Below are 55,844 nucleotides of genomic sequence, written 5' to 3' on the forward strand. Positions count from 1 at the left end.
GCTTGAAGGCGCGCGTGGTGGCCGAGTTGAAGACCACGTTTGCGAGCCACTACACGCGGGAGGTTTCGTTGCTCGAGGCGCTGCAGCTCGATGCGATCGGGGTGTATGGGAAGCAGGCGACGGGGGAGAAGTTCTTGTTGAATCCGAACAAGGATGTGGCGGCGTAAGTGCCGTTGCCCTCACCCTAGCCCTCTCCCGGAGGGAGAGGGAGCAACACAGCCTGACGTCGCGCATTCGGTCTTGTCCCCTCTCCCTCCGGGAGAGGGCTAGGGTGAGGGCTCTGTGCCCCCAACAAAGCGCGGCCCCCGCCAGCTAAACCACCAGCCGATACCCCACCGCAGTCTCCGTCAACAAATGCCGCGGCTGCGCCGGATCCGCTTCCAGCTTCTGCCGCAGATGCCCCATGTAGATGCGCAGATAGTGGCTCTGGTCCGTGTGCGACGGCCCCCACACCTCGCGCAGCAGCTGGCGCTGCGTGAGCACGCGGCCGGCGTTGGCGACGAGCACTGACAGCAACCGGTACTCGGTCGGCGTCAGATGCACTTCGGCGCCGGCCCGGCGCACGATGCGCGCGGCGCGGTCCAGCTCGACCTCGCCGAAGCGGAACACCGCTTCTGCCGCTTCGTCGCCGCCCGCCGCGCGTGGCCGGCGCAGGTTGGCGCGCACGCGCGCGAGCAGTTCGCCGGTGCCGAAGGGCTTGGTCAGGTAGTCGTCGGCGCCGGCATCGAGCGCGGCGATCTTGTCGGCCTCGTCGCTGCGCGCGGACAGCACGATGATCGGCACGGCCGACCAGCCGCGCACATCGCGGATCAGCGACACGCCATCGCCATCGGGCAGGCCGAGGTCGAGCACCAGCAGGTCGGGCTGGCGCGTGCCGGCCGCCGCCAGGCCGTCGCGCAGCGTGCCGGCCTCGTGCACCAGCCAGCCCTCGGCCTCGAGCGCGCCGCGCACGAAGCGCCGGATCTGCGGCTCGTCCTCGATCACGATGGCGGTGGGCGATGGCATGGGTTCAGGGTTGGGCTTCTTCGGCAGTTTCCGGTGGCTCCCGGCGCGGCAGGGTGACCGTGAATTCTGCACCGCCGCCCTGCGCATTGGCCGCGGCAATCTCGCCGCCGTGCGCGCTCACCACGGCGCGGCAGATCGCCAGGCCCAGGCCCACGCCCGGCGTGGCCGATTCGGTTTGGCCGCGCGTGAACTTGTCGAACAGCTTCTGCTCGCGGCCCAGGAGGGCGGCGGGCAGGCCCGGGCCGTGGTCGCGCACCGTGAGCCTCAGCATGCCGGGCTCGGCCCGCGCGCCGACCACGATGGGCGGCGCGCCGTACTTGGTGGCGTTCTCGATCAGGTTGACCAGCACGCGCTCGATCAGCACGGCATCGAACTCGACCAGCGGAAGCCCGGGCTCGAGCGCGGTCTGCACCACGGTAGTGCCGAGCGCGGTGCGCGCCGCGCGGATGGCCGAGCCGACCACCTCTTCCACCGACTGCCAGTCGCGCCGCAGGTTCACCGCACCGCCCGCAAGGCCGCTTTCGAGCCGCGCCATGTCGAGCAGGTTGTTGACCAGCGCGTGCAGCTCGTGCGCCTGCGCGACGATGGCGCGCGCCGCCTCGGCATGCGCTTCGGGCGGCAGCGTCTGCAGCGATTCGGCGAGCGCGATCAAAGCGGTGAGCGGCGTGCGCACGTCGTGCGAGATGGCGCCGAGCAGCGCGTTGCGCAGGCGCTCCGATTCCATCTCGACCACCGCCTGCTGCGCCACCTCCACATAGTGCACGCGCTCCAGCGCAATCGCGATCTGCCGGGCCAGCGTGTCGAGCTGCTGCGCCTGCTCGGGTATCAGCAGCCAGCGCGGCTGCGCCGGCGACAGCGCAAGCACGCCGCGCACGCGCATCGGCGCCTGCAGCGGCACGTAATGCCAGGGCTGCGCCGCCAGCGTGGCGGTGGCCAGGCCCGCGGGCTGGCCGTGGCGGAAGGCCCAGTCGGCCACCTGCGCATCGAAGCCCTCGGGCGGGCTCTTGGGCAGCACGAGCTGGTCGGCCGCGTCGGTGACCAGCACCAGCGCCTGGCCGCCGAAGTGCCCCTGCACCGCGGCGGCGCCCAGCGCCACCACCTGCGTGCTTTCGAGCGCGGCCGAGAGTTCGCGCGTGAGCTCGAACAGCGAGCGCGCACGCCGCTCGCGGCTGGTCGACACGCCGGCCGCAAAGCGCAGCCCCGCCATCAGCTGTCCCACGAGCAGGCCCACGCCGAGCATGATCGCGAAGGTCAGCACGTACTGCACGTCGCTCACCGCGAACGACAGGCGCGGCGGCACGAAGAAATAGTCGAACGCCGCCACGTTGAGCAGCGCCGCGAGCGCCGAGGGTCCGCGGCCGAAGCGCATGGCCACGCCGACCACGCCCAGCATGAACAGCATCACGATGTTGGACAGCTCCAGCACATGGGCCAGCGGCGTGCACAGCAGCGTGAGCGCGACGCTCGCGGCCGTGGCCCAGGCGTAGCCCGGCCAGTGGACGGGTGCCTTCTCGTGGCCGTCGTCGTCGGCGCGCGTGGCGGCGATGGGCGCACGCGCCAGGCGGCGCGAACTGTCGGCGCGGCCGACCTCCATGATGTCGAGCGCGGGCGCGCGCCGGGCCAGCGCGCGCGGCAGCGGCATCGGCGTGGCGGGCCACCAGCGGCGCCAGCCGGTGGCCGGCTCCGGCCGCCCCAGCACCAGCGTGGCGCAGTTGAGCCGCCGCGCCTCGTCGGCCAGTTGCTCGGCCACGTCGGAACCGGTGAGCACCGCGGTGGCTGCGCCCAGTTCCTCGGCCAGCTTGAGCACCGCGAGGATGCGGTCGCGCTCCTCGGCGGCGAGCCGCTGCAGCCGCGGCGTCTCGACGTACGCGGCATGCCAGCGCACGTTGAGCTGGCCCGCGAGCCGCGCCGCGGTGCGCACCGTCTGCGCGTCGCCCTCGTGCGGCCCGACGCACGCGAGGATCGCGCCCGAGGTGTTCCAGGCCTGCAGTTCGCCGCCCTGCCCGTCCTTTGCGTTGCGGCCGGCCGCGCCCGACTGCTCGACGCGCCAGCCGCGCACGTCGTCTTCCACATGCTCGGCGGTGCGGCGCAGCGCAATCTCGCGCAGCGCGATCAGGTTGCCCTTGCGGAAGAAATTCTGCGCAGCGCGCTCGGCCTGCTGCGGAAGGTAGACCTTGCCGGCCGCAAGCCGCGCCGCGAGTTCGTCGGGCGTGACGTCGACCAGCACCACCTCGTCGGCTTCGTCGAGCACGGTGTCGGGCACGGTCTCGTGCACCCGCACGCCGGTGATGGCGCCGACCGTGCCGTTGAGGCTTTCCAGATGCTGCACGTTGAGCGCAGACCACACCTCGATGCCCGCGGCCAGCAGTTCCTGCACGTCCTGCCAGCGCTTGGCATGGCGCGAGCCGGGCGCATTGGTGTGGGCCAGTTCGTCGACCAGCAGGACGGCGGGCTTGCGCGCGAGGGCGGCATCCAGATCGAATTCGGCCAGCCTGCGGCCGCGGTGGTCCACCTCGCGCAGCGGCAGCAGCTCGAGCCCCGCAAGCAATGCCGCGGTTTCGCTGCGGCCATGGGTTTCGGCCACGCCGATGAGCACGTCGCGCCCCGCGGCACGCTCGCGCTGCGCAGCGCTCAGCATGGCCCAGGTCTTGCCCACGCCGGCGCTCGCGCCAAAGTAGATGCGCAGCTTGCCGCGCAGCGCACGCGCCTCGTCGCTGCGCAATTGCGCGAGCAATGCGTCGGGATCGGGGCGGGGAATGTCGCTCATCGGCCACGCAGGTTAGCGCATCGTCCGACACGCATGCCAGCCGCGCACCGAACGATTCGCCCGGGGGCGAAGCATCGAATCTGCGGCGTCCCCAGAATGAACCACGTTGCAACCCGGAAGCTGCGCCCCATGAACATGGCCTCTCTCTTCAGCCCGGCACGCGCCGCCGGCAAGCGCCAGGGCCTGGCGCTCATCACGCTGTGCCTTGCCGTGCTGGTCGCACAGATCGACATGGCGGTGGTCAACCTCGGCACACGCCCCATCGGCGAATATTTCTCGGCGAGCGTCATCGCGCTGCAGTGGGTGCTCGACAGCTACAACCTGGTCTATGCGGTGCTGCTGCTCACCGGGGGCCTGCTGGCCGACCTCTACGGCCGGCGCCGCATCTTCATGGTGGGCGCGGCGGTCTTCACGGGCGCATCCCTGCTGTGCGCCATGGCGACTTCGGTCTGGCTGCTGATCGCCGGGCGGGCGCTCGCGGGCCTGGGTGCGGCGCTGCTGATGCCCGCATCGCTCGCGATCATCCGCGTGACCTGGCAGGACAGCGCGGAGCGCGGCCGGGCGCTCGGGATCTGGGCGGCATGCAACGGGCTCGCGATGGCCATCGGCGCACCGCTGGGCGGCGTGCTGATCCGCCACTTCGGCTGGCGCAGCATCTTTCTTGCGGTGATTCCGCTGGGCCTTGCCGCGCCGGTGCTGGCGCTGCCGTCCATTGCCGAGTCGTCGGACCCCGAAGACCGCAGCTTCGACGCCATGGCCCAGGCCTTCGGCGCCCTGGCGCTCGGCGGGCTGGCCTTTGCGGCCATCCAGTCGCACGATGCACCGCGGCTCGCCGCCGCCGCGTGGGTGGCGGCCGCGGCCGCCTTCGTGCTGTTCGTGCGCATCGAGCGCGGCAAGGGCGCCGCCGCGCTGGTGCCGCTCGACATCTTCGGCGTGCCGGCGTTCCGCGGCGCGATGGCCGCCACCATCGGCATGACCTTCGGCATGTACGGCGCGCTGTTCCTGCTGCCGCTGACCTGGCAGGGCACCGGCATGCTCGATGCCGCGCACGCCGGCCTCGCGCTGATTCCGATGTCGCTGGTGTTCGTGGCGGTCTCTCCGTTCAGCGGCCGGCTGGCCAGGTGGCTCGGGCCGCGCGCCCTGACCTGCGGCGGGGTGGCGGTGATCGGCTGCGGGCTGCTGCTGATCGGCCTGGGCGCGCAGCGCGCCTCCATCGTGCCGGCCGAGCTCGGGCTGATGCTCACCGGGCTGGGCATGGGCCTGGCGACCGGGCCGCTGATGGGCGAAGCCGTCGGCGCCGTGGATGCGGCGCGCTCGGGCACGGCCGCTTCGCTCATCAACGTTGCGCGCATCGCGGGGGCGACGCTCGGCGTGGCGGTGCTCGGCGCGGTGTACGCCGCGGCGCACGGCGGCCCCGGCGGGTTGCGCCTGGCGATGTTCTGCGGCGCGGCGATGCAGATCGGCTGCGCGGCCTTCGCCTGGCGCACGGCTCGCCCGCGTTGAACCGCGGCGGGGCTCGGCGGCCATGACTCCGTCTCCTCAGCGCGCCGCTGCCGAAGCATCGAGCGCGATATTCAGCGCCAGCACATTGACGCGCGGCTCGCCCAGCCAGCCCCAGAGCGGCGCCTGCGTGTGGCTGGCGACCAGCGCATTCACCTGCTCCAGCGGCAGGCCGCGCACGCGTGCCACGCGCTGCGCCTGGTAGTGGGCGGCGGCGGGGCTGATGTCGGGGTCGAGCCCGCTGGCCGAGGCCGTGACCAGGTCCACCGGCACGGCCGCGGCATTGCCCGGGTCGGCGGCGCGCAGCGCCTCGATGCGCTGCTTGACCGCATCGGCCAGCGCCGGGTTGAGCGGCCCGAGGTTCGAGCCGCCCGAAGCGCTCGCGTTGTAGGGCTGCGGCGCGGTGGCCGAGGGCCGGCCCCAGAAGTGCTTCGGATCGCCGAAGTTCTGGCCGATGAGGCTGGAGCCCACGGTGGTGCCGCCCTGCACGACCAGGCTGCCGGCCGCCTGCGCCGGGAACAGCGCCTTGGCGGCGCCGGTGACGGCCAGCGGATAGGCCAGGCCGGTGAGCGCGCTCAGCAGCGCAAAGAGCACGAGCGCGGGACGAATGACGTTGTTCATGGTGAAGAACTCCTCAGACCAGTTGGACTGCGACCAGCAGCCAGTCGATCAGCTTGATGCCGATGAAGGGAACGAGCAGGCCGCCGAGGCCGTAGATGGCCAGGTTGCGCCGCAGCAGCGCGGCCGCGCCCACCGGCCGGTAGCGCACGCCCTTGAGCGCGAGCGGAATCAGGAACACGATGACCAGCGCGTTGAAGACCACCGCCGAAAGAATCGCCGACGACGGGCTCGCGAGCCGCATCACGTTGAGCGCGCCGAGCTGCGGATAGGTCGAGACGAAGATCGCCGGAATGATCGCGAAGTACTTCGCCACGTCGTTGGCGATCGAGAAGGTGGTGAGCGAGCCGCGCGTCATGAGCAGGGCCTTGCCGGTCTCCACCACCTCGAGCAGCTTGGTCGGGTTCGAATCCAGGTCGACCATGTTGCCGGCCTCCTTCGCGGCCTGCGTGCCGCTGCCCATGGCCACCGCCACGTCGGCCTGCGCGAGGGCGGGCGCGTCGTTGGTGCCGTCGCCGGTCATCGCGACCAGGCGGCCTTCGGACTGGTACTGGCGGATCAGCGCGAGCTTGTCCTCGGGCGTGGCCTCGGCCAGAAAGTCGTCGACGCCGGCCTCGGCCGCAATGGCCGCGGCGGTGAGCTTGTTGTCGCCGGTGATCATCACGGTCTTGATGCCCATGCGGCGCAGCTCGGCAAAGCGCTCCTTGATGCCGGTCTTGACGATGTCCTTGAGCTCGACCACGCCGAGCACGCGGTTGCCCTCGGCCACGGCCAGCGGCGTGCTGCCGCGGCGCGCCGTTTCCTCGGAGGCGCGCAGCACCTCGGCCGGCATGCTGCCGCCGAGCGATTCGACATGCCGGCGGATCGCATCGACGGCGCCCTTGCGCAGCAGCACCGCGTCGGTGTCGAGACTGTTGGGTGCAGCCGGCAGGTCGACGCCGCTCATGCGGGTCTGGGCCGTGAAGGACACGAAGCGCGCGCCTTCGACAGATGCGGCCTCCAGGCCATCGCGGCGAGCGAGTTCGATGATGCTGCGGCCCTCGGGCGTTTCATCGGCCAGCGACGCGAGCATGGCGGCCCGCGCGAGGCGGCCCTTCGGCACGCCAGGTGCGGGCAGGAAGGCACTCGCCTGGCGGTTGCCGTGCGTGATGGTGCCGGTCTTGTCGAGCAGCAGCACGTCGACGTCGCCGGCGGCTTCCACGGCGCGGCCCGAGGTCGCGATCACGTTGGCCTGCATCATGCGGCTCATGCCGGCCACGCCCACGGCCGAGAGCAGGCCGCCGATGGTGGTCGGGATCAGGCACACCAAGAGCGCCACCAGCGCGGTGAGCGACACCACGGTGCCCGCGCCCGCGGCTTCCACGCTGAACACCGAGAACGGCAGCAGCGTGACGGTGACCATCAGGAACACCAGCGTCAGCGCGACCAGCAGGATGGTGAGCGCAATCTCGTTGGGCGTCTTGTGGCGCTTGGCCGCCTCGACCATGCCGATCATGCGGTCGAGGAACGACTCGCCCGGGTTCACCGAGATGCGCACCACCAGCCAGTCGGACAGCACGCGCGTGCCGCCGGTCACGGCCGAGAAGTCGCCTCCCGATTCGCGCACCACGGGCGCCGATTCGCCGGTGATGGCGCTCTCGTCGACCGAGGCCACGCCTTCGATCACTTCGCCGTCGAGCGGGATGACGTCGCCGGTCTCGACCAGCACCACGTCGCCCTTGCGCAGGTTGGGCGCCTGCTCGGGAAGCCACTGGCCACCATGGCGCGGCTCCTGCAGCTTCTTGGCCCAGGTGTCCTTGCGCAGGCCGCGCAGCGAAGCGGCCTGCGCCTTGCTGCGGCCCTCGGCCAAGGCTTCGGCGAAGTTCGCGAACAGCACGGTGAACCACAGCCAGACGGTGATGGCCAGCACGAAGGCGGGCTTCATGCCGGTGTCGCCGGGGAAGCTCAGCGAATGCACCCAGAGCAGCGTCGTGAGGATGCTGCCGATGTAGACGATGAACATCACCGGATTGCGCCACTGCGTGCGCGGATCCAGCTTGGCGAAGGCGCCCCACAGCGCGGGCTTCACCAGTGCCGCGTCGAGCAGCGAAAGGGAGGTCTTCGAGTTGGTCATGGTGCGCTCCTTCATTTCCAGAGCACGAGGTGTTCGACCACCGGCCCCAGGGCCAGCGCCGGCACGTAGTTGAGAAGGGCGACCAGCAGCACCGTGCCGATCAGCAAAGAGACGAACAGCGGCCCGTGCGTGGGCAGCGTGCCGCCGGTGACGGGCAGGCGCTGCTTGGCTGCGAGCGAACCGGCAATGGCCAGCACCGGCACGATCACCGCGAAGCGGCCGAGCCACATCGCAAGCCCGAGCAGGCCGTTGTAGAACGGCGTGTTGGCCGACAGCCCCGCGAAGGCGCTGCCGTTGTTGTTGGCGGCCGAACTCAGCGCGTAAAGAATCTCGGAGAAGCCGTGCGCGCCGGGGTTCGCAATGCCGGCCTTGCCCGCGCCGGCCAGCACCGCCACCGCCGTGCCGGCCAGCACCAGCACCGGCGTGACCAGGATGGCGATGGAGATCAGCTTCATCTCGCGCACCTCGATCTTCTTGCCGAGGTACTCGGGCGTGCGGCCGATCATCAGCCCCGCGATGAATACTGCGAGCATCGCGAAGATCAGCATGCCGTAAAGCCCGCTGCCCACGCCGCCGAACACCACCTCGCCCAGCTGCATCAGCACCATGGGCACCATGCCGCCGAGCGGTGTGAAGGAGTCGTGCATCGCGATCACCGCGCCGCACGAGGCGGCCGTGGTGACGGCGGCGAACAGCGCCGAGGCATCGATGCCGAAGCGCACCTCCTTGCCTTCCATGTTGCCGCCGCTCTGCAGCGCGCCGTGCAGCTGGTCGACGCCCAGCGCGCCGAGGAGCGGATTGCCGGCCTGCTCGGCGGGAATGACGACCATCACCGCCGCCACGAACATCACCGTCATCGCCGCGAGCACCGCCCAGCCCTGCCGCAGGTCACCCGCCACGCGCCCGAACGCGAAGCACAGCGCCGCCGGGATCAGGAAGACCGCGATCATCTGCAGCAGGTTGGCGAGCGCGCTCGGGTTCTCGTACGGGTGCGCCGAGTTGGCGTTGAAGAAGCCGCCGCCGTTGGTGCCGAGCATCTTGATGGCTTCCTGCGAAGCCACCGGACCCATCGCAAGCGTCTGCCCGCCCGCCGCCGTGGCCTCGACCGTCTGCACGGTCTTGTAGGCATCGAAGTTCTGGATCACGCCCTGGCTCACGAAGAACACCGCGAGCACGAACGACATCGGCAGCAGCACCCAGAGCGTGATGCGCGTGAGGTCGGCCCAGAAGTTGCCGACCAGGCCCCTGGCCTTGCCGTCGCCGCGCCGCGCAAAGCCGCGTATCAGCGCGAAGGCCACCGCAATGCCGGTGGCGGCCGAGAAGAAGTTCTGCACCGCGAGCCCGAGCATCTGCGTGAGATAGCTCATGGCCGACTCGCCGCCATAGCCCTGCCAGTTGGTGTTGGAGACGAAGCTCACCGCGGTGTTGAAGGCCGAGTCGGGCGATACGGCGCCCATGCCCGCGGGATTCAGCGGCAGCCAGCCCTGCAGCCGCTGCAGCGCATAGACGAAGACCGCGCCCACGGCATTGAAGGCCAGCAGCGCAATGGCATAGCGCAGCCAGTGCATCGACTGCTCCGGCCTGGTGCCGGCGATCTTGTAGAACGGCGCCTCGACACGCTGCATCCAGCGCGGCACGCGCTCGCTGCACAGTGCGGCAAGGAATTTGCCGACGGGCCAAGCCAGCACCAGCAGTGCGGCCAGGAAAAGAGCCAACAGGCCCCATGCGGAGGAAGTCATCTCAGAACTCCTCGGCACAGATCAGTGCGAACACGAGGTAAGCGAACAGGACCACGGCAACCAGGGCGCCGAAGCCATAGAGCGCTTCGAGGCCGATCACGATGCGTCTCCTTCTGCTGCTACCGCGTTCCTCGGCGCGCCGAGCCGGTCCAGCCCCACAGCCATGGCCGCCACCACGGCCCACAGCGCCAGCAAGGCGCCCATCCAGACGAAGTCCATTCATCACTCCTCAAGCGAAAACAAGGACTCGAGTCTCGGCAGGCGCCCGTAAAAACGGGGAACAGAGTCGGCCGGGGCGCATAAAGAAACCGTAAAGGCGTCCCCTCCTTTTCAAAGGGCTCGACAACACCTCGGCTGTCATTTGATAATCAAAGCAAGCTCTTTGAATAAAAAAAGGATGACCACGCGCCACCTCGACGCCAAGCCCGGCTGGATGCCGCACCAGCCGGCGGACCGCATCCTGTCCACGCTCAAGACCCGCGGCGCGCTCGGCATTCCCGACATCGCCAAGGTGCTCGACGTCACGGTGGAGGCCGTGCGCCAGCAGATGGCCAAGCTGCAGGCCGAGGGCCTGGTCGATGCCGAGAGCCGCCCGGCGGGCCGCGGCAGGCCCACGCAGATATGGCGCCTCACCGGCGCCGGCCACGCCCGCTTTCCAGACACGCATGCCGAGATGACGGTGCAGATGATCAGCGCCGTCATCAGCGTGTTCGGCGAGAAGGGCATGGACCGGCTCATCGGCGCGCGCGAGGAGGCCATGCGCACCAACTACCGCGAGGCCATGCGCGGCGCGCGCAGCCTGAAGAACAAGCTCGAGCGGCTGGCCGAGATCCGCAGCCGCGAGGGCTACATGGCCGAGCTGCGGCCCGAGGGCGACGGCTTCCTCTTCATCGAGAACCATTGCCCCATCTGCACCGCGGCGCGCGCCTGCACCGGCTTTTGCCGCAGCGAGCTCCAGCTCTTCGACGAAGTGCTGGGCCCCGGCGTGAGCGTGAGCCGCGTCGAGCACGTGCTCGCGGGCGCGCGGCGCTGCGCCTACCAGGTGAGCCCGAAGAGCGCGCCCTGATCCGATTCGATTTCCAAACCAACCCGAAAGGAAAACCCACCATGGAACACACCCTGCCGCCCCTGCCATACGCCCTTGACGCGCTGGCACCCGAGTACTCGAAGGAAACCCTCGAGTACCACTACGGCAAGCACCACAATGCCTACGTGGTGAACCTCAACAACCTGCAAAAGGGCACCGAGTTCGAGTCGATGCCTCTCGAGGACATCGTCAGGAAGTCCAGCGGCGGCATCTACAACAACGCCGCCCAGATCTGGAACCACACCTTCTTCTGGAGCTGCATGAAGCCCCAGGGCGGCGGTGCTCCCACGGGCGCGCTGGCCAAGGCCATCGATGCCAAGTGGGGCAACTACGACGCGTTCAAGGAAGCCTTCGTGAAGTCGGCCGTGGGCAACTTCGGCTCGGGCTGGACCTGGCTGGTGAAGAAGGCCGACGGTTCGGTGGACATCGTGAACATGGGTGCCGCGGGCACGCCGCTGACCACCGGCGACACCCCGGTGCTGACGGTGGACGTCTGGGAGCACGCCTACTACATCGACTACCGCAACCTGCGCCCCAAGTTCGTCGAGACCTTCCTGGCCAAGCTGGTGAACTGGGACTTCGCGGCCAAGAACTTCGGCTGAGGAGCCGGGTCCGGCCCGGCGGGCATCCTCATCACCCGTTGATGAGATTGAGGATGTTGCCGTCCGGGTCCTTGAACCATGCGACCTTCATGTCGCCCATGACATGGATGTCGCCTTCGAGCTTTGCGCCGGGCATGTCGTAGTGCTCGAAGCGCACGCCCTTGGCCTTGAGCGCGGCCACGAGCCGCTCGATCTCGCCATCGACCGGCCAGGTCACGGCCGTGGCCTGGTTGGTGCCCGCAAAGGCCGAGCGGTACACGTTGATGCGCGAGTTGCCGCTGCGGTAGACGATCACCTCGTCGCCCTCGGCATCGACCTGCGCCAGCCCCAGCGTGCCTTCATAGAAACGGCGCGCCACGGCAAGGTCCTTCACCGCGAGATTGGCCACCGCGTTGATGTTTCCGAGCATGAGAGTCTCCTGTGAAGCCCATCGCGCAGTGGACGCGCGGCGGGCGAGCCAAAAATACTCAACCATTTGGTGGAGTATTTGGCGTTGGCGGGCTGCTGTCAATCCATCGGAAAATACCCCGCCAGCCGATATGGGCCCCATCGCGAATGAAGAATCCGCAAGGCCCCGCTTCCGGCACACTGCACCCCCGGTGCAGTGACCGCCATCCACGGCTGCTGCAACCCCGAATCGCTCAGACAAAGAGACAAGCAAACCCATGATCCGCAGACACTTCGGCACGCTGGCCATCGCGCTGGCACTTCCCCTGGCCTTCACCGCCCCTGCGCAGGCACAGTCCTACCCCGCCAAGCCCATTCGCATGGTCGTGCCCTTCCCGCCCGGCGGCGGCACCGACATCCTGGCGCGGCTGGTCGCGCAGAAGCTCACCGAGGCCAACCACTGGACCGTGGTGCCCGACAACCGCGGCGGCGCCGGCGGCACCATCGGCATTGCGGAGGCCGCGCGCGCCGCGCCCACGGGCTACGACATCGTGATGGGCCAGAAGGACAACATGGTCGTCGCGCCCTGGCTCTACAAGAACCTGAGCTACAACCCGGTGAAGGACCTCACGGCCGTGGCGCACGTGGCCTACACGCCGGTGGTGATCGTCACGCAGGCCAACTCGAAGTTCAAGACGCTCGACGACGTGGTGAAAGCCGCGCGCGCGGCGCCCGACACCGTCACCTACGGCTCGCCCGGCAACGGCACCACCATCCACCTGGCCGGCGAGATCTTCAACGGCGCCGCCCAGATCAAGATGCGCCACGTGCCCTACAAGGGCTCCAACGCGGCCATGATGGACGTGCTCGCGGGCAACGTCGACCTGATGGTCTCGTCGGTGCCCTCGGCGCTGGCGCAGATCAAGGCGGGCAAGCTGCGCCCGCTGGCCGTGACCTCGGCCAAGCGCAGCACCTCGCTGCCCGAGACGCCCACCGTGGCCGAGCTCGGCTACAAGGGCTTCGACGTGTCGACCTGGTACGGCCTCTTCGTGCCCGCCAAGACGCCGAAGGACGTGATCGCCACGCTGAATACCGAAGTCAACAAGCTGCTGGCCACGCCCGAGATGAAGGCCGCCATCATCGCGCAGGGCGCCGAGCCGCAGGGCATGACGCCCGAACAGTTCGAGACGCTGCTGAAGACCGACTACGAGAAGTGGAAGGGCATCGTGCAAGCCTCGGGCGCGACCATCGAATAACCGCGGCCGCCGCACAATGGCGTCTCCACCACAGGCCGCAGCGACGGCACGGAGACACCGATGGCAGCACAGCGCAAGAGTTCGAAGAACAACACCCTCCTGCTGAAGGCCACCACCCTGGCAGCGGTGGCCGCCCTGGTGCAGGGCTGCGCGCAGACGCCGGCCGGCACCACCGCAGGGCTGCCCGCCGCGCCGTCCGAGGCCAGCGTGGCGGCCCATGTGGCGACCGCCACGCGCGCAGCCGGCACCGACCTCAAGCCCCTGCTGACCCTGTGCCAGCCCGCCCCCGCCGCCCGGCCGCCGCAGGACGCGCTCGACAAGAGCCTCACCGGCTTCATCAACCGGCCCGCGCCGCCGCCGGGCCAGGCCTTCGACAACCTTTACTTCGTGGGCGCCGACTGGGTCAGCGCCTGGGCGATCAAGACCTCGCAGGGCATCATCCTGATCGATGCGCTCAACACCCAGGCCGAGGCCGCGGCGCTGATCGAAGGCGGCATGCGCAGGCTGGGGCTCGACCCGGCGCAGATCAAGTACGTGGTCGTGACGCATGGCCACGGCGACCACTACGGCGGCGCCAGCTACCTCGCGCAGAAGTACCGCGCACGCGTGGTGATGAGCGAAGCCGACTGGACCATGACCGAGACCAGGCTCGAATTCGCGACGCCGATCTGGGGCGCGCCGCCCAAGCGCGACATCTCGGTGAAGGACGGCGACCGCATCACGCTCGGCGACACCAGCGTCACGCTGTACCTCACGCCGGGCCACACCATGGGCACGATCTCTCCGGTGTTCGACGTGAGCACGGGCGGGCGCAAGCACCGCGCAATGCTCTGGGGCGGCACCGGCTTCAATTTCGGCAAGGACGTGCCGCGGCTGGACGCCTACATCGGCGCCACGCAGCGCATGGGTGCGATCGCGCAGAGCCAGCGCATCGACGTGATGCTGTCGAACCATTCGAACATCGACGGCTCGCAGGCCAAGCTCGCCGCGCTGCGGCAGCAGCCTCCGCCGGCCGCGAACCCGTTCGTGCTCGGCACACCGACGGTGGAGCGTGCGCTGGCCGTGATGGGCGAGTGCGCGCAGGCGCAGCGCGACAGGTTCTTGCTGTAGCCCCTTCGGCACTGCGCGGAAGTTGACGTCGCCGTGCCCCCACCCCTGCCCTCCCCCGGGAGGGGAGGGAGAAACACGGAGAGGATCAGTCCGGCGTGAACTTCTTGTTGAAGATGTCGACGTCCGATGCCAGCTCGAAGGTCGCCACCTGGCCCATCCTGCCGTCACTCAGGCGGCAGGCGGAGAACAGGCTGTAGCGGCCCTTGAAGTAGAACTCGTCCATCACGATCAGCGCGTACGGGTACGGCACGAAGACCTGGTGCTCGAAGATGACGCGGTGCACGTTCCTCGGCGACGGAAAGAGCTTGTAGTCGCCGGTGTCGATCGACTTTGCGGTGGCCATGGTGTGCTCTCCTTGCCGGCGCTCAGGCCGGGTCGCGCACGTCGGCCACGGGGTTGCGGCCGAAGTCTTCGCGCGCCAGGTACTTGAGCACCTTGGCCGCGGCGGCGGCCGGACTGTCGAGGCGGCCTTCCTCCTTCATGCTCACGAAGCGCGTGCGGTCCGGAAACTTCTCGTCCGATGCGCCGCGCAGCTGCACCTGCATGTCGGTGTCGATGATGCCGGGCGCGAGCGAGACGATGCGCGCGCCGTTCGGCGCGGCAGCCTCCTCGAGCGCCACGGCGCGCGAGAAGTGGTCCATGCCGGCCTTGGCCGCGCAGTACGGCGCCTGGCTGCCCATGGCATTGCGCCCCAGGCCCGAGGAGATGTTGAGCACCTTGCGCGCGCCGCGCCATCCGCGCGTGGCGCCCAGGAAGGCAGCGGTCAGCAGCATCGGCGCTTCGAGGCCGACGCGCAGCGCCTGCGACAGCTCGGTGCCGACCGCGCTCGCGAGCGGTGCGGGGTTGCCGACGGTGCCGGCGTTGTTGATCAGGGTCACGCTGTCGAAGCGCTGGCCGTCGAGCGTTTCGAGCCAGGCCGAGAGGCGCGCCGATGCGGCCACCGGATCGGACAGGTCCTGCTCCCACTGGATGAGTTCTGCGCCGGCCTGTTGCGCGGCTTGCGCAAGCTGCGGCTCCTGCCTGCGCGAAATGCCGAGCACCGTGTGGCCGGCCTGCAGCAGCTGTTCGGCCATGGCGCGGCCCAGGCCGCGCGAGGCGCCGGTGATGAGGGTGAGGTGGGAAGAAGCGGTCATCGGGAAAAGAGTCTTTCTGGAACGAAGGCGCGAGGTTAAGCGGTATAGGGAGGCCCCGGGCTCAGCCGTTGCGGAACTGGTTGCGCAGGAAGTTGCGGTGCCGCGCGATGTGCTGCAGCTGCGCCGGCGCGATGGTGCCGCCAAGGTCGACCTCGTCGGCCCCGTTGAGCACCGCGTTGGCATGGGTCATTGCACGCGCCACGACCTCTTCCTCGCTCAGGCCGAGCTGCGCCGCCAGGTCGAGCGCCACGCGGCGCATGGCGCGCTGCGAGAGCATCCACATCGCGCCGAAGCGATCCCAGGCGAGCGCGGCCTCGTCGGCCTTCTCGCGCTCGGCAAGGATCTCGGCGAGCGGCTTGGCCAGCACCGCATCGAGCGCGTCGATCTTCTCGGTGAGCGCCTCGTTGCGCGCGATGGCTTCCTCGAGCGTCGGGCCGGTGTCTGCGGCCTTGGCCTTTGCTGGCGCCTCGGGCGGCGGAATGAAGGCGGCCTGCGCATCCGCGGGCACGATCTGGAGCTGGTCTTCGAGGGTCATGGGTTTTCCGTTTCGGGTGAGCGGCTGTTGCTGCTGTTCTTCTTGTTCGACATCGCGCTCGCGCGCAGGCCCGGCAGGTCGAGCACGCGCAGCCCACCGTACTCCACGCGGATCAACCCCTCTGCCGACAGGCCGTTGAGCGCCTCGTTCACGCGCTGGCGCGACAGGCCGACCAGGTAGGCCAGCTCCTGCTGCGTGATGCGCAGGACCTCGCCCACGCCCGGGTAGAGCACCGGGTTGAACAGCGAGACCAGGTTGCGCGCCACGCGCGCGTCGGGGTTGTTGAGCCGGTCGATCTCCAGCGCCGCAATGAACTGGCCGAGCCGCTCGTTGAGCTGGTTCATCACAAAGCGGTTGAAGCCGATCGAATGGTCGAGCAGCCAGTGGAAGCTCTCGATCGGCAGCCCCGCCACCACGCTGCGCCGCAATGCCTGGATGTTGTAGCGGTAGGGCTCGCGCTTCATCACCGTGCCTTCGCCGAACCAGCCGCCGGGCGGCACGCCGGTGTAGGTGACGGAGCCGCCGTCGGCGTTGTCGTTGCTCATCTTGAGCAGGCCCTCGACCACGCCGAACCAGTAGGTGGGCGAGCGGCCGACGCGGCAGACCAGGTCGCCGACCTCGGCCTCGCCCACCACCAGCGCGGCTTCGGCGCGGCGGCGCTCGGATGGCGTGAGCGTGGGCAGCCACGGAATGCCGCCGAGCTCGGCGCCGCTAGGGGGACGAACTCGGTCCTTGATGGAACCACCCAGCACGTTGCGTTGATTGGGATTGCCGTGAGGCATCGGGAAACTCCGGGGAGTAGTGTCCCTAGGATTGTCGTTGGAACGACAACACGGCGTCAAAGTGGGGCCTACGATCCGCCCACTGTGCAAACCACCGCCCCCACCTTTCCCCGTCTGCTGCTTGCGCATGCGCAAGCCCAGCCCCAGGCGCCCGCCATCCGCGAGAAGGATCTCGGCATCTGGCAAACCTGGAGCTGGAGCGCCGTGGCGCAGGAAGTGCGCGAAATGGCCTGCGGCCTCGCGAGCCTGGGCTTCAAGCCCTTCGACAACCTGTCCATCGTGGGCGCCAACCGCCCGCACCTGTACATGGCGGTGCTCGCGGCGCAGAGCCTGCGCGGCGTGCCGGTACCGCTCTACCAGGACGCGGTGGCCAGCGAGATGGTCTTCATGCTGCAGGACGCGGCCATCGACTTCGTGATCGTGGAGGACCAGGAGCAGGTCGACAAGCTGCTCGAATGCCGCGAGCTGCAGAAGGACCAGCAGCACGGCATCCGCCACATCATCTACGACGACCCCAAGGGCCTGCGCCACTACGACCAGCCCGGGCTCATGAGCTACGAGCAGCTGCGCGAACTGGGCCGCGAATTCGACAAGACCCACGTCGGCTACTACGACCGCGCGGTGGCCAGCGGCGAGGCCACCGACGTCGGCGTGATCCTCTACACCTCGGGCACCACCGGCCGGCCCAAGGGCGTGTGCCAGACGCATGCGAGCTTCATCGCGGCGGGCCGCGGCGGCGTGGAGACCGACAGGCTCGGCCCCGGCGACAACATCATGAGCTACCTGCCGATGGCCTGGGTCGGCGACCACCTGTTCTCGGTGGCGCAGTGGCTGGTGGGCGGCTTCACGCTCAACTGCCCCGAGTCGTCCGAAACGGTGATGAACGACATGCGCGAGATCGGGCCGAGCTACTACTTCGGCCCGCCGCGCACCTTCGAGGGCCTGCTCACGGCCGTGTCGATCCGCATGGAAGACGCGGCCGCGCCCAAGCGCTGGCTGTACGGCAAGTTCATGGCGCTCGCGCAGCGCGTGGGCGCGGACATCCTCAACGGCGCGCCGGTGGGCACGGGCGACCGGCTGATGTACAGCCTTGGCAACCTGCTGGTCTACGGGCCGCTGCGCAACGTGCTGGGCATGAGCCGCATCCGCGTGGCCTACACGGCCGGCGCGGCCATCGGGCCCGACCTGTTCCGCTTCTACCGCTCGATCGGCGTCAACCTCAAGCAGTTCTACGGCCAGACCGAGACCTGCGCCTATGTGTGCCTGCAGCAGGACGGCAAGGTCAAGCTGCAGACCGTGGGCACGGCCGCGCCGGGCATCGAACTCAAGATCGCCGAGGACGGCGAAGTGCTGGTGCGCGGCGTCTCGGTGCTCAAGGAATACTACAAGCGCCCCGACGCCACGGCCGAGGTGCTCGACGCCAACGGCTACTTCCACACCGGCGACGCGGGCGTGCTCGACAGCGAGGGCCACCTGCGCATCATCGACCGCGCCAAGGACGTGGGCCGGCTCGCGAGCGGCGCGATCTTTGCGCCCAACTACATCGAGAACAAGCTCAAGTTCTTCCCGCAGATCAAGGAAGCCGTGTGCTTCGGCAACGGGCGCGAAGAGGTCTGCGCGGCCATCAACATCGACTTCGAGGCGGTCGGCAACTGGGCCGAGCGGCGCGGGCTGGCCTATGGCGGCTACGTCGACCTGGCCGGCAAGCCCGAGGTGCTGGCGCTCGTCGCCGAATGCATCGCCAAGGTGAATGCCGACCTGGCGAGCGAAGACGGCATGGGCGAGACGCAGATCGCGCGCTTCCTGGTGCTGCACAAGGAGCTCGACCCCGACGACGACGAGCTCACGCGCACGCGCAAGGTGCGGCGCGGCTTCATCGCCGAGAAATACGCGGTGCTGGTCAGCGCGCTCTACGGCGGCAAGACCGAGCAGTACATCGAGACCCAGGTCAAGTTCGAGGATGGACGCACGGGCGTGGTGAATGCCACGCTGAAGATCGTCGAGACCAGGACCTTCCCCATCGTGAAGGCGGCCGCATGAGCAACAACAACAGAAAAGTCGGCGACGTCATCCTCGACGTGCAGAACATCAGCTTGAGCTTCGGCGGCGTGAAGGCGCTCACGGACATCAGCTTCAACGTGCGCGAGCACGAGGTGCGGGCCATCATCGGGCCCAATGGCGCGGGCAAGAGCTCGATGCTCAACTGCATCAACGGCGTCTACTGGCCGCAGCAGGGCTCCATCACTTTCCGCGGCCAGACCTTCAAGCACATGAACTCGCGCCAGGTGGCCGAGATGGGCGTGGCGCGCACCTTCCAGAACCTGGCGCTCTTCAAGGGCATGAGCGTGCTCGACAACATCATGACGGGGCGCAACCTCAAGATGAAGAGCGGCCTGCTCGCGCAGGCGCTGCGCTGGGGACCGGCCGAGCGCGAGGAGCTGCAGCACCGCGAGTTCGTCGAGCACATCATCGACTTCCTGGAGATCCAGGCGCACCGCAAGACGCCGGTGGGCCGCCTGCCCTACGGCCTGCAAAAGCGCGTCGACCTGGGCCGCGCGCTCGCGATGGAACCGCAGGTGCTCCTGCTCGACGAGCCGATGGCCGGCATGAACGTGGAGGAAAAGCAGGACATGAGCCGCTTCATCCTCGACGTGAACGACGAGTTCGGCGCGACCATCGTCCTCATCGAGCACGACATGGGCGTGGTGATGGACATCTCCGACCGCGTGGTGGTGCTGGACTACGGCAAGAAGATCGGCGACGGCACGCCCCACGAGGTGCGCAACAACGAAGACGTGATCCGGGCATACCTGGGCGTGGAGCACTGACGCCATGCCACACCCGACCCTGATGCATTGCTCCTTCCCCTCCCGGGGGAAGGCTGGGTTGGGGGCACGACAGCCCTCGCAATACAGCCGCGCCTCATCGAGCGCCGCGAGCCCCCACCCCAACCCTCCCCCGGAAGGGGAGGGAGAAAAACAAGAGAGACATTGACCATGGGCTTTTTCCTAGAAACCCTGTTCGGCGGCCTCATGGTCGGCATGCTCTATTCGCTGATCGCCATCGGCTTCGTGCTGATCTACAAGGCCTCGGGCGTCTTCAACTTTGCGCAGGGCGCGATGGTGCTGTTCGCGGCGCTCGCCATGGCGCGCTTCGCCGAATGGTTCCCGCAGTGGTTCGGCTTCGAGAGCCAGGTGCTCGCGAACATCCTGGCCTTCATCGCGGCCATGGGGGTGATGGTGATCGTGGCCTGGCTGATCGAGCGGCTCGCGCTCAGCAAGCTGGTGAACCAGGAAGGCATCACGCTCCTGATGGCCACGCTGGGCATTGCCTACTTCCTCGATGGCGTGGGCCAGACGATCTTCGGCAACGACATCTACAAGATCGACGTGGGCATGCCCAAGGAACCGCTGATGGTGCTGCAGGGCACCTTCCAGGGCGGCCTGCTGCTGAGCCAGGAAGACCTGGTCGCCGCGCTGGTGGCCGCGGGCCTGGTGGTGGTGCTGGCCGTGTTCTTCCAGAAGACCGCCACGGGCCGCGCCCTTCGCGCCGTGGCCGACGACCACCAGGCCGCGCAGTCGATCGGCATTCCGCTCAAGCGCATCTGGGTGATCGTGTGGTCGGTGGCGGGCTTCTCGGCGCTGGTGGCCGGGGTCATCTGGGGCTCAAAGCTGGGCGTGCAGTTCTCGCTCTCGCTGGTGGCGCTGAAGGCGCTGCCGGTGGTGATCCTGGGCGGACTCACCTCGATACCGGGCGCGATCATCGGCGGGCTGCTGATCGGCGTCGGCGAGAAGCTTTCTGAAATTTATCTCGGCCCCATGCTCGGTGGCGGCATCGAGATCTGGTTCGCCTACGTTCTTGCCTTGGTCTTCTTGCTGGTTCGTCCGCAAGGCCTGTTCGGCGAGAAGATCATCGATCGGGTTTGAGATGTTTTACAGAGAAAACGGCCAGTTCAAGTCGAGCTACCGCGCCGACCAGCAGATCTTCCCGATCGCGCAGGACCGGATCGCCACCCTGGTGCTGCTGCTCGCGGCCTTCGTCGCGGTGCCGCTGGGCGTGTCGGACTACTGGATGCGCGCCATCCTCACGCCCTTTCTGATCCTGTCGCTCGCGGCGCTGGGCCTCAACATCCTGGTCGGCTATTGCGGGCAGATCTCGCTCGGCACGGGCGCCTTCATGGCGGTGGGCGCATATGCGGCCTACAACTTCCAGGTGCGCATCGACGGCATGCCGCTCATTGCCTCGCTGCTGCTGGGCGGCCTGTGCGCCACGGTGATCGGCGTGCTGTTCGGCATTCCGAGCCTGCGCATCAAGGGGCTCTACCTGGCGGTGGCCACGCTCGCGGCGCAGTTTTTTACCGACTGGGCGTTCCTGCGGATCCAGTGGTTCACCAACAATTCGTCGTCGGGCTCGGTGAGCGTGGCGGGACTCAACGTGTTCGGCGTGCCGATCGAATCGCCGGTGCAGAAGTATCTGTTCTGCCTGATCTTCGTGGTGGTGTTCGCGCTGCTCGCGAAGAACCTGGTGCGCAGCGCGATCGGCCGCGAATGGATGGCCATGCGCGACATGGACGTGGCGGCCGCGGTGATCGGCATCCGCCCGGTGTACGCCAAGCTCACGGCCTTTGCAGTGAGCAGCTTCATCGTGGGCGTGGCGGGCGCGCTGTGGGGCTTCATCCACCTGGGTGCATGGGAGCCGGCGGCGTTCAGCATCGACCGCTCGTTCCAGCTGCTGTTCATGGTGATCATCGGCGGGCTCGGCTCGATCATGGGCAGCTTCTTCGGCGCCGCGTTCATCGTGCTGCTGCCGCTCTTTTTGAACCAGCTGCCGGGGTGGCTGGGCTTCTCGATCTCCACCGCGCTGGCCTCGCACCTGGAGACCATGATCTTCGGCGCGCTGATCGTGTTCTTCCTGATCGTCGAGCCGCACGGCCTGGCACGGCTGTGGTCCACCGCCAAGGAAAAGTTGCGGCTCTGGCCCTTCCCCCACTGATTTTTCCGTTCGTAGAAACCGGCACCGAGGTGCCCACATAAGGAGACAGGCATGAAACTGAAATCGCTCGCTCTGACCGCCGCCCTGGTGGCCAGCACCCTCGGCGCGCTGCTTGCGCCATCGCTCGCCCAGGCGCAGGCCAAGGAACAGTTCTTCCCGCTGCTGGTGTACCGCACCGGCCCCTATGCGCCCAACGGCACGCCCTGGGCCAACGGCAAGCAGGACTACATCAAGTACATCAACGCCACCGGCGGCATCAACGGCGTGAAGATCACGTACGAAGAGTGCGAGACCGGCTACGCCACCGACAAGGGCGTGGAGTGCTACGAGCGCCTGAAGGGCCGCCCCGGCGTGACGCTGTTCGACCCGCAGGCCACCGGCATCACCTTTGCGCTGACCGACAAGGTGCCCACCGACAAGATCCCGCTCATCACGCTGGGCTACGGCCTGTCGGCGTCGCAGGACGGCAGCGTGTTCAAGTGGAACTTCCCGCTGATGGGCAGCTACTGGACCGCGGCCGACATCCTGATCCAGCACATCGGCAAGAAGGAAGGCGGCATGGACAAGCTCAAGGGCAAGAAGATCGCCCTCGTGTACCACGACTCGCCGTTCGGCAAGGAGCCGATCCCGCTGCTGCAGGAGCGCGCCAAGCAGAACGGCTTCGAGCTGTCGCTGATTCCGGTCACCGCACCCGGCGTGGAGCAGAAGTCCGCCTGGCTGCAGGTGCGCCAGTCGCGGCCCGACTACGTGCTCTTGTGGGGCTGGGGCGTGATGAACTCCACCGCGCTGAAGGAAGCCGTGGCCACCGGCTATCCGCGCGAGAAGATGTATGGCGTGTGGTGGGCCGGCGCCGAGCCTGACGTGAAGGACGTGGGCGCCAACGCCAAGGGCTACAACGCGCTGGCGCTCAACACCTCGGGCACCGAGCCGAAGGTGATCCAGGAAATCCTCAAGCAGGTGCACGACAAGGGCCAGGGCACGGGGCCGAAGGACGAAGTGGGCTCGGTGCTCTACACCCGCGGCGTGATCATCCAGATGCTGGGCGTCGAAGCCGTGAAGCGCGCGCAGGAGCGCTTCGGCAAGGGCAAGGTCATGACCGGCGAGCAGGTGCGCTGGGGCATGGAGAACCTCGCGCTCGACCAGAAGAAGCTCGATTCGCTGGGCTTCTCGGGCGTGCTGCGCCCGCTCGGCACCTCGTGCCAGGACCACATGGGCTCGACCTGGGCCCGCGTGCACACCTGGGACGGCGCCAAGTGGGGCGGCATGTCCGACTGGTACCAGGCCGACGAGCAGATCATCAAGCCAATGGTGAAGGTGGCGGCCGAGAAGTACGCGGGCGAAAAGAAGCTCACGCGCCGCGACGCAGCCGACTGCAGCATGTGACGGCTTGAGGAACCGTGGCGGCTCGCGAGAGCCGCCATTCGAAAGAACAGCCTCTTGTTGTTCTTTCGAATGCTTCGGACCACACCATGAGCGAACCCAACATCATCCTCAATGTCAACGGCATCGAGGTCATCTACAACCACGTGATCCTCGTGCTCAAGGGCGTGTCGCTCACGGTGCCCGAAGGCGGCATCGTGGCGCTGCTCGGCGGCAACGGCGCGGGCAAGACGACCACCTTGCGCGCGGTGAGCAACCTGCTCGCGGGCGAGCGCGGCGCGGTCACCAAGGGCACGATCGAACTGCGCGGCGAGCGCATCGAGGCGCTGTCGCCGGCCGAGCTGGTGAAGCGCGGGCTGATCCAGGTGATGGAAGGCCGGCACTGCTTCGCGCACCTGACGATCGAGGAAAACCTGATGACCGGCGCCTACACGCGCAGCGACGGCAAGGCCGCGGTGCAGCAGACGCTGGAGAAGGTGTATGCGTACTTTCCGCGCCTGAAGACCCGGCGCACTTCGCAGGCGGCCTACACCTCGGGCGGCGAGCAGCAAATGTGCGCCATTGGCCGCGCGCTGATGGCCAACCCGAACATGGTGCTGCTCGACGAGCCCTCGATGGGCCTGGCGCCGCAGATCGTGGAAGAGGTGTTCGAGATCGTGAAGGACCTCAACACCAAGGAACGCGTGACCTTCCTGCTGGCCGAGCAGAACACCAACATGGCGCTGCGCTATGCCGACTACGGCTACATCCTGGAGAACGGCCGCATCGTGATGGACGGGCCGGCGAAGAGCCTGCGCGAGAACGAAGACGTGAAGGAGTTCTACCTTGGCGTGGGCGGCGCGGACCGCAAGAGCTTCCGTGACGTCAAGAGCTACAAGCGCCGGAAAAGGTGGCTGGCTTGAAACGTTGGTGTGCCGTTGCCGTTGCCGTTGTTCGGGGCGCGCTCCCGCCGACGGGGTACCTTGCTCCGCGAATGTCCCCCGCCCTTCGGGCTCCTCCTTTATTTCGCTGCGCAAGGCACCCCATCGACGTGAGCATTTTCAGAGCACTGGTTGATCAGCCGCAAACCAGCAGCGTGCCCTGTGCACAGGGCATCGGGTGCTCCCCGCAGCGAAATAAAGGAGGAGGCCGCAGGCCGGGGGACATTCGCGGAGGGGAGTACCCGGTGGCCTGTGCACGCGCCACGAACGCTTCCGCATTTGGATTTCCCGCCTCGCAATTCCAGAAATGAAGGTACGGACATGACCGACCATTACGACAAGCTAGAAATCCGTGACCCCGCCGAACGCGAGCGCGACCTGCTCGCCGCATTGCCGAAGCACATCGCACAGGCCCAGACCGCCGCGCCCGCGTTTGCCAAGATCCTCGATGGCGTGAAGCCCGCCGACATCACCACGCGCGAGGCGCTCGCCAAGCTGCCCGTCACACGCAAGACCGAATTGCTCGAACTGCAGAAGCAGCGCCGCGCCGACGACCCCTTCGGCGGCTTTTCCACCATCGGCCGCGGCACCCGCATGCCGCGCGTGTTCGCGAGCCCCGGCACCATCTACGAACCCGAGGGCGAGGCGCGCGACTACTGGCGCACGGCGCGCGCGCTGCATGCCGCGGGCTTTCGCGGCGGCGAGCTCATCCACAACAGCTTCAGCTACCACATGACGCCCGCCGGCTCCATCATGGAAAGCGGCGCGCGCGCCCTGGGCTGCACCGTGTTCGCGGGCGGCACCGGCCAGACCGAGCAGCAGCTCGAAGCCATGGCCGACCTGAAGCCCGAGGGCTATGCGGGCACGCCGAGCTTCCTCAAGATCCTGTTGGAAAAAGCCGAGGAGAAAGGCCTGAAGCTGCCCTCGCTCACCAAGGCGCTGGTGTCGGGCGAAGCCTTTCCGCCGAGCCTGCACGACTGGATCGCCGCGCATGGCGTGCAGGGCACCCAGTGCTATGCCACTGCCGACCTGGGCCTGGTCGCCTACGAGACCAGCGCGCGCGAAGGCCTGGTGCTCGATGAAGGCGTGCTGGTCGAAATCGTGCGCCCCGGCACCGGCGACCCGGTGCCCGACGGCGAGGTCGGCGAGATCGTCGTGACCACCTTCAACCCCGACTATCCGCTGGTGCGCTTCGGCACCGGCGATCTTTCCGCCGTGCTCGCGGGCACCTGCCCCACCGGCCGCACCAACAAGCGCATCAAGGGCTGGCTCGGCCGCGCCGACCAGACCACCAAGGTGCGCGGCATGTTCGTGCACCCCTCGCAGGTGGCGGAGATCGCACGCCGCTTTCCGGAAGTGCAGCGCGCGCGCCTCGTGGTCTCGGGCGAGATGGGCGACGACCAGATGACCTTCAGGCTCGAATGCGCAGCCGGTGCGCCGGCCGGGCTCGATGCGCGCATTGCCGAGGCGGTGCGCGAGGTGACCAAGCTGCGCGGCACCATCGAGCTGGTGGCGCCGGGCACGCTGCCGAACGACGGCAAGGTGATCGAGGACGCGCGCAGCTACAAGTAGCGGCGGTAGAGCCGGCGCGTGAACGCGCGCATCGCCAGCACCAGCAGCACCAGGTAGACTGCCGCCAGCGCGATGGCGAGCGCCGTCAGGCGGCTGCCGCTGCTCACGCCCGAGAAGCTCGCGGCCGCGATCCACCACAGCCCGCCGAGCGCCAGCGCGGCGCACACCACCTGCAACAACGCAAAGACCGACACCGCGGCCGCCACGGCCCGGAACGGGCGCGCCTGCGCGGGCCCTGGCGCGGCGCCGAGCCAGCCGCCCCAGAACGCCAGCGCCCACACCAGCAGCGGCACCGCGAACCAGCCGAGCAGAAGCGGCGCCAGGTCCGAGTCCCTCGAGGTGTCGACCCAGCTGCTTGCCACATGGCCGAGCCACGCCTGCAGCGAGACAAAAGTCGCGGCGGCTACGAGCGCCACCACGCGGCGAGGCGGTGCCGTGTCCGCGCCGCCATCGTCCGCGGCGCCGCGCGAGGCATCCACGGGCGCCATGCCGCGCTCGCGCAGCGCGAAGCGGGCGGCCAGCCACACGCTCGCAACCAGCACGAACATCTGGATGGCCGACTGGACGAGCATCGACAAGGCCATGACCGGCGGCAGGCCGTACATGCCGACGCGCTGGTGCAGCGGCCCACCGGGCATGAAGAGCAGCTGCACCTGATAGAACAGCGGCGTCAAAACCAGCATGTTGACGGCCATCGCCGCAAGGAACACGGCACCGAAGCGGCTGCCAGGGCCGCGAAGCTGCGCGATGCGGGCCGCGCCGCGTTCGTCGAGCGCCTTGCGCGCATGGCACCACGCCAGCGTGGCCGCCAGCAGCCATACCGCGGCCACGCGCGACAGCAGCGGCACCCAGACGCCGGGTTGCGCATACACGCCGCGCATCTGCTCGGCGTGCGGCGACAAAGGCAGCAGCCGCGCCGCCATGGCCGCCGCGAACAGGGCCGCATCGACCGCCACGGCGATCCATGCGAAATTTCCGGGCAGGCGCCGCGCGCACTCGAACAAAGAGGATGCCGCCATGGATGGAGCGTACCGGAACGCGCGGCCCCATCCGCGCGCGCTTCACCGCCCCATGCTCAATGGATCGCGGCCTCGTGCGCGAGCTCGAACATCGTCGTCATCTCGCGAATGAACGCGGGCAGGTCGCCGGGCCTGCGGCTCGTCACCAGGCCGCTGTCGACCACCACCTCCTTGTCGATCCACTTTGCGCCGGCGTTGTGCAGATCGGCGCGCAGCGAAGGCCATGAGGTCATCTTGCGGCCCTTCGCACCGCCGGCATCGATGAGCGTCCAGGGCCCATGGCAAATGGCCGCGATGGGCTTGCCCGACTCGACGAAGTCACGAACGAAGGCCACGGCCTTCTGGTTGATGCGCAGCGCGTCGGGGTTGGCGACGCCGCCGGGCAGCAGCAGCGCGTCGAAGTCGTCGGCATTGGCGTTCTTGAGCGGCACGTCGACCTCGAAGGTGTCGGCGGGCTCGAGCTGCTTCCAGGCGCGCACGCTGCCGTCGAGCGGCGAAACGATCTGCGTCTGCGCGCCGGCATGGTCGAGCGCCTTGCGCGGCTCGGTCATCTCGGCCTGCTCGAAGCCGTCCGCCACGAGGATGGCAACCTTCATTCCGTCCAGTGAAGAAGAAGAGATGGTGGTGGGCATGGGTGAGTCACTCCTTGAAGGTGGTTTTTTTGATGGCAATGACACTTCACCCTAGGGCCCGCGCCCGCAGCGCGCATCGGCGCGCGCCGGGTCCGCCTGTCGGACGGTTCGACGGGCGGCAACCTTCTTTTACGGTGTGCTGCTGCTATTTGCGGCAGCTGGCCGGCAGCGCCTTTTCCTGGAGGCCGTCGCCGGCCACGCAGTTCCACGCAATGCCGTCCTCGGTGGCCGAGGGCTCCATGCGCAGCGTGCCCTTGGCCTTTGGAAGCACCGCCTCGACCACCATGGTGTCGGGGTCGAGCGTCAGCTCCGAGCCGCCGGGCAGGGTTTCGGGTGCGCCGGCCGCGGCCAGGGAATCGGGAATCTCTTCCTTCTGCTTGTAGTAGCTGCCGAGCGCTTCGCGCACCGGTGCGGCTTCGGACCAGGCCTGCGAAACGGCCGCGCGCGACTCGTATTGCTGATAGGCCGGCAGCGCCACCGCGGCCAGCACGCCGATGATGGCCACCACCACCAGAAGCGCCAGCGCGCCGCCGCCGGCTCGGCCGGCGTACGGCACGAAGACCGCGAGCAGGTAGGCCACCGGATTGCGGCTCGGCAGCTTCGCGCCCGGATCGATGGCGCGCGCCACGCGCTTGGTGAGCCAGGGGTAGCCGGCGATCAGTTCATGGAACGAGGCCCAGAAGCCGCTGTTGCCCACCGACTGGTCGGCGTAGCGCTGCAGGTCGACGTGGCGCCACTGCTGCGCGCCGGCGGCCAGCGCCACGAGCGCGCGGGGCGCGGAGTCGGTCTGCGTGCAGCAGGCGGCGCCGTGCAGGTCGCAGGTGTATTCCTGGGCCCGCGAATAGGCGGCGCCGAGCAGCGGCAGCCACAGCACCGGGGCGCGCCAGATGTGGCCCGTGAGATGGCCGCGCCGGATATGGCCGAGCTCGTGGCCGATGTAGAAGTTGATGCCGTCGGGCTGGGCTTCCATGGCGTCGACCACGTCGGACAGCAGCACCACGAAGTTGCGGCCGAAGAAGCGCATGGCAAAGGCATTGAAGATGCCGTCGCCGTGCAGCAGGTAGGCCTCGGGCGGGTTCTGGATGCCCAGATGGCCGCAGCAGGCCAGGAACCGCGCATGCAGTTCCGGCAGCTGGGTGGGCGAGAGCTTCACGGCCGTGCCCTTGATCCAGGCGATGACGGCCGACTGCGCGAACACGTAGGCGATGAAGCCGAGCAGCACATAGACGAGCGCGATGCCCAGGGTGCCCAGGACCAGCAGCGCCCAGACCAGCAGGCCGAGCCCGAGCGTGATGTTGCCGAGCCAGCGCTCGCGCGGATAGACCCATGGATCCATTGGAATTTCCTCCTCGATGCGGCCCGAAGGCCTGCGGTGTTGTGGTTTTTCTTCGCGCCCCCCAGGCGCGGCTTGCGAGCCGCATCATGCCCCAGGAAGGGGCGCATCTCGGCCCACCCCTAAGGGCTATTCGCTATTCGTCAGGTCATGGTCAGCCTTTATGATCGCGGCCGTTTTTGAATTTCACCAACCGAGAGACACTCATGAAGAAACTGCTTGCACTCACGGCATTCGCCGCTGCTGCCGCCGGCGCCCATGCCCAGGATTTCCCCGCAGGCAAGACCGTCACGCTGGTGGTGCCTTTCTCCGCCGGCGGCCCGACCGACCGCGTGGCCCGCGACCTGGCCGAAGCCCTGCAAAAGACCCTGGGCACGACGATCGTGGTGGACAACACCGCGGGCGCCGGCAGCTCCATCGGCACCGCCAAGGTGGCCCGCGCGGCACCGGACGGCTACACGCTGCTGCTCAACCACATCGGCATGTCGACGATGCCTGCGCTCTACCGCAAGCTGCCGTTCAACGTGGAGAACGACTTCGAATACCTCGGCATGGTCAATGAAGTGCCGATGACGCTCATCGGCAAGCCGACGCTGCCGGCCAACAACTACAAGGAGCTCACGGCCTGGATCGCGGCCAACAAGGGCAAGATCAACCTCGGCAATGCCGGCCTGGGCGCCGCCTCGCACCTGTGCGGCCTCTTGTTCCAGAGCGCGCTCAAGGTCGAGATGACGCCGGTTCCCTACAAGGGCACCGCGCCGGCCATCGCCGACCTGCTGGGCGGCCAGATCGACCTCCTGTGCGACCAGACCACCAACACCACCTCGCAGATCGAGGCCAAGAAGGTCAAGGCCTACGCCGTGACCACGAGCAAGCGCCTGACCACGCCGGCCCTGAAGGACCTGCCGACGCTCGCCGAATCGGGCCTGAAGGACTTCGAGGTCTCGATCTGGCACGGCGTGTACGCGCCCAAGGGCACGCCGGCACCGGTGCTGAAGAAGCTCAACGAAGCCATCAAGGCCGCCATGAAGGACCCGGGCTTCATCAAGCGCGAGGAAGCGCTGGGCGCCGTGATCACCACCGACAAGCGCACCGAGCCGGCCGAGCACAAGAAGTTCGTCTCGGCGGAAATTGCCAAGTGGGGCCCGATCATCAAGGCCGCCGGCGTGTACGCCGACTGATTTCCCCCGCGCTCAAAAAAAGAGCCGCCGGCCCTCGGGACCGGCGGCTTTTTTCATGGCGTGACAGCAGAAAAAATCAGGGCAGCGTGACCGTCCACACCTCGAAGTTCTTGCGCACGTCGACCTGGCGCGCCGTGCGGGCCGTGAAGCCGAAGGTGCTGATCGAGGAACCCTGGGCGTACTGCCAGCTGCTGTTGCCCGCCGGCACGCAGTGCGTGTCGCTCGCGCCCACCGGCTGGCAATAGACCATGGCCTTGCGCGCGGTGCTGCGCACGGTGACGGTTTCGCTGAAGCGCGCGCCGCCAGCGCCCGGCGCCCTGCCGAAGACGCTGAACGAGGTGGGCGCGAGCGCACCGGCCGGAACCGTCCAGCCGTCGAGGCCGCCGTCGGCGCTGAAGTCGACGTTGTTGGGCTCCGAAGGCGTGGGTGCCGCAAAGACGATGCCGCGCGGGCTGCCCAGGCTTTCCGCGAGCACCTGGGCACGCAGCGCGGGCGTGAGTTCCACCATGGGCGTCTGCACGGCTTCCGCGATGGTGGGCACGCGGGAGAAGGTGCGCACGTACTGCACCACGTTCGGCGTCGCGCCGTCGGCGTGGAAGAACTCGAGCTTCCACACCGACTGGTCGGCGATCTTGCCAAGCTCCTCGTCGGTGTACGCCGGCGTGGCAAAGAGGTTGGCGTTGTCGAAATCGCTCGGGCTGCCGGGCTGGGCCGGGTCCAGGTAGCGTGCGGACATGCGCCACACCCCCGAATTCAGGGCCGAACCGGCCGTGCCGTCCGGCGTGAGCACCAGCGAGTTGAGGCCGGCCTTGGGCACCAGCACCAGTTCCTTGCCGGGCAGCGATGCGGTGGTTGCCACCACCTTCGACAGCACCGGGTTGCCATTGCCGTCGCGCACGTTGTCGACCGAAACCGCGTAGCCGACCGAATGGAACACCAGGTTCTGGTGCTTCAGGTAGTCCTTCTTGTCGAGCTGGGGACGCACGAAGGCGCGGTAGGTGTTGCCGTTGCCGGTGAGCTTCAGCGCACCGTCCACGATCTTCGCGTTGAAGACGTCGTTGTCGGTGTTGCCCAGGACGTCGGTCCAGCGGTAGGTGAGAGCGATGTCGCCGTTCTTGTGGAAGTATTCGAAGTTGCCGCGGTCGTGCTTCAGGTTGGTGGGGCCGAAGCGGAACAGGCTTTCGAACGAGCGGCGCGCACCGCTGCTCACGCGGCCGATGGGCGCGCCGGCCGCCACGAAGCTGGCCGGATCGTCGTTCACGAACAGCGTGCGGCAGGCCGGCGCCACCACGTTGGCGGCGCTGCCGTAGGCATTGCCGTCGGCCTCGATGGGGCTGTCGACGCGCTGTGCGAGCGGCAGCGCATAGCAGGCGTTGATGCGATCGAGCAGCGCCTGCACCATGGCCGGCGTGGGCGGCTGCACCAGCGTTGCGGCATCGATGGCGGGCAGCGCCGCAATGGTGGCGTCGCCGCTGCGAAAGACGATGGACACCGGCGGGCTGTCGTCGCCGGCGGGCAGCGCCTTCACCGTGATCTCGATGTTGGATGCCGTGCCGTCGGGGCGCACCGACACGTTGAGCGCGTCGAGCACGCGGTCCTGGCCGGTGCCGTTGGCCTGGAACTCGCCGCTCATCGGGTCGATGCTCGCGTCGAGTGCGCTCAGCAGCGGCTGCAGCGCAGCCAGCAGCTTGGACACCTGGTCGCCGATCGATCCGGCCGTGACGGCGCCGGCGTCGGCCTGGATCGCGGCGGCCAGCTTGGCCGGATCGCCGTTGGGCGCGAGCTGCGCCACCACGATGGTGGTCAGCGGCGTCACGTTGGTGGTGCCGGTGGCGGTGCTGGCGGTGGTGCTGTAGAGGGTGAGGTCGTCGCGCACGGCCTGGATCACCAGCGGCGCCTTGGTGCCGGCGGGCAGCGAGCAGCTGTAGCTGCCTTCGGCCGTGGTGGTCACTTCGCAGACCTTGGCGCCGGTCTGGTCGAACACCGTGAGCACCGCGCCGGCCAGGGCTGCGCCGGTGGCGACGGTGCCGCTCAAGGTGGTGCCGGCCGCCGCGGGCGGGTCGCCGCCATTCGAGGCCGGCGGGATGAAGCCGAACCCGCCGCCGCCGCCACCTCCACCTCCTCCGCCGCACGCGCCAAGCAGCGCCAGAGTGACAACGGACAGCGCATGGGGAATCTTGCGGGTGAGAGAGGGCATCGGTGGGCTCTTCGAAGGGGTTTGAAAGCCCCGGACCATCCGGGGCCTGCAAACAATAGCTTTCACTTTTCCAAAAAAAATGATGCAAATGCATCATTCTTGAAATCCGCCCGGCGGGCCGCAGGATGGAATCACCTGAACATGGGATGCGCGCTGCGCGGGCGCGATGGAAAACTTCGGCGATGACCCGGCCTGCCGCCCTGCACGACTTCAGCGAGCTGCTGCTGCGGCTCTACCGGCTCTCGCACGAGCTGCCGATCGATGCCTTCCAGGATGCCGCGCTCGATCTCATCAAGCCGGTGCTGGCTTTCGACTCGTCGATGTGGGGCACCGCCACCCGCACCGACAGCGGCATCGACATCCACACCATCCACCTGCACAACCAGCCAGCGGAAATGCTGGCGGCCTACGAAGAGGTGAAGCACCTCGACACCGCCGCCGTGGAAGTGGGCAAGCGGCCGAAGTCGACGCTTTCATTCAATGCCAATGCCTGGTTCCACCGCAAGGACCAGGCGCAGCTGCGCGCATATGGCGAGCGCTTCGAGCAGTCCAACTTCTTCATCAGCTCGGACGTGCATCCGCAGACGAATTTCGTGCACTGGCTCAGCCTGTTCCGCTCGGACCCCGATGCGCACGGCACCGAACACGAGCGGCAGCTGCTCGCGAGCCTGGCGCCGCACGTGATGCAGGCGCTGGCGCTCAACCGCATCGTGCACCTCGACCGGCTCGAGGCCGGCGGCCAGGCGCCCGGCGGCTCCGCCATTGGCGACCTGCGCGGCGTGCTCTATCACGCCGACGGCCCCTTCGAGGCGACGATGAAGGCCGAGTGGCCGTCCTGGCACGGGCGGACCCTGCCCGATGCGCTGCTCGCGCACTTCCTCGGCCGCCATGCGCGCTACAGCGGCCGGGCGGTCGTGGTCACGCACCACGTGGAGCAGGGCCTGCTGTTCCTCAAGAGCCGCATCCGCTGCCTGGCCGACAGCCTGACGCCGCGCGAGCACACCATTGCCGAGCTGCTGGCCCGCGGCGACACGCACAAGGACATTGCGGCCATGCTGAACCGCTCGCCCGCCACCGTGCGCAACCACATCCAGTCGATCTATGACAAGCTGCAGGTGGGCAACGTGGCGGGCCTGATCCAGGAGCTGCGGCTCGCGGGCTGACCGGCCCGCGCCGGTTGCGGCCCCGCGGCCTCACTTCGGCCGGATCGCGTCGGCCGTGCCCTGGATGAAGGCCTTGATGCTCTCGATGTCCTCGCCCGAGAGCTTGCCCGTGAAGTCGGGCATGCCGCGCGCCATGGCCGGGCCCTTGAGGATGAACTTGTCGAGGTTCTCGATGTAGGCCGCATCCATGTAGCCGAGGTTCGGGATGTTGCCGCCGCGGTCCACGCCCGGCACGCCGTGGCAGAACACGCAGTTGCTCACATAGAGCATGGTGCCGGCCTGGACCTTGGCGGGGTCGTACTTCACGCCCTGCACCAGCTTGTCCATGCGGTACTGCACGAACTCGGGCATCTTCGCGCTGCCGCCCACGGCAAAGGTGTAGACCGTGCCCGGACCCTGCCGCTCGGTGGCGCGCTGCGCGAGGCCGTACACGCCGCCCCAGCCCACCGCGACCGACACGTACTGCTTGCCGTCCACCATGTAGGTGGTGGGCGCGGCCACCACGCCGGTGCCGGTGGCCGTTTCCCAGAGCTTCTCGCCGGTCTTCGCGTTGTAGGCCACCAGGCGGCCGTCGGCCGTGCCCTGGAACACCAGGTTGCCGGCGGTGGTGAGCGTGCCGCCGTTCCAGGGCGAGACGTAGTCCACGCCCCAGGCTTCCTTCTGCGCCACCGGATCCCAGGCGACGAGGCGGCCGAAGGGCTTGCTCTTGGGCGGCTCGGCGTTGGCGAACATGGCGGTGTTCCAGCCGAGCGCGGCGTGCGGCCGGCCCGGTGCGTTCTGGTCGAACTTCCAGTCCTTGTCGTCCATCAGGTTGATCGGGATGTTCTGCGCCGGCAGGTAGGCCAGGCCGGTCTGCGGGTTGAACGACATCGGGTGCCAGTTGTGCGCACCGAAGGGGCCGGGAATGCTGTCGCCGGGCTTGTCGTTCTGGCGCGCGGCCGCGATCTCGATGGGGCGGCCGTTCTTGTCGTAGCCCGTGGCCCAGTTCACGTCGACGAAATTCTTCGCCGAGATGAACTTGCCGTTGGTGCGGTCGATGACAAAGAAGAAGCCGTTCTTCGGCGCATGCAGCAGCACCTTGCGCGCCTTGCCGCCGAGCGTGACGTTGGCCAGGATCATCGACTGGGTGGAGGTGTAGTCCCAGTTGTCGCCGGGCGTCTCCTGGTAGTGCCACACGTACTTGCCGGTGTCGGGGTTCAGGGCCACCACCGAGCCCAGGTACAGGTTGTCGCCGCCCTTGGGGCTGCGCTTCTTGTGCGCCCAGGGCGAGCCGTTGCCGGTGCCCACGTACATCAGGTTGAGCTCGGGGTCGAAGGCGAAGCTGTCCCATGCGGTGCCGCCGCCGCCGGCCTCCCAGTACTTGCCCGAAGGGTCCCAGGTCTTGGCGGCGCGCGCCATCGATTCGTCCTCGAAGGGCTTGGCCGGGTCGCCCGGCACCACGAACCAGCGCCACTTCTGCTCGCCGGTCTTCGCGTCGTAGGCTGTGACGTAGCCGCGCACGCCGTACTCGGCGCCGCCGTTGCCGATGATGACCTTGCCCTTGAAGACGCGCGGCGCGCCGGTGATGGTGTAGCTGCCCTTCTGCCCCTCGATGGTGTTCTTCTCCCAGACCTTCTGCCCGGTGGCCGCATCGAGCGCGATCAGCCGTCCGTCGAAGGCGCCGACGTAGACCTTGCCTTCGTGCAGCGCCACGCCGCGGTTCACCACGTCGCAGCAGCCCCTGAAGCCCTTGGACTTGTCGACCTGCGGATCGAAGCTCCAGAGCTTCTGCCCGGTGCGCGTGTCGATGGCATGCACCACGCTCCACGACGCGGTGACGTACATGACGCCGTCCACCACCAGCGGCGTGGCCTCGACGCCGCGCGTGGACTCGAGGTTGTAGGACCAGGCCAGCCCCAGCTGCTTCACGTTGCCGGCGTTCACCTGGTCGAGCTTGCTGAAGCGCGACTCGGCGTAGTCCAGGCCGTAGCTCGGCCAGTCGGGGGTCTTCTTCTGGGCCGCGTTGGCGCGAACGAAGTCGCCGTTCACCTGCTTGGCGGCCGAGGCCTGCGCCGCGGCGGGCGAGCTGCCCAGGCACAGCAATGCACCGGCGAGCGCAAGCCAACCGGAGTGGATCTTTTTCATCGTGGGTCTCCTTTGTGCCGCAAGGATCGGTTGTGCCGCGCTCGCGTTCATCTTCGGGATTTCCCCAGTCCGGCGCTGTTCCATTGCGGAACACATTCGACGGGGGCAGCGATCTCCCCTTCCTTCCTGATCCCCCATTTCGAGGAGCGGCGAACAGCATGGCTTTCGAACGGCTGGGCACGGCAACCGCGCCGCGCCAACTTTTTTCCAGCACGCCGGCGCAGCGCGTGGCGCTCGCGCGGCAGCAGTTCTTCGAGGAAGGCGTGCGGCCATCGGGCCTCGTCGGCGAGGCGGTGATCCAGTCGTGGCTGCGCTGCACCCGCAACCACAGCGACCGGCAGCGCATCGTGCCTTTCGATGCGGTCACGCCGAGCCGCCTGCACGCCACGCTGGCGCGCAACCGCGAGCTGCTCGAGGTGGCGCGGCAGGAACTCGCGAGCATGGAAAGCGCGCTCGCGGGCACCGACTGCCGCGTGATCCTGACCGACGGCGAAGGCGTGGTGGTGCACGTCACGCACCAGCCGGCCGCCGCGCACCAGCCGGTGCTGCGCAAGACCGCGCGCGTGGGCGTGAACATTTCCGAGCGCATCGTCGGCACCACCGCGCCGGGCATCGTGGCGACCACCGGGCAGGCCTGCACGGTCGACGGCGCGGAGCACTACTTCGACGTGCTGTCGCAGATGCAGTGCGCCGCGGCGCCGATCCGCGACGTGGCGGGCCGGCTCGCGGGCGTGCTCGACATCACGATGGAGGCGCGGCGCTTCGGCTTCGATGCAGCCTCGATGGTGGGGCTCTACGCCACGACCATCGAGAACCGCCTGCTGCAGGCGCAGTCGCGCGACCACCTGATCCTGCGCTTCCAGGCCAGCCCCACGCTGCTGGGCACGCCGATGGAAGCGCTGGCCGGCGTGGCGCCCGACGGCACCATCGCCTGGCTCAACAGTGCCGGCGCGCGGCTGATCGGCCGCCTGCCCGAAGAGGCCTGCGAGCGGGATGTCGAATCGATGCTGGGCCACGACCTTGCGAGCCTGCTGCGGCTCGAAAGGCGCGAAGCCGCGCAGCCGCTGCGCCTGGCGAGCGGCCTGGGCGTGTGGGTGCAGGCGCGCCTGAAGGCTGCGGACGGCGTGGACTTCAGGCATGCGGTGGCGGTGCCCGGCGACGCCGGCGCGGTGTTGTCCGCCGAGCCCGCGGCGGCCCAGCCGTTGGCGGCGCACGAGCACACGCCAGCGATCGCCTCCCACCACGTGCCGGTGGAAGCGCTGCCGGGCGAAACGCTGCGCGAGCACAGCCGCAAGCTGATCGAGGACACGCTGGCGGCACAGGGCGGCAACGTCTCGCAGGCGGCGCGGCAGCTGGGCGTGTCGCGCGGCACGCTGTACCGGCGGCTGCGCGGCTGGCGCGAAGAGGACAAGGTCGCGCCGGGCTGAAGGTTCAGCGCCTGGGCAGCGCGTAGGCGATCACGTGGTCGCCGGTGCGCGTGCCCAGCGAGCCGTGGCCGCCCGCGGCCACCACCACGTACTGGCGCCCGTCGCTGCCGCGGTAGCTCATCGGCGTGGCCTGTCCGCCCGCGGGCAGGCGGCTGCGCCAGAGCTCCTTGCCGCTGGCCACGTCGTAGGCGCGCAGGTAGTAGTCGAGCGTGCCCGAGAGAAAGGCCACGCCGCCGGCCGTCATCATCGGCCCGCCGAGGCTGGGCACGCCCATCGCAAAGGGCAGCGGCAGCGGCGAGCTGTCGCGCACGGTGCCGTTCTTGTGCTTCCACACCACGCGGCCGGTGCGCAGGTCGGCCCCGGCCACATGGCCCCAGGGCGGCGCCTGGCACGGCAGGCCGAACACCGAGGTGAAGGCGCTCAGCTGCACCGCGAACGGCGCGCCGAAGTTCTCGTTGAGCGCGGGCAGGCTGTCGTTGGGCCGGTCCTTGCCCTGCACATAGAGCGAGGTGTCGTCGGCCCGCGGAATCAGCCTGGACACGAAGGCCAGCGAGGCCGGCGTGGTGAACGCCATCTGCCGCACCGGGTCGACCGCCACGCCGCCCCAGTTGAAGACGCCGAAGTTGCCGGGGTAGATCAGCGAGCCCTCGGTCGACGGCGGCGTGTAGCGGCCTTCGTAGCGCAGCCGGTGAAAGGCGATGCGGCAGGCCAGCTGGTCGAACACCGTGCCGCCCCACATGTCGGCCGGCGTGAGCGCGGGCGGATCGAAGGACAGCTCCGACACCGGCTGCGTGAGCGAGGTGTGGTCGCCCGCGGCCGGCCCCTGCGGCGCGGGCCGTTCATGCACCTTGGTCAGGGGCTTGCCGTCGCGCCGGTCGAGCACGAACAGCTCGCCCTGCTTGGTCGGCTGCACGAGCGCGGGCACCGTCTCGCTGCCGATGCGCAGGTCGACGAGGCTGGGCTGCGAGGGTACGTCGTAGTCCCAGAGGTCGTGGTGCACGGTCTGGAAGCTCCAGCGCACGCGGCCGGTGGCCAGGTCCAGCGCCACCACCGAGGACGAATAGCGCTCGGCCCCTTCGGTGCGCTTGCCGCCCCACTGGTCGGGCGGCTGGTTGCCGGTGGGCACGTAGACCAGCCCGAGCGCCTCGTCCACGCTGGAGATCGACCAGCTGTTGGGCGAGTTGGCCGTGTAGCTGCGGTCGGCCGCGATGGGTGCGGTGTCGTCCGGGTTGCCCGAATCCCAGTTCCACACCAGCGCGCCGGTGTCGATGTCGAAGGCCCGGATCACGCCCGAGGTTTCCTTGGTCGAGACGTTGTCCAGCACCGTGCCGCCCACGATGACGAGGGAGCGCGTCACCACCACGGGGGAGGTCGAGTAATACGAGCCGGGCTTCACGTTGGGCATGTTCTTCCAGAGGTCGATCTGGCCCGTGCCGCCGCCAAAGCGCATGCAGGGCTTGCCGCTCCCGGGGTCGAGCGCGATGACGCGGCCGTCGGCCGTGGGCATGAAGAGCTTGGCGTCGCAGTCGCCGCCGGCCGCGGGTGGCGATGAAGCAGCAGCCGCTGCGGGCGCGGGCCGCACCGCACTGCCCGGGTCGTAGGACAGGCCGCGGCAGGTCAGGTGCTGCAAGGCCAGCGGGCGCCGGATCTCGGGCGTGTAGCGCCAGAGCTGCTGGCCGGTGGTCGCGTTCAGCGCCACCACCGACTGGTGCGGCGTGCAAAGAAAAAGCCGCTCGCCGATCTTCAGCGGCGTGACCTCGAAGGTCGTCTCCTCGGGGTCGCCGCTCTGGCCGCGCACGTCGCCGGTGCGAAAGTGCCATGCCTCCTGCAGCTCGCCGACGTTGGCCGGCGTGATCTGGTCGAGCGCCGAATAGCGCTGGCCCATGCCGTTGCCGCCGTAGGCCGTCCAGTCGTCCTTCGGCGGGGCCGGTGCGGTATTGCCCGATGCCGCGGCGGGTGCCGCGGCCGCCGGCATGGTGCCTTCGATGCGCGTTGCATCGCGCGTCCACGAGAACACCGCGGCAGCCAGGAAGGCCAGCAGCACCACGCCGAGGAAGCCGCGCGCGGGCGCCACGCCCGCGGCGCTGCGGCGCCCGAGCGCACGCGCCACCCAGGGCGTGAGCAGGAACAGGCCGAGCACGAAGAACACGTCGCCGCGCGCTGCCAGCGGCCACCAGTCGAAGCCCACTTCCCACAGGGCCCACACCAGCGTGAACGCCACCACGGCCGCATAGGCCCAGAGGCCCGCGCCGCTGCCGCGCGGCAGCAGCACCGCGCAGGCGATGAGCCCGAGCCCTGCCGCGAGGTAGTACCACGAGCCGCCGAGCACCACGAGCCATGCGCCTGCCGCCCCCAGCCCCAGGCCTGCAAGGCCGATCACGGCGGCAGTGATTTTGAGCAGCGCGGAAGAAGGCGCACGAACGCGCGCGGCGGCATCGGGCATGGCGTGGGCTCCAGGTTTTTGATCGAACCTAGGCCAAGGCCGCGGCGATGCGCGTAGGCGGTTTGCGCATGTCGCCGTGCATCACCGCAATCGCGGCCGCCTGCCGCCGATCTTTTTAAACAGAAGGTATTCGGTATTCGTCGTTGCGCGCGGCGCGGGCCCGGCGCGTGCGCGCATCGGGCTGCAGCGGCCTGAGGTATTCGTGCAGCGCCAGCGCCGCCGCACCCACGGCGGGTGCCAGCGCAAGGTAGCGCGCGATGCGCAGATCGGGTGCGGGCATGCCGGCCGCATCGGCATGGCGCCCGACCCATTCGAAGGCCGCCTGCGCCAGCCCGAGATGGCCGGTGCAGGACTTGCCGCCGAGCACGATGGCGCGCGGATCGAAGGTCACCCACAGGTTCTGCAGCAGCACGCCGAAGAAGGCTCCCGCGTGCGCCATGCCGGGCGCTTCGCGCTCGAGCGCGCGCGAGCCGAAGAAGGCCTCGGCGCAGCCGCGGCGCCCGCACGAGCACAGCGGCCCATCGAGCTGCAGGATGGTGTGGCCGATCTCGCCCGCCATGCCTTGCGCGCCCGTGAAGAGGCGGTCGTTCAGCACCACGCCGGCGCCCACGCCCACGTCGCAGCTCACGAAGATCAGCGGGTCCGCGCTCTCGCCGCCGGAGAACTCGTACTCGCCGAGCGCGGCGGCATCGGCGTCGTTCTGCAGTTGCACCGTGACGCCCGGCAGCCCGGCCGCGGCAAAGGCTTCTTCCAGCGCGGGCAGCAGGCTCACGTTGCGCCAGCCGAGGTTGGGCGCAAAGCGGACCATGCCGGTGCAGTCGTCCACCGCGCCGGGCACGCAGACGCCGATGCTCGACAGGCGCAGCCCCAGTGCATTGAGCTGCCCATGCGCTGCCGCGGCCATGCGCGCGACCTGCGCGCAGGCGCCGGCCGGTGCGCTGTCGGCTAGCACCTGCGTGTCGGCATGCAGCACCTCGCCCTGCAGCGAGACGCACACCAGGCGCACCGTCTCGACCGCGATCTCGACGCCCATCAGCGCGCGCACGCCGACGTTGATCCGCAGCGGCGTCGAAGGCCGTCCCAGCCCATCGGCAACGGTGGTGCCGGCTTCGCTGAGCCAGCCCTCGTCGAGCAGTTCGCGCACCAGCAGGCTCACGGTCGACTTGGTGAGGCCGCTCTCGCTCGCGAGCCGTGCGCGCGACAGGCCGGGCCGCGCGCGCAGGAGGCGCAGCAGCACGCTGCGGTTCATGCGCTTGAGCAGCTGCTGGTCGCCGATGGTCACGGGGCCACCCTGCCTTCGTTCACCTGTGGGCCTGCTCTTTTCCTTCGGGGCGCTTGCCGGCGATGATCATGCCGAGCACTTCGTCTTCGGTGACGTCCGCGGTGCGGTAGGTGCCCACGAGCCTGCCGTTCTTCATGACCGCGACGCGGTCGCTCAGCGAGAACACGTCGGGCATGTCGTGCGTGATCAGGAAGATGCCGACGCCATCGGCCTTGAGCTGCTTCACGAGCCCGCCGACCATCGCGGTTTCCTCGGGCCCGAGCGCGGCGCAGGGCTCGTCCATGATCAGGATGCGCGCGTTGAAGTACAGCGCACGCGAGATCGCCACCACCTGTCGCTGCCCGCCCGAGAGCCTTCGCACCGGAATGCGGATGTTGGTGAAGTTCTTGTTCAGGCGCTGGAACACCTTGCGCGCCTGCACCTCCATGAAATGATCGTCGAGCGTGTTCCAGCGCGTCATCTTCTCGCGGCCGAGAAAGAGGTTCGATACGGAGTCGAGGTTGTCGGCCAGCGCGAGGGTCTGGTAGATGGTCTCGATGCCGAGCGCCTGCGCCTCGGCGGGCGTGCGGATGTGGACCTTCTCGCCTGCGATCAGCGTGTCGCCCGAGTCGACCGGATAGGCGCCCGCGAGCATCTTCATGAGCGTGGACTTGCCCGCGCCGTTGTGGCCGAGCACCGCCACCACTTCGCCGGGATGCAGGTTGATGCTCACGCCGTCCACGGCCTTCACGCCGCCGAAGGCCTTGCGGATCTCCTTCAGTTCGACCAGGGGGTGCGAGGTGTCGACCGTGGTCATTTGAATTCCTTTTGCGGTGCGGCGCTTTTTGCGTGCGGGGCTCCGATGTTCAGGGCGCGTGCCCAGGCCACCGGGTACTCCCCTCCGCGAATGTCCCCCGCCTTCGGCTCCTCCTTGATTTCGCTGCGGGGAGCACCCAGTGCCCTGTGCACTGGGCACGCTCTGGGTGTATCGCTGATCAACGGCTGCTCTGTCCAACGCACTTTCATCTCTAGTTCTCCCCGAACTTGCGCCGGTACAGCACGTCGAACACCACCGCCACGATCAGCACCTGCCCGATGATCACCATGCGCTTGCCGATCGGCACGTCGAGCAGCAGCATGCCGCTGTCGAGCGACTGCATGATGAGCGCGCCCAGCACCGAGCCGAAGATCGAGCCGGTGCCGCCCGCGAGCGCCGTGCCGCCAATGACGGCGGCCGCGATCACGTACAGCTCCATGCCCGTGCCGAGCGAGTTGGTGCCCGCATTGAGCCGCGCGATCGACACAATGGCCGCCACCGTCACCAGCACCGCGAGCAGCGCGAACAGCATCAGCGTGACGCGCTTGACCGGAATCCCCACCAGCGCCGCCGCATCGGGGTTGCCGCCCATCGCGAACACATAGCGGCCGAAGCGCGTGCGGTGCACGATGAACGACAGCACGATCGCCACCACGGCCCAGATCAGCACCGGGATCGGCAGGCCCTGCGGCGCGTCCTTCGAGGCGATCTGGTAGTTGTTCATGACCGCCGCGAAGACGAACACCACGGCCGCCGGCACCGCCGTCAGCAGCAGCTCCAGCCACAGCGGCTCGTTGGGCATTTCGTGGTGCGCGCGTGCGCGGCGCTTCTGCAGCATGCGCGCGAACAGCACCAGCGCCACGAAGGCCGCGAGCACCCAGGTCATGGTGGTGCCGATGCCGCCGTCGTAGCCGCCGCCCAGGCGCTGGAAGAATTCGTCGTTCACGGGCTGCGTCTTGCCGTCGGCCACCAGGAAGGCCGCGCCGCGGAACGACATCAGCCCGCCGAGCGTGACCACGAACGAGGGCACGCCCAGCATCGCCGTGAGCCAGCCCTGGTAGATCGACACCAGCAGCGCCACCGCGAGCCCCGCGAGGCAGGCCGCGGGCCACGACCAGCCCGAGGTGTATTGCAGGTACGCGATCAGCACGCCGACAAAGCCCATGACCGAGCCGACCGACAGGTCGATGTGGCGCGCCACGATCACCAGCACCATCACCGTCGACACGATGCCCACCACCGCCGTCTGCTGCGCCACGTTGTAGAGGTTCTCGGGCGACAGGAACACGCCGCCCGACATCACGTTGAAGACCACCCCCATGGCGATCAGCAGCACGCTCATCAGCAGGAGCCGCAGGTCGACGCCCGTGCGCCGCCACCAGCCTGGCGTTGGATTGCTCATTTTTCAGGTCCTCTCGAAGGAACAACAGGTGCGCGGCGGCGGCCCGGGCCGGCCCATGGGCCGGCCGGACGCGGCAGTGCGGCGCGGATTGGCTTTGCTGCGCTGCTTGCTGCTGCTACTTGCAGGCCGCGGGTGCGCTGGCCGCCGGGACGCCCTTGCAGAGCTCGTCCTTCTTGATCCAGCCGGCCTTCACGACCACGTCGAGGTTGTCGCGCGTGATCGGCACCGGCGTGAGCAGGCGCGAGGACAGCGAGATCTTCTTCGGCCCGGAATTCCAGGGCGCGGCCTTCTCGACCGGCTTGCCCTGCGACAGCGCGATGGCCGCGCTGGCGGCCTCGCGGCCGAGTTCGCGCGAGTCCTTGAAGATGGTCGCGGTCTGCGTGCCCAGCGCAATGCGGTTGAGCGCCGCAAAGTCGGCGTCCTGCCCCGACACCGGAATGCCGCGCAGGCCCTTGGCCGTGAGCGCGGCCACCGCGCCGCCGGCCGTGCCGTCGTTGGCCGCCACCACCGCGTCGACCTTGTTGGCGTTCTTGGTGAGGATCTGCTCCATGTTCTTCTGCGCCACCTCGGGCTTCCAGCCTTCGGTGTATTCGTCGCCGACGATCTTGATGTCGCCCTTCTTCACCGCCGTGTCCAGCACCTCCTGCTGGCCCGCGCGCAGGAAGTCGGCGTTCGGGTCGCTCGGCGAGCCCTTGATGATCACGTAGTTGCCCTTGGGCTTGACCTTGAAGACCTCGCGCGCCTCCATGCGGCCGACCTCGACGTTGTCGAAGGTGATGTAGAAGACGCCGGGCGCCTCGATCAGCCGGTCGTACGCCACCACGGGCACCTTCTGGCGCGTGGCCTTGGTGACGGCCGGAAGGATCGCGTCCTTGTCCATGGCCAGCACGATGAGCGCCTTGGCGCCCTTCGACATCAGCCCCTCGATGTCGCCCAGCTGCTTCTCGGGCGAGCCGCCCGCGTCCGCGCTGATGTACTTGGCGCCGAGCTTCTCGAGCTGCGCCTTGATCGCCGCCTCGTCGGTCTTCCAGCGCTCTTCCTGGAAGTTGGACCAGCTCACGCCGACCACGGTCTGGGCCACTGCGCCCACGGCAGAAAGGCCGAAGGCCATGGCGGCCAGGGTGTGCTTGAGTTGCATGGATGTCTCTCCTTGGAAGGGTGTGCCCGGCGAAGAACGCCGTGTAAGAAATTAGTTAGTTTGAAGGGCGAACTAACTATCCCATCGCGGCCGCGCGCTGGGCACCCGGGAATTCCCGGGGGAATGCGCTCGGCCCCCGGGCACATCGAGCATCGAAAAGATCGATGCTCAGCAAGAAAATATATCGTTTTCGGTTATGAGGCGCGCTGCTTAAAGTCCGGGCCATCCTGAACTCACAGACCGATGGCCGCCATGAATGCATCCCCCACGAGAATTCCGTTCCACCTGGCTTTCCCCGTCCGCGACATTGCCGAAGCCCGCGCCTTCTACGGCGAGCTGCTCGGATGCCCCGAGGGCCGCAGCGCGCCCGAATGGGTCGACTTCGACTTCCACGGCCACCAGATCGTGGCGCACCTCGCCCCCGATGAATGCGGCCACAAGGCCAGCAGCGCGGTCGACGGGCACGACGTGCCGGTGCGCCACTTCGGCGCCATCCTCCCGATGGACCAATGGCAGGCGCTGGCCGACAAGCTGGTGGCGCGCCAGACCCGCTTCGTGATCGAGCCCTACATCCGCTTCAAGGGCGAGCCGGGCGAACAGGCGACGATGTTCTTCCTCGATCCGTCGGGCAATGCCATCGAGATGAAGTCGTTCGCGAATCTCGATTCGCTGTTCGCCGTCTGAAGGCGCCGCGTGAAGACACGACGCTTTCTTGCGGCCGCGGCCGCCACAGCACTGCTGCTGTCCGCCGCAGGCGCCGGTGCGCAAACCGACACCTTGAAGAAGATCAGGGAGTCCGGCGCCATCACCATGGGCGTGCGCGACGCCTCGGGCGCCATGTCCTTCACGCTGGGGCCGGGCAGCTACACGGGCTTTCACGTCGAAGTCTGCGAGCGTGTCGTCGCCGACATCGGCCGGGCGCTGCAGATCGAGAAGATCCACGTGAAGTACCAGCTGGTCACGCCGCAGAATCGCATTGCCCTGGTGCAGAACGGCACCGTCGACATCGAGTGCGGCACCACGACCAACAACACGGCGCGCCAGAAAGACGTGGCATTCGCGCCCACGCTCTACGTTGAAGGGGTTCGCATTGCCGTGAAGGCGGCCTCCGGCATCGTGTCGCCCGCGCAGTTCTCCGGCAAGGCGGTGGCCGCGACAACCGGCACCACCTCCGTCCAGCTCCTCAGGAAGCTCAAGCGCGAGGGTGCGGGCGAGATCGCGGAAGTGCTCGCCAAGGACAACAGCGAAGGCTTCCTGCTGCTCGAATCGGGCCGGGTGGATGGCTTTGCGGCCGACGGCCAGATCCTTGCCACGCTGATCTCCAAGAGCAGGGAGCCGGCGCAGTACAAGCTGCTCGACCAGGTTCTCAGTGTCGAGCCGATCGCGATCATGCTTGCGAAGGGCGACCCCGCGTTCAAGAAGCTCGTCGACCAGAGCGTGCTGTCGCTGGCCAGGAGCGGAGAAGCCGCGCGGCTCTACGACAAGTGGTTCATGCAGCCCATTCCTCCGCACAACTCGAAGGTCGGGCTGCCGGCCAGCGCGTTGACGAAGGCCGCCTGGGCCAGTCCGAGCGACAAGCCGATGGAAGCGTACGAGGCGCGATGAATCATTGAACCTTGCATCGATTCTTGAGATGCTCGGTTCATGATCAACGAACTCAGAACCTTCATCGCCGTCTGCCGCCACGGCACCTTTGCCGCCGCGGGAGAGCGGATCGGCCTGACGCAGTCGGCGGTCAGCAGCCAGGTCAAGCGGCTCGAGGAAGCCCTGGGGTTCGCGCTGTTCGAGCGCACCGGGCGCTCGGCCACCTTGAATGCGGCCGGCCAGACGACGCTGGCGCGCGCGGAGGAGATCTGCGCGCTCTACGCCAAGCTCGGCGAGCTTCCCGATGACGCCGCGAGCGGCGGGCTGCTGCGCATCGGCGCGATTGCCTCGGCGCAGTCGACGCTGGTCGCGCGGGCGCTTGCAAGGCTGCGCAAGCAGCAGCCGCTGCTGCGCGTGCATGTGTCGCCCGGCGTGTCGATGCGGCTGATGGACGAACTCGACGCGGGAACGATCGATGCGGCGGTGATCATCCGGCCGCCGTTCGGCATTCTTCCGGAGCTGGCGTGGCAGCCGCTGGTGCAGGAGCCGTATGTGCTCATCGCGCCCAAGAAACTGCCGGGAAAGGACTGGCGCGCGCTGCTCCAGGAACAGCCCTTCCTGCGCTATGACCGCGCATCATTCGGCGGCCGCATGGTGGAAAGATTCCTCCGGCGCGAAGGCATCGCGGTCAACGATTCGATCGAACTCGACGAGATCGCCGGGCTCATCCACATGACGTCCAAGGGGCTGGGCGTTGCGCTCGTTCCGCTGGTCGAGGCGCACCTTCCGCTGCCCGCGGGTGTTCGCATGCTCTCGCTCGGCGAGCTCACGTTCCACCGCGAGGTCGGCCTCCTGCTGCGCAAGCCACGCGCCAGCCCGCCTGCCGCCGCGCAGTTTGCGCAGTGCCTGCGGGAAGCTGCTCAATAGACGTCGCGCCGGTAGCGGCCCGCTGCCACCAGCGTGTCGCAGGCCGATGGTCCCAGCACCTCGCGCAAGGCCAGGTCGACGCCCGGCGCCATGCCCTCGAGGCTGCCGCAGACGTAGACCACCGCACCCTCGGCCACCCATTGGCGCAGCAGGCTGGCCGCCTCGCGCAGCCGGTGCTGCACATACAGGCGCTCGGCCTGGTCGCGCGAGAACACCAGGTCGACGCGCTCGAGCGCCGCGGCCGCCTGCCACTGTGCGATCTCCTGGGCGCAGAAGGCGTCGTGCGCGGCCTGACGCTCGCCGAACACCAGCCAGTTGCGCCCGTGGCCTCGGCGCACGCGCTCGCGAAGATGCGCGCGCAGGCCAGCAAAGCCGGAGCCGTTGCCGATGAAGACGCAGGGCGCCTCGTCATCCACGAGTGCGAACGCGGGATTGGGCAGCAGGCGCAGCTCGACCCGCGCATCCAGCGGCGCTCCCTCGGTCAGCCAGCCCGAGGCCACGCCCATGCCGTCCGCGTGGCGCGCCTGGCGCACCAGCAGCTGCACGCAGCCATCGGCCGTGGTCGAGGCCACCGAATAGCGCCGCGGCGCGAGCGGCACCAGCATGTCCGCCAGTGCCTGCGCGCTGGCCGCCGGCGCGGCCGGAAGCACGCTGCGGGACAGCGCATCTTCGAGCGTGCACGCGCGGCCATCGCAGCGCACGTGCGTTCGCCCGTCGAGGACGGCGCGGCGCAGCAGTTGCTCGACGGCGTGGCCGGACTGGCGCGGCAGCAGTTCGACGAGCGCACCCGGCGCCCAGGCGGCCGCGCCCGCATGCGCGAGCTCGATCTCGAAGAGCGGATCGCCCTGGCTGCCGGCATTGAGCAGCGTTCGCCGCACGAGGCGCCAGGGCTCGAAGGGCGCCGCCTTCGGTTCGTGCGACTTCCATGCGCCGGGCTGCAGCACGCCGAAGGCGTCGGCCAACGCGTGCTGCCAGCGCGCCAGCGCACCGGCATCGCCGTTGTGCACTTCGATCATCGGGAACAGCGCCTCTGCGCCATGGCCGCGCAGGTCGCGGTCGAGCGACCGGCCGAAGCCGCAGAAGTTGGCGTAGTGCCGGTCCCCGAGCGCGAGCAGGCCGTAGTGCACATGCTGCAGGCCAGAACCGGTCTGCAGCGCGAACTGGCGCGCAAAGGCGCGCAGGCTGTCCGGCGGATCGCCATCGCCGAAGGTGCTGGCCACCAGCAGCACCTTGCGGTAGCGCCGCAGCGCATCCACGCTCAGGCGCACCAGCGGCTGCAGCACCACCGCGACACCGGCCGATTGCAGCACCGCGGCCGTCTGCAGCGCGATGCGCTCCGCCTGGCCGGTCTGGCTCGCAAAGGCGAGCAGCACGGGCTCGGCGCCGGGCGCGTCCGGCTGCAGCGCAGGACCGAGCCGCGTGCGCTCTTCGCGCGCGGCCCGCTTCGTGCGACGGCGTCCGAGGTAGAGCATCCACCCCGTGACCGCGAACAGCGCCAGGCCCAGGCTGCCGAGCAGCATCACGATGCGACCCGGCAATCCCCAGTAGGTGCCCATGTGCATCGGATAGATGCTGTTGACCAGGCGGCCGGCCAGCGGCTTGTCGGCGTAGCGCTGGTGCCGGGAGGGCTCGCCGGTGGCGGCGTCAAGGTAGAGGCGGTTGCGTGCGCGTTCGTGCTCGGGGTGGGCACGCAGGTAGGTCACTTCCACCTGCGACGCATTGCGCGCCGGCGGGCGCAGCGTGGCCAGGCTCCAGTCGCCGCCGGTTTCATCGAGGAAGGACTGCCACACGCGCTGCAGGTCGGGCACCGCCTGCGCCTTGGCGGGCGCGCCGCCGGCCTGCATGCCCTGCGCACGGACCACGCGCCCTTCGCCCGCAGCGTTGTCGACCATCGCGCGCACGGCGTCGAAGCCCCAGTAGATGCCCGTGAGGCTCGAGACCAGGTACACCAGCAGCGCGAGGGTGCCGGCCACCGCATGCAGGTTCCAGAGAAAGGCGCGGCCGGTCAGCGCGAAGTCCAGCTTCAGCCAGGCCCGCCATGCGAGCGGCCGGCGCGGCCAGCGCAGGTAGAGGCCCGACAGTGCAAGCACCAGCAGCCCCGCGGCCAGGGTGCCGGTGACGGGCTTGCCCGCGTCGCGCGGCAGCAGCAGCCAGCGATGCAGGTGCTCGGCGAATTCGAAGAAGGCCTCGCCCGTGGGCACGGGCAGCAGCGCGCCGGTCCAGGGATCGATCAGCCGGACCTCGCCCTGGCGCTGGCCTTCGCGCGGCGCGAAGTTGACGCGCGCCGGCCGCCCGGCTTCGGCAAACACCGTGAGCGCGGCGATGCGCAGTGCCGGCTCCGCCGCCCGCACCTGCGCCGCGAGCGCCGCGGGCCGCAGCGCCGGTGCACCGGCGGGGTTGGGAATGTGGCGCAGCGCGGGATTGAGCGCGTCGACGATCTCCGCGCGAAAGGAGAGCACCGCGCCGCTCAGCCCGATCACGACGAGCACGCTTCCGGCCGTGATGCCGATGAACCAGTGGATCTGGAACCAGATCCGTCTCAGGAGAGCCATGGGGAAAACCGCCGAAGAATGTGGAGGGCCGCGCTGCTTGTTGCGGATGCGTTCAAAGGTCGACCTTGAGCGTCGCCTTGATGCTGCGCGGCGCGCCCACGGCCAGCCGGGTGCCGGCCGCCGCCCAGTAGCGCTTGTCGACCACGTTGTCGATGTTGACCTGCCACAGCGTGCGCTTGCCGAACAGCTGCGTCACGTAGCGCGCGCCCAGGCCGAAGAGGGTGTTGCCGCCGATGAAGGCCTGGTTCAGGTCGTCAACCGGCCGGCGCCCCGTGTAGTAGGCGCCCGCGTTGACCGACAGGCCCGGCACCGCGGCAATGTCGTACGAGAGGAAGGCACTGGCCGTTTGCCTGGCGGTGTTCTCGGGCATCTTGCCGTTGTATTGCGCGTTGATGCCGCGGAACTCGGCATCGAGCGACTGGGCCGACAGCTGCCAGGCGAGCGCGCGCGTCAGGCGGCCCTGCGCCGAAATTTCAAGTCCGCGGTAGCGCTGGCGGCCGTCGGCCACGAAGGTGTTGGCGCTGTTGGTGTAGGCGCCGGGGCGTTCGATGTCGAACAGCGCGCCCGACAGCAGCATGCCGCCGTCGGTGAGCCAGCGCAGGCCGATTTCCTTCTGCTTGCTCACGCCGGGCGGCATGTGGGCGTTCTGGTTGGCGGTGCCGGCCGGTGCGATCTCGCCTTCCTCCACGCCCTCCGCATAGGAGACGTAGCCCACCAGCGCGGGCGTGAACCTGTAGCTCAGCGCCGCGAGCGGCGTGGTCTTGCGCACGTCGTAGGCAAGCGACGGGATCGTGGCGCCCGCGCCCTGCGTGCTCTCGTAGTGGGTGCGGCGCAGGCCCGCCACCAGCTGCCACTGCGGCGAGAAGGTGATGCGGTCGAGCGCATAGAGCCCGAGCTCCTCGCTCTCCTGGGCGCCGGTGGTGGGCCGGGCCGGCCGCGCCGTCAGCGGCAAATAGCCGATGGGCACCGGGTTGTACAGGTTCTGCACGGTGCCGGCGCCGCCGTAGTTGCGCTGGAAGATCGGGTCCTGCGTCTTCTTGCTGCGCGCGGCGCCGAGCGTGAGCTCGTGCTGCACGCTGCCGGTCGAGAAGGTGCCGAACAGCTCGGTGCGCAGCAGGTCGGAGGTCTGCTTCAGGCTCTGGTCGTTGCCGGTGATGCGGCCGGCGCCGGTCAGCACGTTGTAGTTGCTGAAGCTTGCCAGCCGGCGGTCGCGCTCGGCTTCGGAGTGGCCGGCTTCCACAGTCAATGCCCAGTCGCCTCCGAGCGAATAGTCGGCGCGCAGTTGCGTGTTGGTGACCTCGGCGTCGAACACGGCCCACGGCGGCCCGAGCAGCTTGTCGGGGTTGGGCAGGGCGGGCAGCGCGATCACGCCGTTGACGGCCGCGAGCCGGGTGATGCCGGCCTGCTCGGTGATGCGCTTGCGGTAGTTCTCGACGTCGGCCTTCAGCGTGAGCCGGCTGTTGACCCGCCAGTCGAACGCGGCCGACACGAACCTGCGGTGGCCGTCCACGCCGTCGATGTTGGAACCGATGCGCCCGCCGGCCGCGTTGATGCGCAGCCCGTACTGCTTCTGGTCGCCGAACTGCCGTCCGAGGTCGAGCAGCGCCTGCGCCGAGCCGCGGTCGTCGAGCGTGAGGCCGACGGTGCTCACGGGCGTGCTGCCGGCGCGCTTGGTCACGAGGTTGACGATGCCCGCCGGCGTGGTGAAGCCGTAGTAGAGCGCCGATGCGCCCTTCAGCACCTCGACGCGCTCCTTGTTCTCCATCGGAATCTCGGAGACGTTGGGAATTGCGAGCGAGCCGTTGAGCCGGTAGTTCGTGCGGTTCTCCACCGCGATGCCGCGGATCACGAGCTGGTCGAAGGTGTCGCCGCCGTTCTGCTGGCGCGTCACGCCGGCCGTGTTGCGCAGCGCCTCGTAGATGCTGGCCGCGCCCTGCAGCTCCAGCACCTCGCGCGTGACGGTGTTGACCGTGGCGGGCACGTCCATGATGCCGGCGCCGCGGAAGGTGCCGGCCTCCACCGTGTTGGCGACGAAGCCGGTGGTCGCGCTGGATTCCACCGTGACGGTACCGAGCTGCCCGCGCGCCTCGGCGGCGGGATCGGCGGCGGGATCGGTGGTTTGGGCGTGGGAAAAGGCCCCCGCGAGCGCGAGAGGCGTTGCCAGAAAGAACTTGTGCATGGGAAAGGCTGGGGGCCGGCGCTGCTTCGGTCGACAGGGGCAGCAGCCGCAAAGGAATCGTGCGGACGGGGGCGCCATTCTACCGATGCATTTGAGAATCATTCTCAGACTTCCGCTGCCGGCGCATGAGAGGGGTAAGCCCTGTGAGGCGATATCGTCACGCTTGATACGATTTTTGCCGGAACGCCCTCGTCAAAGGCGCTGGAGACAAGATGGACCCGAGCAATTCAGGCACGGCGCTGTACCGCGCCATGGTGCGCATCCGCGCCTTCGAAAACGCCGCCGAAACCGCGAGCCAGGGCGGCGTGAGCGCCTATGGCCAGCAGGCCGCCGGTGCCGCCAAGGTGCGCGGCCCGCTGCATCTTTCGACCGGCCAGGAGGCGGTGCCCGCGGGCGTCTGCGCGCATCTGCGCACGAGCGACTACCTCACCTCCACGCACCGCGGCCACGGCCACACGCTGGCCAAGGGCGCCGACCTCGCCCGCATGATGTGCGAGCTGTTCGGCAAGGCCACCGGCTTCAACGGCGGCAAGGGCGGCTCGATGCACATCGCGGACTTCTCGGTCGGCATGCTGGGCGCGAACGGCGTGGTGGCCGCGGGGCTGCCGATTGCGGTGGGCGCGGCGCATGCGCAGAAGCTGCTCAGGAAAAATGGCGACATCACGGTCTGCTTCTTCGGCGACGGCGCCATCAACCGCGGCCCCTTCCTCGAAGCGTTGAACTGGGCGCGCGTGTACAGCCTGCCGGTGCTCTTCGTCTGCGAGGACAACCGCTGGAGCGCCACCACCGCGAGCGGCCCGATGACGGCCGGCGAGGGCGCGTCGGCACGCGCCGCGTCGATGGACATCGCGGCCACGCAGGTCGATGGCAACGACGTGTTCGCGGTGCACGGAACCGCCGCGCGGCTGGTCGCCGAAGTGCGCAGCGGCGGCGGACCGCGGCTGCTGCATGCGCTGACCTACCGTGTGAAGGGGCATGTGTCGGTCGACCTCGCGGCCTATCGCGATCCGGCCGAACTGGCGGCCGCGATCGAGACCGATCCGATCGCGCGGGCGCGCGGGCAGCTGCTGGACATGGGCGTGGCCGCCGCGGCGCTGGATGCCATCGAGAATGCCGCGCGCGACGAGGTCGATACCGCCCTCGCCATCGCCAACGCGGCGCCCTGGCCCGAGCCGAGTGCCGCGTTCACCGACGTGCAGACCACGGGGGCAGGCCAATGGTATTGAAGGATTTGAGTTACTCCGAGGCCGCCGTGCTCGCAATCCAGCGCGAAATGGAAGCCGACCCGCGCGTGGTGGTGCTCGGCGAGGACGTGGGCCGCGGCGGCATCTTCGGCCAGTACAAGGGCCTGCAGCAGGCCTTCGGCGACGAGCGCGTGATCGACACGCCGATCAGCGAGGCCGCGATCATGGGCGCCGGCGTGGGCATGGCGCTCGCGGGCCTGCGGCCCGTGGTCGAGATGCGCGTGGTCGACTTCGCGCTCTGCGGCATGGACGAGCTGGTGAACCAGGCCGCCAAGAACCGCTTCATGTTCGGCGGCCAGGGCCGCGTGCCGCTGGTGGCGCGCATGCCCGGCGGCATCTGGGACGCCTCGGCCGCGCAGCACTCGCAGTCGCTCGAGGCCTGGTTCGCGCATCTGCCCGGCCTGGTGGTGGTGAGCCCGTCGACGCCGCAGGACAACTACGGCCTCCTGCGCGCCGCGCTCGCGTGCGGCGACCCGGTGGTCTACATCGAGCACAAGACGCTGTGGGGCCTGCGCGGCGAGGTCGACGAAGACATCGCCGTGCCGCTCGGCAAGGCGCGGCGCGTGCGCGAAGGCAATGCGCTCACGCTCGCGAGCTGGAGCCGGCAGATGCAGGCCTGCGCCGCGGCCTGCGACGCGCTGGCGGCCGAAGGCATCGCGGTCGACCTGATCGACCTGCGCACGCTCTGGCCCTGGGACCGCGAGACGGTGCTCGCGTCGTGCGCGCGCACCCAGCGGCTGCTGGTGGTGCACGAGGCGGTGCAGGTGGCCGGCTTCGGTGCCGAGATTGCCGCCAGCGCCGCGGAGGCCACGGGCTGCCGCGTGGCGCGGCTCGGCGCGCCGCGCATTCCGGTCGGCTATGCGCCGGTGCTGGAGGCGCAATCGCGCGTCGGCGCCGAAGCCATCGCGGCCGCGGCGAGAAAACTGCTGGGCTGAACCGCGCCGCGCCATGGACCCGCTGTTCTTCAAGCTGGTGCGGGTGGTCAACCTCACGGCGCGGCCCTTCCACGAGAAGGTGGGCCGCGAGCACCACCTCACGCTCAACGAATGGCGTGCCATGGCGGTGCTCGGCGCGCAGCCGGGGCTCAATGCCACGCAGATCGCCGATTTCACCGGGCTCGACAAGATGGCGGTGAGCCGCGCCCTGGCCGGCCTGAAGCGCCACAAGCGCGTGCAGCTCCTGGGCGACCCCACCGACCGGCGCCGCAGCCGGCTCTACCTCACGGCGGCGGGCAAGGCGCTGCACGAAACCGTCGGCATGCTGGGCCGGCAGCGCGAGGCCGCGCTGTTCGAGGGCATCGAGGCTGACGAGCTCGCCCGCCTCGATGCCACCCTGGACAAGCTCATTGCCGCCGTCCAGCGCGCGGAGTAGCCATCAAGCGGCGAAACCGCCGTCGATGTTGAGGCTGGCGCCCGTCACGAAGGCGGCCTCGGGGCTCGCGAGGTAGGCCACCATGCCGGCGATTTCCTCGGGGCGCGCGTGGCGGGCCAGCGCCATCAGGCCGTGCATCGCGGCGGCATTGGGGCCGTCGACCGGGTTCATGTCGGTGTTGACCGGGCCGGGCTGCACGTTGTTGACCGTGATGCCGCGCGGGCCGAGGTCGCGCGACAGGCCCTGCACCAGGCCCTTGAGCGCCGACTTGCTCATGGCATAGGCGCTGCCGCCGGGCCAGGGCATGCGCTCGGCGTTGGTGCTGCCGATGTTGATGATGCGGCCGCCTTCGCCCATGTGGCGCACGGCCGCCTTGGCCGCCACGAACACGGCGCGCACGTTGATGTCCAGCGTGCGGTCGAAATCCTCGAGCGAGAAATCGTCGATGGTGCCGGGCAGGAAGACGCCGGCGTTGTTGACCAGCACATCGATGCGGCCGAGCTTGCGCGCGGCCTCGTCGATGCCGGCGGTGAGCGCGGCAGCGTCGGCGCTGTCGATCTTCAGCGCCAGCGCGTGGCCGCCTTCGGCCTCGAGGCTGCGCACGAGTTCGTCGGCCGGCGCGCTCGAACTCGCATAGCTGAAGGCAACGGCGGCGCCGTCCTCGGCCAGGCGGCGCACGATGGCGGCACCGATGCCGCGCGAGCCGCCGGTGACGAAAGCGACCTTGCCCGCGAGCACGGGGGAAGTGGATTTGCTGAGAGCCATGGTGATGTTTTCCTATCGGTTGTGAGGTGGAAGACCTTCAGTGTCGGGATTCCATTACCGTTTCGGTAGCCATCAATCGGTCCAATCAGATTCAACTATTGATTGAAAATAGGCCCATGGAACCGCTCAATCACCTCCAGTCCTTCGTGCAGAGCGCCGAAAGCGGCAGCTTCTCGGCCGCCGCCCGCCGGCTCGGGCTCACGCCGGCCGCGGTCAGCAAGAACGTCGCGCGGCTCGAAGCGCGGCTGGGCGTGCGGCTGTTCCAGCGCAGCACCCGCCGCCTCACGCTGACGGAGGGCGGCGAGCGTTTTCTCGGCCAGATCGGCGGTGCCCTTGCCACGCTGCAGGACGCGGTGGCCGGGCTCTCGAAGGACGACGGCCAGCCCGCCGGCACGCTCAAGGTGAGCATGGGCCAGGCCTTCGGCCGCGAGCATGTGCTGCCGATGATGGGCGACTTCCTGGCCCGCTATCCGTCCATCCTGCCCGACTGGCACTTCGACAACCAGCAGGTGGACCTCGTGGGCGAAGGCTTCGACGCGGCCATCGGCGGCGGCATCGAGCTCTCGCCCGGCGTGGTGGCGCGCGAACTGGCGCGCATCCATGTGGTGGCGGTGGCCGCCCCGGCCTACCTGGCAGGCCGCGCGCTGCCGGCGCAGCCCGCGGAACTGGCGCAGCTGGACGCCCTGCTGCGGCGCTCCTCGCCCACCGGCCGGCTTCGCAGCTGGACGCTGCAGCACGCGGGCGGCGACCAGGCCACGGTGGAACTGCCGCGGCCGCGCGCGATCTTCAACGACCCCGAAGCCATTGCGCATGCCGCGCTGATGGGCCTGGGCGTCGCCATGCTGCCGATGCCCTTCGTCGAACGCGGGCTTCGCAGCGGCGAGCTGGTGCGGCTGCTGCCCGAGTGGCACTTCGATGCGGGCGCGGTCTGGCTCTACTACCCGAGCAAGAAGCTGCTGCCCGCGAAGACCCGCGTGTTCATCGACTTCGTGCTCGAGCGCTTTCGCAGCGAGCGTTTTGCCGAGCGCATGCAGGTGGCATAGACCGGCGCCCCACGGGGTTTTTACCCGCCATGCGCGCGGCGGTTCCCCTGTACAAACGCCCGCATGACCTCTTCTTCAAATTTCAAGACGAACCGCCGCGCCGCACTGGCGGCTTCCGCCGCCGCCATCGCCCTCGCAGCCACTCCTTCCTGGGCCCAGAGCACCTGGCCGACCAAGCCGGTGCGCATCGTCGTGCCCTTTGCGGCCGGCGGCACCACCGACATCCTGGCGCGCGCCGTTGCGCCCGAACTGTCGAAGGCCTTCGGCCAGCAGTTCATCGTCGACAACCGCGCGGGCGCGGGCGGCAACGTGGGCGCCGAGATCGTGGCGCGCGCGCCGAACGACGGCTATACGCTCCTGATGGGCACGGTCGGCACGCACGGCATCAACCGCGCGCTCTATCCCAAGCTGCCATTCGACCCGATCAAGGATTTCGTGCCGATCACGCTGGTGGCGGCCGTGCCGAACGTGATGGAAATGAACGCCGACAAGGCCAAGGCGCTGAACATCCACAACGTGCAGGACTTCATCAAGTACGCCAAGG

General features: G+C 68.9%; 49 protein-coding genes (2 of these 49 only partly in view). 24 read left to right on the forward strand and 25 right to left on the reverse strand.

The window, feature by feature from the left end; translation table 11 throughout:
- Positions 1 to 167: the end of a zinc-binding dehydrogenase gene (locus ACAM58_RS24830; protein WP_369663711.1), read on the forward strand. It extends 964 nt beyond the left edge of the window; 167 of the gene's 1,131 nt are visible here — the last part of the coding sequence; its start codon lies beyond the left edge, outside the window; it ends in the stop codon at positions 165 to 167.
- Between the two features lie 145 nt (positions 168 to 312).
- Here the strand turns inward: ACAM58_RS24830 and kdpE are convergent, their stop codons facing one another.
- Both kdpE and ACAM58_RS24840 read right to left on the reverse strand, forming a co-directional pair.
- On the reverse strand, positions 313 to 1,005 hold the full coding sequence (kdpE, locus tag ACAM58_RS24835) for a two-component system response regulator KdpE (RefSeq protein WP_307593358.1): 693 nt from the start codon (positions 1,003 to 1,005) through the stop codon (positions 313 to 315).
- A gap of 4 nt (positions 1,006 to 1,009) precedes the next feature.
- Complete coding sequence (locus tag ACAM58_RS24840; protein WP_369663712.1) at positions 1,010 to 3,772, reverse strand: DUF4118 domain-containing protein; 2,763 nt, start codon at positions 3,770 to 3,772, stop codon at positions 1,010 to 1,012.
- A 129-nt stretch (positions 3,773 to 3,901) separates the two neighbouring features.
- Between ACAM58_RS24840 and ACAM58_RS24845 the strand changes: the two genes are divergently transcribed.
- Positions 3,902 to 5,275, forward strand: coding sequence for an MFS transporter (locus ACAM58_RS24845; RefSeq protein ID WP_369663713.1), 1,374 nt, complete (start codon positions 3,902 to 3,904; stop codon positions 5,273 to 5,275).
- A gap of 36 nt (positions 5,276 to 5,311) precedes the next feature.
- On the opposite strand, the gene kdpC is transcribed toward ACAM58_RS24845, so the two are convergent.
- From kdpC to ACAM58_RS24870, 5 genes are read right to left on the reverse strand one after another with little or no spacing between them, the layout of a single operon-like run.
- Complete coding sequence (kdpC, locus tag ACAM58_RS24850) at positions 5,312 to 5,893, reverse strand: potassium-transporting ATPase subunit KdpC (RefSeq protein ID WP_018905136.1); 582 nt, start codon at positions 5,891 to 5,893, stop codon at positions 5,312 to 5,314.
- 13 nt (positions 5,894 to 5,906) lie between these two features.
- Entirely contained in the window at positions 5,907 to 8,003 is a 2,097-nt protein-coding gene (gene kdpB, locus ACAM58_RS24855) for a potassium-transporting ATPase subunit KdpB (RefSeq protein WP_026284079.1), read from the reverse strand.
- A gap of 11 nt (positions 8,004 to 8,014) precedes the next feature.
- Positions 8,015 to 9,742 (reverse strand): potassium-transporting ATPase subunit KdpA, encoded by a 1,728-nt coding sequence (gene kdpA, locus ACAM58_RS24860; protein WP_369663714.1) that lies wholly within the window; start codon positions 9,740 to 9,742, stop codon positions 8,015 to 8,017.
- A gap of 1 nt (position 9,743) precedes the next feature.
- Positions 9,744 to 9,842, reverse strand: a complete 99-nt coding sequence (kdpF, locus tag ACAM58_RS24865; protein ID WP_018905139.1) for a K(+)-transporting ATPase subunit F — start codon at positions 9,840 to 9,842, stop codon at positions 9,744 to 9,746.
- A complete protein-coding gene (locus ACAM58_RS24870; RefSeq protein ID WP_369663715.1) occupies positions 9,839 to 9,961 on the reverse strand; it encodes a hypothetical protein in 123 nt (40 codons plus the stop codon). The genes kdpF and ACAM58_RS24870 overlap by 4 nt, the downstream gene beginning before the upstream one ends.
- A 178-nt stretch (positions 9,962 to 10,139) precedes the next feature.
- Between ACAM58_RS24870 and ACAM58_RS24875 the strand changes: the two genes are divergently transcribed.
- Positions 10,140 to 10,808 (forward strand): helix-turn-helix transcriptional regulator, encoded by a 669-nt coding sequence (locus ACAM58_RS24875; RefSeq protein WP_369663716.1) that lies wholly within the window; start codon positions 10,140 to 10,142, stop codon positions 10,806 to 10,808.
- 41 nt (positions 10,809 to 10,849) lie between these two features.
- Positions 10,850 to 11,431 carry a superoxide dismutase gene (locus ACAM58_RS24880; RefSeq protein WP_018905141.1) on the forward strand — a complete coding sequence of 194 codons (582 nt, stop codon included), beginning with the start codon at positions 10,850 to 10,852 and terminating at the stop codon, positions 11,429 to 11,431.
- Between the two features lie 31 nt (positions 11,432 to 11,462).
- Here the strand turns inward: ACAM58_RS24880 and ACAM58_RS24885 are convergent, their stop codons facing one another.
- Complete coding sequence (locus tag ACAM58_RS24885; protein WP_018905142.1) at positions 11,463 to 11,840, reverse strand: VOC family protein; 378 nt, start codon at positions 11,838 to 11,840, stop codon at positions 11,463 to 11,465.
- A 256-nt stretch (positions 11,841 to 12,096) separates the two neighbouring features.
- Between ACAM58_RS24885 and ACAM58_RS24890 the strand changes: the two genes are divergently transcribed.
- Together ACAM58_RS24890 and ACAM58_RS24895 are read left to right on the forward strand one after the other, a co-directional pair.
- Positions 12,097 to 13,074 (forward strand): Bug family tripartite tricarboxylate transporter substrate binding protein, encoded by a 978-nt coding sequence (locus tag ACAM58_RS24890; RefSeq protein ID WP_369663717.1) that lies wholly within the window; start codon positions 12,097 to 12,099, stop codon positions 13,072 to 13,074.
- Between the two features lie 60 nt (positions 13,075 to 13,134).
- Entirely contained in the window at positions 13,135 to 14,184 is a 1,050-nt protein-coding gene (locus ACAM58_RS24895) for an MBL fold metallo-hydrolase (protein WP_369663718.1), read from the forward strand.
- An 85-nt stretch (positions 14,185 to 14,269) separates the two neighbouring features.
- Here the strand turns inward: ACAM58_RS24895 and ACAM58_RS24900 are convergent, their stop codons facing one another.
- The 4 genes from ACAM58_RS24900 to ACAM58_RS24915 form a co-directional block, all read right to left on the reverse strand.
- Positions 14,270 to 14,527, reverse strand: coding sequence for a hypothetical protein (locus tag ACAM58_RS24900; protein ID WP_369663719.1), 258 nt, complete (start codon positions 14,525 to 14,527; stop codon positions 14,270 to 14,272).
- A 22-nt stretch (positions 14,528 to 14,549) separates the two neighbouring features.
- On the reverse strand, positions 14,550 to 15,317 hold the full coding sequence (locus ACAM58_RS24905) for an SDR family NAD(P)-dependent oxidoreductase (protein WP_369663720.1): 768 nt from the start codon (positions 15,315 to 15,317) through the stop codon (positions 14,550 to 14,552).
- A 61-nt stretch (positions 15,318 to 15,378) separates the two neighbouring features.
- A complete protein-coding gene (locus ACAM58_RS24910) occupies positions 15,379 to 15,852 on the reverse strand; it encodes a hypothetical protein (RefSeq protein WP_369663721.1) in 474 nt (157 codons plus the stop codon).
- Positions 15,849 to 16,634, reverse strand: coding sequence for a Crp/Fnr family transcriptional regulator (locus ACAM58_RS24915; RefSeq protein ID WP_369663722.1), 786 nt, complete (start codon positions 16,632 to 16,634; stop codon positions 15,849 to 15,851). Before ACAM58_RS24915 ends, ACAM58_RS24910 begins: the two co-directional genes overlap by 4 nt.
- An 84-nt stretch (positions 16,635 to 16,718) precedes the next feature.
- On the opposite strand from ACAM58_RS24915, the gene ACAM58_RS24920 reads away from it, so the two are divergent.
- From ACAM58_RS24920 to ACAM58_RS24950, 7 genes are all read left to right on the forward strand, one after another.
- Complete coding sequence (locus ACAM58_RS24920) at positions 16,719 to 18,674, forward strand: long-chain fatty acid--CoA ligase (protein ID WP_369663723.1); 1,956 nt, start codon at positions 16,719 to 16,721, stop codon at positions 18,672 to 18,674.
- Positions 18,671 to 19,462, forward strand: a complete 792-nt coding sequence (locus ACAM58_RS24925) for an ABC transporter ATP-binding protein (RefSeq protein ID WP_369663724.1) — start codon at positions 18,671 to 18,673, stop codon at positions 19,460 to 19,462. Before ACAM58_RS24920 ends, ACAM58_RS24925 begins: the two co-directional genes overlap by 4 nt.
- Before the next feature lie 168 nt (positions 19,463 to 19,630).
- A complete protein-coding gene (locus ACAM58_RS24930) occupies positions 19,631 to 20,560 on the forward strand; it encodes a branched-chain amino acid ABC transporter permease (protein ID WP_015867757.1) in 930 nt (309 codons plus the stop codon).
- A 1-nt stretch (position 20,561) separates the two neighbouring features.
- The gene (locus tag ACAM58_RS24935) at positions 20,562 to 21,626 is read left to right on the forward strand and encodes a branched-chain amino acid ABC transporter permease (protein ID WP_369663725.1); all 1,065 of its coding nucleotides are present in this window, start codon (positions 20,562 to 20,564) and stop codon (positions 21,624 to 21,626) included.
- A 51-nt stretch (positions 21,627 to 21,677) separates the two neighbouring features.
- Positions 21,678 to 23,009: an ABC transporter substrate-binding protein gene (locus tag ACAM58_RS24940; RefSeq protein WP_015867759.1), complete on the forward strand. Its 1,332-nt coding sequence runs from the start codon at positions 21,678 to 21,680 to the stop codon at positions 23,007 to 23,009.
- A gap of 86 nt (positions 23,010 to 23,095) precedes the next feature.
- Positions 23,096 to 23,908 carry an ABC transporter ATP-binding protein gene (locus tag ACAM58_RS24945; protein ID WP_015867760.1) on the forward strand — a complete coding sequence of 271 codons (813 nt, stop codon included), beginning with the start codon at positions 23,096 to 23,098 and terminating at the stop codon, positions 23,906 to 23,908.
- A 339-nt stretch (positions 23,909 to 24,247) separates the two neighbouring features.
- Positions 24,248 to 25,498 (forward strand): phenylacetate--CoA ligase family protein, encoded by a 1,251-nt coding sequence (locus ACAM58_RS24950; protein ID WP_369663726.1) that lies wholly within the window; start codon positions 24,248 to 24,250, stop codon positions 25,496 to 25,498.
- On the opposite strand, the gene ACAM58_RS24955 is transcribed toward ACAM58_RS24950, so the two are convergent.
- From ACAM58_RS24955 to ACAM58_RS24965, 3 genes are all read right to left on the reverse strand, one after another.
- Positions 25,489 to 26,517 (reverse strand): hypothetical protein, encoded by a 1,029-nt coding sequence (locus ACAM58_RS24955; protein WP_369663727.1) that lies wholly within the window; start codon positions 26,515 to 26,517, stop codon positions 25,489 to 25,491. The genes ACAM58_RS24950 and ACAM58_RS24955 overlap by 10 nt on opposite strands.
- Positions 26,518 to 26,573: 56 nt before the next feature.
- Complete coding sequence (locus ACAM58_RS24960; RefSeq protein ID WP_369663728.1) at positions 26,574 to 27,149, reverse strand: type 1 glutamine amidotransferase domain-containing protein; 576 nt, start codon at positions 27,147 to 27,149, stop codon at positions 26,574 to 26,576.
- Positions 27,150 to 27,294: 145 nt separating this feature from the next.
- A complete protein-coding gene (locus tag ACAM58_RS24965) occupies positions 27,295 to 28,485 on the reverse strand; it encodes a M48 family metalloprotease (RefSeq protein WP_369663729.1) in 1,191 nt (396 codons plus the stop codon).
- 203 nt (positions 28,486 to 28,688) lie between these two features.
- Between ACAM58_RS24965 and ACAM58_RS24970 the strand changes: the two genes are divergently transcribed.
- Entirely contained in the window at positions 28,689 to 29,663 is a 975-nt protein-coding gene (locus ACAM58_RS24970; RefSeq protein WP_018905152.1) for a tripartite tricarboxylate transporter substrate-binding protein, read from the forward strand.
- Between the two features lie 76 nt (positions 29,664 to 29,739).
- Here ACAM58_RS24970 and ACAM58_RS24975 read toward each other — a convergent pair whose 3' ends face one another.
- A complete protein-coding gene (locus ACAM58_RS24975) occupies positions 29,740 to 31,860 on the reverse strand; it encodes a carboxypeptidase-like regulatory domain-containing protein (RefSeq protein ID WP_369663730.1) in 2,121 nt (706 codons plus the stop codon).
- 182 nt (positions 31,861 to 32,042) lie between these two features.
- Between ACAM58_RS24975 and ACAM58_RS24980 the strand changes: the two genes are divergently transcribed.
- Complete coding sequence (locus ACAM58_RS24980; RefSeq protein WP_369663731.1) at positions 32,043 to 33,023, forward strand: LuxR C-terminal-related transcriptional regulator; 981 nt, start codon at positions 32,043 to 32,045, stop codon at positions 33,021 to 33,023.
- Positions 33,024 to 33,053: 30 nt separating this feature from the next.
- On the opposite strand, the gene ACAM58_RS24985 is transcribed toward ACAM58_RS24980, so the two are convergent.
- Positions 33,054 to 35,147 carry a PQQ-dependent dehydrogenase, methanol/ethanol family gene (locus ACAM58_RS24985; protein WP_015867766.1) on the reverse strand — a complete coding sequence of 698 codons (2,094 nt, stop codon included), beginning with the start codon at positions 35,145 to 35,147 and terminating at the stop codon, positions 33,054 to 33,056.
- 158 nt (positions 35,148 to 35,305) lie between these two features.
- On the opposite strand from ACAM58_RS24985, the gene ACAM58_RS24990 reads away from it, so the two are divergent.
- The gene (locus tag ACAM58_RS24990; RefSeq protein ID WP_369663732.1) at positions 35,306 to 36,574 is read left to right on the forward strand and encodes a helix-turn-helix domain-containing protein; all 1,269 of its coding nucleotides are present in this window, start codon (positions 35,306 to 35,308) and stop codon (positions 36,572 to 36,574) included.
- A gap of 4 nt (positions 36,575 to 36,578) precedes the next feature.
- Here the strand turns inward: ACAM58_RS24990 and ACAM58_RS24995 are convergent, their stop codons facing one another.
- The 5 genes from ACAM58_RS24995 to xylF form a co-directional block, all read right to left on the reverse strand.
- Entirely contained in the window at positions 36,579 to 39,017 is a 2,439-nt protein-coding gene (locus tag ACAM58_RS24995; protein WP_369663733.1) for a membrane-bound PQQ-dependent dehydrogenase, glucose/quinate/shikimate family, read from the reverse strand.
- A 115-nt stretch (positions 39,018 to 39,132) separates the two neighbouring features.
- Positions 39,133 to 40,299 carry an ROK family protein gene (locus ACAM58_RS25000; protein ID WP_369663734.1) on the reverse strand — a complete coding sequence of 389 codons (1,167 nt, stop codon included), beginning with the start codon at positions 40,297 to 40,299 and terminating at the stop codon, positions 39,133 to 39,135.
- A gap of 19 nt (positions 40,300 to 40,318) precedes the next feature.
- Positions 40,319 to 41,095, reverse strand: a complete 777-nt coding sequence (locus ACAM58_RS25005) for an ATP-binding cassette domain-containing protein (RefSeq protein WP_062364146.1) — start codon at positions 41,093 to 41,095, stop codon at positions 40,319 to 40,321.
- A 211-nt stretch (positions 41,096 to 41,306) separates the two neighbouring features.
- Positions 41,307 to 42,497 (reverse strand): ABC transporter permease, encoded by a 1,191-nt coding sequence (locus ACAM58_RS25010; protein WP_319439916.1) that lies wholly within the window; start codon positions 42,495 to 42,497, stop codon positions 41,307 to 41,309.
- Positions 42,498 to 42,612: 115 nt separating this feature from the next.
- Positions 42,613 to 43,635, reverse strand: coding sequence for a D-xylose ABC transporter substrate-binding protein (gene xylF, locus ACAM58_RS25015; protein WP_369663735.1), 1,023 nt, complete (start codon positions 43,633 to 43,635; stop codon positions 42,613 to 42,615).
- A gap of 252 nt (positions 43,636 to 43,887) precedes the next feature.
- Between xylF and ACAM58_RS25020 the strand changes: the two genes are divergently transcribed.
- Genes ACAM58_RS25020 through ACAM58_RS25030 form a run of 3 tightly spaced genes read left to right on the forward strand, consistent with a single transcriptional unit; the run spans position 43,888 to position 46,146 of the window.
- Positions 43,888 to 44,319, forward strand: a complete 432-nt coding sequence (locus tag ACAM58_RS25020; protein ID WP_278879865.1) for a VOC family protein — start codon at positions 43,888 to 43,890, stop codon at positions 44,317 to 44,319.
- Positions 44,320 to 44,328: 9 nt separating this feature from the next.
- Positions 44,329 to 45,240 carry an amino acid ABC transporter substrate-binding protein gene (locus ACAM58_RS25025; protein ID WP_369663736.1) on the forward strand — a complete coding sequence of 304 codons (912 nt, stop codon included), beginning with the start codon at positions 44,329 to 44,331 and terminating at the stop codon, positions 45,238 to 45,240.
- 39 nt (positions 45,241 to 45,279) lie between these two features.
- Entirely contained in the window at positions 45,280 to 46,146 is an 867-nt protein-coding gene (locus ACAM58_RS25030) for a LysR family transcriptional regulator (RefSeq protein WP_369663737.1), read from the forward strand.
- Here ACAM58_RS25030 and ACAM58_RS25035 read toward each other — a convergent pair.
- Entirely contained in the window at positions 46,140 to 48,698 is a 2,559-nt protein-coding gene (locus ACAM58_RS25035; RefSeq protein WP_369663738.1) for a PepSY domain-containing protein, read from the reverse strand. The genes ACAM58_RS25030 and ACAM58_RS25035 overlap by 7 nt on opposite strands.
- Before the next feature lie 52 nt (positions 48,699 to 48,750).
- Positions 48,751 to 50,877: a TonB-dependent siderophore receptor gene (locus ACAM58_RS25040; protein ID WP_369663739.1), complete on the reverse strand. Its 2,127-nt coding sequence runs from the start codon at positions 50,875 to 50,877 to the stop codon at positions 48,751 to 48,753.
- Positions 50,878 to 51,089: 212 nt separating this feature from the next.
- On the opposite strand from ACAM58_RS25040, the gene ACAM58_RS25045 reads away from it, so the two are divergent.
- The 3 genes from ACAM58_RS25045 to ACAM58_RS25055 are packed head-to-tail and all read left to right on the forward strand — an operon-like array spanning position 51,090 to position 53,492.
- Complete coding sequence (locus ACAM58_RS25045) at positions 51,090 to 52,103, forward strand: thiamine pyrophosphate-dependent dehydrogenase E1 component subunit alpha (RefSeq protein WP_369663740.1); 1,014 nt, start codon at positions 51,090 to 51,092, stop codon at positions 52,101 to 52,103.
- Entirely contained in the window at positions 52,094 to 53,056 is a 963-nt protein-coding gene (locus tag ACAM58_RS25050) for an alpha-ketoacid dehydrogenase subunit beta (protein WP_369663741.1), read from the forward strand. Before ACAM58_RS25045 ends, ACAM58_RS25050 begins: the two co-directional genes overlap by 10 nt.
- A 13-nt stretch (positions 53,057 to 53,069) precedes the next feature.
- Entirely contained in the window at positions 53,070 to 53,492 is a 423-nt protein-coding gene (locus ACAM58_RS25055; RefSeq protein WP_369663742.1) for a MarR family winged helix-turn-helix transcriptional regulator, read from the forward strand.
- A 3-nt stretch (positions 53,493 to 53,495) separates the two neighbouring features.
- Here the strand turns inward: ACAM58_RS25055 and ACAM58_RS25060 are convergent, their stop codons facing one another.
- On the reverse strand, positions 53,496 to 54,257 hold the full coding sequence (locus ACAM58_RS25060) for an SDR family oxidoreductase (RefSeq protein WP_369663743.1): 762 nt from the start codon (positions 54,255 to 54,257) through the stop codon (positions 53,496 to 53,498).
- 116 nt (positions 54,258 to 54,373) lie between these two features.
- On the opposite strand from ACAM58_RS25060, the gene ACAM58_RS25065 reads away from it, so the two are divergent.
- Positions 54,374 to 55,300 carry a LysR family transcriptional regulator gene (locus ACAM58_RS25065; protein ID WP_062364132.1) on the forward strand — a complete coding sequence of 309 codons (927 nt, stop codon included), beginning with the start codon at positions 54,374 to 54,376 and terminating at the stop codon, positions 55,298 to 55,300.
- 63 nt (positions 55,301 to 55,363) lie between these two features.
- Positions 55,364 to 55,844: the beginning of a tripartite tricarboxylate transporter substrate binding protein gene (locus ACAM58_RS25070; RefSeq protein ID WP_018905171.1), read on the forward strand. 539 nt of this gene lie beyond the right edge of the window; 481 of the gene's 1,020 nt are visible here — the first part of the coding sequence; it begins with the start codon at positions 55,364 to 55,366; the stop codon falls past the right edge of the window.

It is taken from the genome of Variovorax sp. V116 (assembly GCF_041154435.1).
In the GTDB taxonomy this organism is placed as follows: Bacteria; Pseudomonadota; Gammaproteobacteria; order Burkholderiales; family Burkholderiaceae_C; genus Variovorax; species Variovorax paradoxus.

Excerpts from the sequence above, each read along its gene's own strand:
- ACAM58_RS24940 (WP_015867759.1), top strand. The coding sequence starts at position 21,678 with ATGAAACTGAAATCGCTCGCTCTGACCGCCGCCCTGGTGGCCAGCACC.
- ACAM58_RS24845 (WP_369663713.1), top strand. The coding sequence starts at position 3,902 with ATGAACATGGCCTCTCTCTTCAGCCCGGCACGCGCCGCCGGCAAGCGC.
- ACAM58_RS25035 (WP_369663738.1), bottom strand. The coding sequence starts at position 48,698 with ATGGCTCTCCTGAGACGGATCTGGTTCCAGATCCACTGGTTCATCGGC.
- ACAM58_RS24840 (WP_369663712.1), bottom strand. The coding sequence starts at position 3,772 with ATGAGCGACATTCCCCGCCCCGATCCCGACGCATTGCTCGCGCAATTG.
- ACAM58_RS25060 (WP_369663743.1), bottom strand. The coding sequence starts at position 54,257 with ATGGCTCTCAGCAAATCCACTTCCCCCGTGCTCGCGGGCAAGGTCGCT.
- ACAM58_RS25010 (WP_319439916.1), bottom strand. The coding sequence starts at position 42,497 with ATGAGCAATCCAACGCCAGGCTGGTGGCGGCGCACGGGCGTCGACCTG.
- ACAM58_RS24955 (WP_369663727.1), bottom strand. The coding sequence starts at position 26,517 with ATGGCGGCATCCTCTTTGTTCGAGTGCGCGCGGCGCCTGCCCGGAAAT.
- xylF (WP_369663735.1), bottom strand. The coding sequence starts at position 43,635 with ATGCAACTCAAGCACACCCTGGCCGCCATGGCCTTCGGCCTTTCTGCC.
- ACAM58_RS24985 (WP_015867766.1), bottom strand. The coding sequence starts at position 35,147 with ATGAAAAAGATCCACTCCGGTTGGCTTGCGCTCGCCGGTGCATTGCTG.
- ACAM58_RS24975 (WP_369663730.1), bottom strand. The coding sequence starts at position 31,860 with ATGCCCTCTCTCACCCGCAAGATTCCCCATGCGCTGTCCGTTGTCACT.
- ACAM58_RS25050 (WP_369663741.1), top strand. The coding sequence starts at position 52,094 with ATGGTATTGAAGGATTTGAGTTACTCCGAGGCCGCCGTGCTCGCAATC.
- ACAM58_RS24965 (WP_369663729.1), bottom strand. The coding sequence starts at position 28,485 with ATGGATCCATGGGTCTATCCGCGCGAGCGCTGGCTCGGCAACATCACG.
- ACAM58_RS25055 (WP_369663742.1), top strand. The coding sequence starts at position 53,070 with ATGGACCCGCTGTTCTTCAAGCTGGTGCGGGTGGTCAACCTCACGGCG.
- ACAM58_RS24885 (WP_018905142.1), bottom strand. The coding sequence starts at position 11,840 with ATGCTCGGAAACATCAACGCGGTGGCCAATCTCGCGGTGAAGGACCTT.
- ACAM58_RS25040 (WP_369663739.1), bottom strand. The coding sequence starts at position 50,877 with ATGCACAAGTTCTTTCTGGCAACGCCTCTCGCGCTCGCGGGGGCCTTT.
- ACAM58_RS24925 (WP_369663724.1), top strand. The coding sequence starts at position 18,671 with ATGAGCAACAACAACAGAAAAGTCGGCGACGTCATCCTCGACGTGCAG.
- kdpC (WP_018905136.1), bottom strand. The coding sequence starts at position 5,893 with ATGAACAACGTCATTCGTCCCGCGCTCGTGCTCTTTGCGCTGCTGAGC.
- ACAM58_RS24945 (WP_015867760.1), top strand. The coding sequence starts at position 23,096 with ATGAGCGAACCCAACATCATCCTCAATGTCAACGGCATCGAGGTCATC.
- kdpB (WP_026284079.1), bottom strand. The coding sequence starts at position 8,003 with ATGACCAACTCGAAGACCTCCCTTTCGCTGCTCGACGCGGCACTGGTG.
- ACAM58_RS24895 (WP_369663718.1), top strand. The coding sequence starts at position 13,135 with ATGGCAGCACAGCGCAAGAGTTCGAAGAACAACACCCTCCTGCTGAAG.
- ACAM58_RS24950 (WP_369663726.1), top strand. The coding sequence starts at position 24,248 with ATGACCGACCATTACGACAAGCTAGAAATCCGTGACCCCGCCGAACGC.
- ACAM58_RS24880 (WP_018905141.1), top strand. The coding sequence starts at position 10,850 with ATGGAACACACCCTGCCGCCCCTGCCATACGCCCTTGACGCGCTGGCA.
- ACAM58_RS24960 (WP_369663728.1), bottom strand. The coding sequence starts at position 27,149 with ATGCCCACCACCATCTCTTCTTCTTCACTGGACGGAATGAAGGTTGCC.
- ACAM58_RS24915 (WP_369663722.1), bottom strand. The coding sequence starts at position 16,634 with ATGCCTCACGGCAATCCCAATCAACGCAACGTGCTGGGTGGTTCCATC.
- ACAM58_RS24990 (WP_369663732.1), top strand. The coding sequence starts at position 35,306 with ATGGCTTTCGAACGGCTGGGCACGGCAACCGCGCCGCGCCAACTTTTT.
- ACAM58_RS25005 (WP_062364146.1), bottom strand. The coding sequence starts at position 41,095 with ATGACCACGGTCGACACCTCGCACCCCCTGGTCGAACTGAAGGAGATC.
- ACAM58_RS25065 (WP_062364132.1), top strand. The coding sequence starts at position 54,374 with ATGGAACCGCTCAATCACCTCCAGTCCTTCGTGCAGAGCGCCGAAAGC.
- ACAM58_RS25045 (WP_369663740.1), top strand. The coding sequence starts at position 51,090 with ATGGACCCGAGCAATTCAGGCACGGCGCTGTACCGCGCCATGGTGCGC.
- ACAM58_RS24875 (WP_369663716.1), top strand. The coding sequence starts at position 10,140 with ATGACCACGCGCCACCTCGACGCCAAGCCCGGCTGGATGCCGCACCAG.
- ACAM58_RS24905 (WP_369663720.1), bottom strand. The coding sequence starts at position 15,317 with ATGACCGCTTCTTCCCACCTCACCCTCATCACCGGCGCCTCGCGCGGC.
- ACAM58_RS24935 (WP_369663725.1), top strand. The coding sequence starts at position 20,562 with ATGTTTTACAGAGAAAACGGCCAGTTCAAGTCGAGCTACCGCGCCGAC.
- ACAM58_RS24870 (WP_369663715.1), bottom strand. The coding sequence starts at position 9,961 with ATGGACTTCGTCTGGATGGGCGCCTTGCTGGCGCTGTGGGCCGTGGTG.
- kdpA (WP_369663714.1), bottom strand. The coding sequence starts at position 9,742 with ATGACTTCCTCCGCATGGGGCCTGTTGGCTCTTTTCCTGGCCGCACTG.
- ACAM58_RS24995 (WP_369663733.1), bottom strand. The coding sequence starts at position 39,017 with ATGCCCGATGCCGCCGCGCGCGTTCGTGCGCCTTCTTCCGCGCTGCTC.
- ACAM58_RS25030 (WP_369663737.1), top strand. The coding sequence starts at position 45,280 with ATGATCAACGAACTCAGAACCTTCATCGCCGTCTGCCGCCACGGCACC.
- ACAM58_RS24930 (WP_015867757.1), top strand. The coding sequence starts at position 19,631 with ATGGGCTTTTTCCTAGAAACCCTGTTCGGCGGCCTCATGGTCGGCATG.
- ACAM58_RS24980 (WP_369663731.1), top strand. The coding sequence starts at position 32,043 with ATGACCCGGCCTGCCGCCCTGCACGACTTCAGCGAGCTGCTGCTGCGG.
- kdpE (WP_307593358.1), bottom strand. The coding sequence starts at position 1,005 with ATGCCATCGCCCACCGCCATCGTGATCGAGGACGAGCCGCAGATCCGG.
- ACAM58_RS24890 (WP_369663717.1), top strand. The coding sequence starts at position 12,097 with ATGATCCGCAGACACTTCGGCACGCTGGCCATCGCGCTGGCACTTCCC.
- ACAM58_RS24970 (WP_018905152.1), top strand. The coding sequence starts at position 28,689 with ATGAAGAAACTGCTTGCACTCACGGCATTCGCCGCTGCTGCCGCCGGC.
- ACAM58_RS25020 (WP_278879865.1), top strand. The coding sequence starts at position 43,888 with ATGAATGCATCCCCCACGAGAATTCCGTTCCACCTGGCTTTCCCCGTC.
- ACAM58_RS24910 (WP_369663721.1), bottom strand. The coding sequence starts at position 15,852 with ATGACCCTCGAAGACCAGCTCCAGATCGTGCCCGCGGATGCGCAGGCC.
- ACAM58_RS24900 (WP_369663719.1), bottom strand. The coding sequence starts at position 14,527 with ATGGCCACCGCAAAGTCGATCGACACCGGCGACTACAAGCTCTTTCCG.